The organism is Pseudomonas sp. D4002 (assembly GCF_013385665.1).
In the GTDB taxonomy this organism is placed as follows: Bacteria; Pseudomonadota; Gammaproteobacteria; order Pseudomonadales; family Pseudomonadaceae; genus Aquipseudomonas.
On the sequence record NZ_JACAPN010000024.1, the window covers coordinates 42,626 to 98,959 of the forward strand.

At 62.6% G+C, this 56,334-nt stretch carries 51 protein-coding genes and 1 pseudogene (1 of these 52 running past the window's edge); 22 read left to right on the top strand and 30 right to left on the bottom strand.

Annotation, left to right across the window (positions count from 1 at the left end; translation table 11 throughout):
* Window positions 1-31: 31 nt before the first annotated feature.
* The 8 genes from tssH to tssA form a co-directional block, all read right to left on the bottom strand.
* Window positions 32-2,689: a type VI secretion system ATPase TssH gene (gene tssH / locus HX824_RS17400; RefSeq protein ID WP_177054873.1), complete on the bottom strand. Its 2,658-nt coding sequence runs from the start codon at window positions 2,687-2,689 to the stop codon at window positions 32-34.
* Window positions 2,682-3,725 carry a type VI secretion system baseplate subunit TssG gene (gene tssG / locus HX824_RS17405; RefSeq protein ID WP_177020303.1) on the bottom strand — a complete coding sequence of 348 codons (1,044 nt, stop codon included), beginning with the start codon at window positions 3,723-3,725 and terminating at the stop codon, window positions 2,682-2,684. Before tssG ends, tssH begins: the two co-directional genes overlap by 8 nt.
* Window positions 3,689-5,548 (bottom strand): type VI secretion system baseplate subunit TssF, encoded by a 1,860-nt coding sequence (tssF, locus tag HX824_RS17410; protein ID WP_177054874.1) that lies wholly within the window; start codon window positions 5,546-5,548, stop codon window positions 3,689-3,691. Before tssF ends, tssG begins: the two co-directional genes overlap by 37 nt.
* Entirely contained in the window at window positions 5,545-6,060 is a 516-nt protein-coding gene (gene tssE / locus HX824_RS17415) for a type VI secretion system baseplate subunit TssE (RefSeq protein WP_003213348.1), read from the bottom strand. The genes tssF and tssE overlap by 4 nt, the downstream gene beginning before the upstream one ends.
* Window positions 6,061-6,138: 78 nt before the next feature.
* Window positions 6,139-6,627 carry a type VI secretion system tube protein Hcp gene (locus tag HX824_RS17420; protein ID WP_003213345.1) on the bottom strand — a complete coding sequence of 163 codons (489 nt, stop codon included), beginning with the start codon at window positions 6,625-6,627 and terminating at the stop codon, window positions 6,139-6,141.
* A 153-nt stretch (window positions 6,628-6,780) separates the two neighbouring features.
* Window positions 6,781-8,277 carry a type VI secretion system contractile sheath large subunit gene (gene tssC, locus HX824_RS17425; protein ID WP_003213343.1) on the bottom strand — a complete coding sequence of 499 codons (1,497 nt, stop codon included), beginning with the start codon at window positions 8,275-8,277 and terminating at the stop codon, window positions 6,781-6,783.
* Between the two features lie 2 nt (window positions 8,278-8,279).
* On the bottom strand, window positions 8,280-8,786 hold the full coding sequence (tssB, locus tag HX824_RS17430; RefSeq protein ID WP_003213340.1) for a type VI secretion system contractile sheath small subunit: 507 nt from the start codon (window positions 8,784-8,786) through the stop codon (window positions 8,280-8,282).
* Window positions 8,787-8,840: 54 nt separating this feature from the next.
* Complete coding sequence (gene tssA, locus HX824_RS17435; protein ID WP_102604055.1) at window positions 8,841-9,860, bottom strand: type VI secretion system protein TssA; 1,020 nt, start codon at window positions 9,858-9,860, stop codon at window positions 8,841-8,843.
* Window positions 9,861-10,263: 403 nt separating this feature from the next.
* On the opposite strand from tssA, the gene tagH reads away from it, so the two are divergent.
* The 13 genes from tagH (at window position 10,264) to HX824_RS17500 (ending at window position 27,778) form a co-directional block, all read left to right on the top strand.
* Window positions 10,264-11,595: a type VI secretion system-associated FHA domain protein TagH gene (tagH, locus tag HX824_RS17440; protein WP_023659289.1), complete on the top strand. Its 1,332-nt coding sequence runs from the start codon at window positions 10,264-10,266 to the stop codon at window positions 11,593-11,595.
* 52 nt (window positions 11,596-11,647) lie between these two features.
* A complete protein-coding gene (gene tssJ, locus HX824_RS17445) occupies window positions 11,648-12,154 on the top strand; it encodes a type VI secretion system lipoprotein TssJ (RefSeq protein ID WP_003213332.1) in 507 nt (168 codons plus the stop codon).
* Between the two features lie 14 nt (window positions 12,155-12,168).
* On the top strand, window positions 12,169-13,503 hold the full coding sequence (gene tssK, locus HX824_RS17450; RefSeq protein WP_177054875.1) for a type VI secretion system baseplate subunit TssK: 1,335 nt from the start codon (window positions 12,169-12,171) through the stop codon (window positions 13,501-13,503).
* A gap of 6 nt (window positions 13,504-13,509) precedes the next feature.
* Window positions 13,510-14,799, top strand: coding sequence for a DotU family type VI secretion system protein (locus HX824_RS17455; RefSeq protein ID WP_177041039.1), 1,290 nt, complete (start codon window positions 13,510-13,512; stop codon window positions 14,797-14,799).
* Window positions 14,796-18,296: a type VI secretion system membrane subunit TssM gene (gene tssM, locus HX824_RS17460; RefSeq protein ID WP_177028065.1), complete on the top strand. Its 3,501-nt coding sequence runs from the start codon at window positions 14,796-14,798 to the stop codon at window positions 18,294-18,296. The genes HX824_RS17455 and tssM overlap by 4 nt, the downstream gene beginning before the upstream one ends.
* A complete protein-coding gene (tagF, locus tag HX824_RS17465) occupies window positions 18,293-18,946 on the top strand; it encodes a type VI secretion system-associated protein TagF (RefSeq protein ID WP_102370167.1) in 654 nt (217 codons plus the stop codon). The genes tssM and tagF overlap by 4 nt, the downstream gene beginning before the upstream one ends.
* Window positions 18,947-19,666, top strand: a complete 720-nt coding sequence (locus tag HX824_RS17470) for a PP2C family serine/threonine-protein phosphatase (RefSeq protein WP_003213320.1) — start codon at window positions 18,947-18,949, stop codon at window positions 19,664-19,666.
* The gene (locus HX824_RS17475) at window positions 19,663-22,671 is read left to right on the top strand and encodes a serine/threonine-protein kinase (protein ID WP_177054876.1); all 3,009 of its coding nucleotides are present in this window, start codon (window positions 19,663-19,665) and stop codon (window positions 22,669-22,671) included. Before HX824_RS17470 ends, HX824_RS17475 begins: the two co-directional genes overlap by 4 nt.
* On the top strand, window positions 22,671-23,375 hold the full coding sequence (locus HX824_RS17480; RefSeq protein WP_177054877.1) for an ABC transporter ATP-binding protein: 705 nt from the start codon (window positions 22,671-22,673) through the stop codon (window positions 23,373-23,375). The genes HX824_RS17475 and HX824_RS17480 overlap by 1 nt, the downstream gene beginning before the upstream one ends.
* Window positions 23,375-24,559 carry an ABC transporter permease gene (locus HX824_RS17485; RefSeq protein WP_177054878.1) on the top strand — a complete coding sequence of 395 codons (1,185 nt, stop codon included), beginning with the start codon at window positions 23,375-23,377 and terminating at the stop codon, window positions 24,557-24,559. The genes HX824_RS17480 and HX824_RS17485 overlap by 1 nt, the downstream gene beginning before the upstream one ends.
* Window positions 24,552-26,264, top strand: coding sequence for an SUMF1/EgtB/PvdO family nonheme iron enzyme (locus HX824_RS17490; RefSeq protein ID WP_003213313.1), 1,713 nt, complete (start codon window positions 24,552-24,554; stop codon window positions 26,262-26,264). The genes HX824_RS17485 and HX824_RS17490 overlap by 8 nt, the downstream gene beginning before the upstream one ends.
* An 84-nt stretch (window positions 26,265-26,348) precedes the next feature.
* The gene (gene tagQ / locus HX824_RS17495) at window positions 26,349-27,272 is read left to right on the top strand and encodes a type VI secretion system-associated lipoprotein TagQ (protein WP_003213311.1); all 924 of its coding nucleotides are present in this window, start codon (window positions 26,349-26,351) and stop codon (window positions 27,270-27,272) included.
* Window positions 27,273-27,397: 125 nt separating this feature from the next.
* Window positions 27,398-27,778, top strand: coding sequence for a hypothetical protein (locus tag HX824_RS17500; RefSeq protein WP_008439448.1), 381 nt, complete (start codon window positions 27,398-27,400; stop codon window positions 27,776-27,778).
* Between the two features lie 134 nt (window positions 27,779-27,912).
* On the opposite strand, the gene HX824_RS17505 is transcribed toward HX824_RS17500, so the two are convergent.
* The 9 genes from HX824_RS17505 to exbB form a co-directional block, all read right to left on the bottom strand.
* A complete protein-coding gene (locus HX824_RS17505) occupies window positions 27,913-29,313 on the bottom strand; it encodes an aminoacyl-tRNA deacylase and HDOD domain-containing protein (RefSeq protein WP_177054879.1) in 1,401 nt (466 codons plus the stop codon).
* 78 nt (window positions 29,314-29,391) lie between these two features.
* The gene (gene recG / locus HX824_RS17510) at window positions 29,392-31,467 is read right to left on the bottom strand and encodes an ATP-dependent DNA helicase RecG (protein WP_177054880.1); all 2,076 of its coding nucleotides are present in this window, start codon (window positions 31,465-31,467) and stop codon (window positions 29,392-29,394) included.
* A gap of 8 nt (window positions 31,468-31,475) precedes the next feature.
* The gene (locus tag HX824_RS17515; protein WP_003213305.1) at window positions 31,476-32,396 is read right to left on the bottom strand and encodes a hydrogen peroxide-inducible genes activator; all 921 of its coding nucleotides are present in this window, start codon (window positions 32,394-32,396) and stop codon (window positions 31,476-31,478) included.
* Between the two features lie 114 nt (window positions 32,397-32,510).
* Complete coding sequence (locus tag HX824_RS17520) at window positions 32,511-33,041, bottom strand: iron transporter (protein WP_177054881.1); 531 nt, start codon at window positions 33,039-33,041, stop codon at window positions 32,511-32,513.
* Between the two features lie 19 nt (window positions 33,042-33,060).
* Window positions 33,061-33,879 carry an FTR1 family protein gene (locus HX824_RS17525; protein WP_008439439.1) on the bottom strand — a complete coding sequence of 273 codons (819 nt, stop codon included), beginning with the start codon at window positions 33,877-33,879 and terminating at the stop codon, window positions 33,061-33,063.
* A gap of 3 nt (window positions 33,880-33,882) precedes the next feature.
* Window positions 33,883-34,218 (bottom strand): cupredoxin domain-containing protein, encoded by a 336-nt coding sequence (locus tag HX824_RS17530; protein ID WP_177054882.1) that lies wholly within the window; start codon window positions 34,216-34,218, stop codon window positions 33,883-33,885.
* A 168-nt stretch (window positions 34,219-34,386) separates the two neighbouring features.
* A complete protein-coding gene (locus tag HX824_RS17535; RefSeq protein WP_003213297.1) occupies window positions 34,387-35,136 on the bottom strand; it encodes an energy transducer TonB in 750 nt (249 codons plus the stop codon).
* Window positions 35,133-35,558: a TonB system transport protein ExbD gene (gene exbD / locus HX824_RS17540; RefSeq protein ID WP_003213296.1), complete on the bottom strand. Its 426-nt coding sequence runs from the start codon at window positions 35,556-35,558 to the stop codon at window positions 35,133-35,135. The genes HX824_RS17535 and exbD overlap by 4 nt, the downstream gene beginning before the upstream one ends.
* A 6-nt stretch (window positions 35,559-35,564) precedes the next feature.
* The gene (gene exbB / locus HX824_RS17545; protein ID WP_087693713.1) at window positions 35,565-36,551 is read right to left on the bottom strand and encodes a tonB-system energizer ExbB; all 987 of its coding nucleotides are present in this window, start codon (window positions 36,549-36,551) and stop codon (window positions 35,565-35,567) included.
* Between the two features lie 189 nt (window positions 36,552-36,740).
* Between exbB and HX824_RS17550 the strand changes: the two genes are divergently transcribed.
* Window positions 36,741-37,592 (top strand): SDR family oxidoreductase, encoded by an 852-nt coding sequence (locus HX824_RS17550; protein WP_177054883.1) that lies wholly within the window; start codon window positions 36,741-36,743, stop codon window positions 37,590-37,592.
* Between the two features lie 44 nt (window positions 37,593-37,636).
* On the opposite strand, the gene HX824_RS17555 is transcribed toward HX824_RS17550, so the two are convergent.
* The 6 genes from HX824_RS17555 to HX824_RS17580 form a co-directional block, all read right to left on the bottom strand.
* Window positions 37,637-38,380, bottom strand: coding sequence for a hypothetical protein (locus HX824_RS17555; protein ID WP_003213290.1), 744 nt, complete (start codon window positions 38,378-38,380; stop codon window positions 37,637-37,639).
* Window positions 38,381-38,443: 63 nt separating this feature from the next.
* Entirely contained in the window at window positions 38,444-38,824 is a 381-nt protein-coding gene (locus HX824_RS17560; protein ID WP_003213288.1) for a RidA family protein, read from the bottom strand.
* A gap of 24 nt (window positions 38,825-38,848) precedes the next feature.
* On the bottom strand, window positions 38,849-40,954 hold the full coding sequence (gene spoT, locus HX824_RS17565) for a bifunctional GTP diphosphokinase/guanosine-3',5'-bis pyrophosphate 3'-pyrophosphohydrolase (RefSeq protein WP_008439435.1): 2,106 nt from the start codon (window positions 40,952-40,954) through the stop codon (window positions 38,849-38,851).
* A 60-nt stretch (window positions 40,955-41,014) separates the two neighbouring features.
* The gene (rpoZ, locus tag HX824_RS17570; protein WP_003176920.1) at window positions 41,015-41,278 is read right to left on the bottom strand and encodes a DNA-directed RNA polymerase subunit omega; all 264 of its coding nucleotides are present in this window, start codon (window positions 41,276-41,278) and stop codon (window positions 41,015-41,017) included.
* Window positions 41,279-41,445: 167 nt separating this feature from the next.
* The gene (gmk, locus tag HX824_RS17575; RefSeq protein ID WP_003213284.1) at window positions 41,446-42,066 is read right to left on the bottom strand and encodes a guanylate kinase; all 621 of its coding nucleotides are present in this window, start codon (window positions 42,064-42,066) and stop codon (window positions 41,446-41,448) included.
* An 11-nt stretch (window positions 42,067-42,077) separates the two neighbouring features.
* On the bottom strand, window positions 42,078-42,941 hold the full coding sequence (locus HX824_RS17580; protein WP_008439430.1) for a YicC/YloC family endoribonuclease: 864 nt from the start codon (window positions 42,939-42,941) through the stop codon (window positions 42,078-42,080).
* Between the two features lie 217 nt (window positions 42,942-43,158).
* Here HX824_RS17580 and rph point away from each other — a divergent pair, with 217 nt between their 5' ends.
* Together rph and HX824_RS17590 are read left to right on the top strand one after the other, a co-directional pair.
* Window positions 43,159-43,881: a ribonuclease PH gene (gene rph, locus HX824_RS17585; protein WP_003213280.1), complete on the top strand. Its 723-nt coding sequence runs from the start codon at window positions 43,159-43,161 to the stop codon at window positions 43,879-43,881.
* Between the two features lie 22 nt (window positions 43,882-43,903).
* Window positions 43,904-44,272, top strand: coding sequence for a DUF4870 domain-containing protein (locus tag HX824_RS17590; protein ID WP_003213278.1), 369 nt, complete (start codon window positions 43,904-43,906; stop codon window positions 44,270-44,272).
* Window positions 44,273-44,330: 58 nt separating this feature from the next.
* On the opposite strand, the gene HX824_RS17595 is transcribed toward HX824_RS17590, so the two are convergent.
* Window positions 44,331-45,110 carry an exodeoxyribonuclease III gene (locus HX824_RS17595; protein ID WP_003176915.1) on the bottom strand — a complete coding sequence of 260 codons (780 nt, stop codon included), beginning with the start codon at window positions 45,108-45,110 and terminating at the stop codon, window positions 44,331-44,333.
* An 82-nt stretch (window positions 45,111-45,192) separates the two neighbouring features.
* Between HX824_RS17595 and pyrE the strand changes: the two genes are divergently transcribed.
* On the top strand, window positions 45,193-45,837 hold the full coding sequence (gene pyrE / locus HX824_RS17600) for an orotate phosphoribosyltransferase (RefSeq protein WP_003213276.1): 645 nt from the start codon (window positions 45,193-45,195) through the stop codon (window positions 45,835-45,837).
* 168 nt (window positions 45,838-46,005) lie between these two features.
* Here the strand turns inward: pyrE and argB are convergent, their stop codons facing one another.
* The 4 genes and pseudogenes from argB to coaBC all read right to left on the bottom strand — a co-directional run bounded on the left by argB (window position 46,006) and on the right by coaBC (window position 50,274).
* Window positions 46,006-46,911 (bottom strand): acetylglutamate kinase, encoded by a 906-nt coding sequence (argB, locus tag HX824_RS17605; RefSeq protein WP_003213275.1) that lies wholly within the window; start codon window positions 46,909-46,911, stop codon window positions 46,006-46,008.
* Between the two features lie 19 nt (window positions 46,912-46,930).
* Window positions 46,931-48,352 (bottom strand): annotated as a pseudogene (locus HX824_RS17610) (phosphomannomutase/phosphoglucomutase); the annotation flags it as partial.
* Between the two features lie 252 nt (window positions 48,353-48,604).
* On the bottom strand, window positions 48,605-49,060 hold the full coding sequence (gene dut, locus HX824_RS17615) for a dUTP diphosphatase (protein ID WP_003213270.1): 456 nt from the start codon (window positions 49,058-49,060) through the stop codon (window positions 48,605-48,607).
* Window positions 49,061-49,065: 5 nt separating this feature from the next.
* On the bottom strand, window positions 49,066-50,274 hold the full coding sequence (coaBC, locus tag HX824_RS17620) for a bifunctional phosphopantothenoylcysteine decarboxylase/phosphopantothenate--cysteine ligase CoaBC (RefSeq protein ID WP_008439425.1): 1,209 nt from the start codon (window positions 50,272-50,274) through the stop codon (window positions 49,066-49,068).
* Window positions 50,275-50,404: 130 nt separating this feature from the next.
* On the opposite strand from coaBC, the gene radC reads away from it, so the two are divergent.
* Entirely contained in the window at window positions 50,405-51,079 is a 675-nt protein-coding gene (gene radC, locus HX824_RS17625) for a DNA repair protein RadC (RefSeq protein WP_003213267.1), read from the top strand.
* 28 nt (window positions 51,080-51,107) lie between these two features.
* Here the strand turns inward: radC and HX824_RS17630 are convergent, their stop codons facing one another.
* Window positions 51,108-52,700 carry an ABC transporter substrate-binding protein gene (locus tag HX824_RS17630; protein WP_008439424.1) on the bottom strand — a complete coding sequence of 531 codons (1,593 nt, stop codon included), beginning with the start codon at window positions 52,698-52,700 and terminating at the stop codon, window positions 51,108-51,110.
* Window positions 52,701-53,158: 458 nt separating this feature from the next.
* On the opposite strand from HX824_RS17630, the gene rpmB reads away from it, so the two are divergent.
* Both rpmB and rpmG read left to right on the top strand, forming a co-directional pair.
* The gene (rpmB, locus tag HX824_RS17635) at window positions 53,159-53,392 is read left to right on the top strand and encodes a 50S ribosomal protein L28 (RefSeq protein WP_003213263.1); all 234 of its coding nucleotides are present in this window, start codon (window positions 53,159-53,161) and stop codon (window positions 53,390-53,392) included.
* Window positions 53,393-53,403: 11 nt separating this feature from the next.
* The gene (rpmG, locus tag HX824_RS17640; protein WP_003176906.1) at window positions 53,404-53,559 is read left to right on the top strand and encodes a 50S ribosomal protein L33; all 156 of its coding nucleotides are present in this window, start codon (window positions 53,404-53,406) and stop codon (window positions 53,557-53,559) included.
* Between the two features lie 70 nt (window positions 53,560-53,629).
* Here rpmG and HX824_RS17645 read toward each other — a convergent pair whose 3' ends face one another.
* A complete protein-coding gene (locus tag HX824_RS17645) occupies window positions 53,630-53,992 on the bottom strand; it encodes a cupin domain-containing protein (protein WP_003213261.1) in 363 nt (120 codons plus the stop codon).
* Between the two features lie 230 nt (window positions 53,993-54,222).
* On the opposite strand from HX824_RS17645, the gene HX824_RS17650 reads away from it, so the two are divergent.
* Window positions 54,223-55,716, top strand: coding sequence for an aldehyde dehydrogenase (locus tag HX824_RS17650; protein WP_003213259.1), 1,494 nt, complete (start codon window positions 54,223-54,225; stop codon window positions 55,714-55,716).
* A 156-nt stretch (window positions 55,717-55,872) separates the two neighbouring features.
* Window positions 55,873-56,334, top strand: partial view of an MFS transporter gene (locus tag HX824_RS17655; protein WP_177009057.1) — the 5' end (the start) only. Its footprint extends 681 nt past the window's final position; 462 of the gene's 1,143 nt are visible here — the first part of the coding sequence; it begins with the start codon at window positions 55,873-55,875; the stop codon falls past the right edge of the window.

A 56,334-nucleotide genomic window follows, 5' to 3' on the forward strand; every position in this document is an offset into this window, starting at 1 on the left:
GCTCCCACAGTTTTGATCGCATTCCGTCAGGTCAATCGTTGAAGTCGTAGTGCAATTCGTTATCCCGCGTGCTGATCCGCACCCCCGCCAGCGCCTTGCCTTCGAGCATGCGGGTGAGGAATTCGCGGCTCATGTCCGGCAGCAGGCTGTTGGTGAGGATGGTGTCGATCATCCGCCCGCCGCTTTCGGTTTCGGTGCAGCGGGACACGATCAGGTCGACCACGTCGTCGTCGTAATCGAAGGCGACTTTGTGGGTGTTCTCCACACGCTTCTTGATGCGGTTGAGTTGCAGGCGGGTGATTGCCTTGAGCATCTCGTCGCTGAGCGGGTAGTACGGAATGGTCACCAGGCGGCCGAGCAGCGCCGGCGGGAAAATCTCCAGCAGCGGCTGGCGCAGGGCCTTGGCGATTTCCTCGGGCTCGGGGATGTTCGCCGGGTCTTTGCAGACCTGGGAAATCAACTCGGTACCGGCGTTGGTGGTCAGCAGGATCAAGGTGTTCTTGAAGTCGATCACCCGGCCTTCGCCGTCTTCCATCACGCCTTTGTCGAACACCTGGAAGAAGATTTCATGCACGTCCGGGTGGGCTTTTTCCACCTCGTCCAGCAGCACCACGCTGTAGGGTTTGCGCCGCACGGCTTCGGTCAGCACGCCACCTTCGCCATAGCCGATGTAGCCCGGTGGCGCACCCTTGAGGGTGGACACGGTGTGGGCTTCCTGGAACTCGCTCATGTTGATGGTGATCACGTTCTGCTCACCGCCGTACATGGCTTCGGCCAGGGCCAGGGCGGTTTCGGTCTTGCCCACGCCGGAGGTGCCGGCGAGCATGAACACGCCAATCGGCTTGCTCGGGTTGTCGAGGCCGGCGCGGGAGGTCTGGATGCGCTTGGCGATCATCTGCAAGGCATGGTCCTGGCCGATGATGCGTTTCTTCAGGTGCTGGTCGAGGTTGAGCACCGTCTCCAGTTCGTTGCGGGCCATGCGGCCCACCGGGATGCCGGTCCAGTCGGCGACCACCGAGGCCACGGCCTGGTAATCCACGGTCGGCAGGATCAGCGGAGTTTCACCTTGCAGGGTGCTAAGGCGTTGTTGCAGGTCTACCAATTGGGCACGCAATTGGTCATCGCCGCTGTCCACGACACCGGATTTTTCGCGCAACGTCGCACGGGTGGCGAGCAACTCATCCACCAGGGTTTTCTCTTCGGCCCAACGCCTTTCCAGGGTGGCCAGGCGCTCGCGTTCGGCGCTCAGCAGCGCTTCGCTGTTGGTCTGGCGCGCACCGATGGCGATGCCGATCGCGTGCTCGCGGGCGATGATTTGCAGCTCGGTTTCCAGTGCCTCGATACGGCGGCGGCTGTCGTCGACTTCTGCCGGCACCGCGTGCAGGCTGATGGCGACGCGGGCGCAGGCGGTGTCCAGCAGGCTCACGGATTTGTCCGGCAATTGACGCGCCGGAATGTAGCGGTGGGACAGCTTCACTGACGCTTCCAGCGCTTCGTCGAGGATCTGCACCTGATGGTGTTTTTCCATGGTCGAAGCCACGCCGCGCATCATCAGCAACGCCTTGTCTTCCGACGGCTCGGCCACTTGCACCACCTGGAAACGGCGGGTCAGGGCCGGGTCTTTTTCGATGTGCTTCTTGTACTCGGCCCAGGTGGTGGCGGCCACTGTACGCAAGGTGCCACGGGCCAGGGCAGGCTTGAGCAGGTTGGCCGCGTCACCGGTCCCGGCGGCGCCACCGGCACCTACCAGGGTGTGGGCTTCGTCGATAAACAGGATGATCGGTTTCGGCGAAGCCTGGACGTCTTCGATGACCTGGCGCAGGCGTTGTTCGAACTCGCCTTTCATGCTCGCGCCGGCTTGCAGCAGGCCGACATCGAGGCTGCGCAGTTCCACATCTTTCAGCGCGGGTGGTACGTCGCCGGCGACGATGCGCAGGGCGAAGCCTTCGACCACGGCGGTCTTGCCGACGCCGGCTTCACCGGTAAGGATCGGGTTGTTCTGGCGGCGACGCATGAGGATGTCCACCAGTTGGCGGATCTCTTCGTCACGCCCGACGATCGGGTCGAGCTTGCCGCTACGGGCCTGTTCGGTCAGGTCGACGGTGAAGCGCTTGAGGGCTTCCTGCTTGCCCATCGCGCTCGGGGCCATGGCGCCGCTGGCTTCGCCCGGTACTGCACCGGCATTGAAACCGTCGCTGGCACTCAGTGCATTTTCGGGCGAGTCGCCGACGTATTCGTCAAAGCGTTCGCTCAGGGCTTCGGCCTTGATCTTGTCGAACTCACCGGACAAGCCCAACAGCGCATGGCGCAGGCTCGGCGTCTTGAGAATTCCCAGCACCAGGTAACCGGTGCGTACCTGGCTTTCACCAAACATCAGGCTGCCGTAGACCCAGCCACGCTCGACCGCTTCTTCCACATGGGACGACAAGTCAGTGATCGACGTCGAGCCACGGGGCAGGCGGTCCAGGGCTTCGGTCAGGTCGCGGGCCAGACGCGCCGGCTCGACATTGAACTGTCGAATGATGCGGTGCAGGTCAGAGTCCTGCAGTTGCAGCAACTGGTGAAACCAGTGGGCCAGTTCCACGTACGGGTTGCCCCGCAGCTTGCAGAACACGGTGGCGGCTTCGATGGCCTTGTAGGCCACGCTGTTGAGTTTGCCGAACAGTGCGGCGCGACTGATTTCACCCATGCTCTGGATTCCTTGAGGTGTTGGCGTGTTCGGCGTAATGCCGGGCCAGGATTAGGTCGTTGGCGTCATGCTCGGGTTGGCCGAGCCAGGTGTTGAAGCCCAGGCGGAACTGGCCGTTGAGTTGCAGGGCCGGCACTTCCGGTTGTTGCAGAACCAGGTTCAGGTCCCAGTCCAGTTCGTGGCCCAGGTACTCGGCGACCCACGCCACCAGCTCGTTGAACGGCTGGCTGCCGGGCAGCATGCCCATGTAGTCATCGAGCTTCAGCGGGCCCAGGCGAATGCGGAATTTATGCTGGCGGTCCCACACATGGCTGCCCAGGCAAAAGTCCACGCCCAGCTGGTTGGCGCTGACACTCACGCGGCTGCGCTCGGGCAGCTCCAGCCATTGGCCGACGTACTCTTCGATCTCCACCGGCAGGCCGAAGTACTCGCCGAGAATCGCCTTCAGGCCGTCCGGATAGCGGGTTTGTGCCGACAGGTGGCCGCTGTAATGCAGCTTCGCCGTGTCGGGGATCAGGCCCTGGTTGAGCAGGCTCGGGGTGCCGCGACCGCTCAATGCGGCGAGGCGCGCCGACCAGTAGTCATCGTCCGGGCGGTCATGGCTGACGGTCGGCCGTGCCTCGGCCCAGGCACGATAAAACAGGGTCAGCAGGCGATGGTGGAACACATCCAGGAAGCGCTTGCTGGTGCTGTCGGCGTTGTTGCGTTGGCGCTCACGCACGTACTCGGTGATGTGCAGCGGCAGCGGGCCGTTGGGGCCGCCGAGGCCGAAGAAGAACTGCTCCAGCCGTGCCGGCTGGCCTTCGGCCCCAGGTTCGACCGAGGCCAGTGTGGCCGGCGCAAAGGTGCAATCGGCCTGCTGCCCGAGACGCAGCGGGTCATCCGCCAGGCGCAGGGAGTGCCCCAGGCGTGGCAGGTCCGGCGATTCGCACTCGATGCGCCGCAGCGCCTGGAAGAAGTCATATTCCCAGGGCTCCTGATGCATCGCATCCAGGGTACTCACAGGGTCGGACGGCGTCCGGGCTTGGCTTTCCATCGCATGATCTCGCCGCGTTCGGTGGTACGGATCACCGTCTCGGTAAAACTGTTGATCGACACATAGCGTGCCAGGAACCGTTCAAACACCGCACCGAGCAGGAACACGCCGGTGCCGCGGAACGCGTTTTCATCAAATTCCAGAGTGATCTCAAGGCCGCGGCCAAACACGATCGGGCCGGGCATCGGCAGGCGCCGGGTCACCGCCTTGCTGCTGACTTCCCGCAGGCCTTCGATCTGCAATTGCAGGGCGGCGTCGTTGCTGTCGCCATACAGGCGCAGCAGTTCACGCAGCGCGGCGGCGCCCTGGCCTTGCTCGCTCAGCGACAGGTAGTTCAACGACAACTGGCTGATCAGGCGCCAGGCCTTGGCGTCATGGGCATGGCTGGCGCGCGGGCGGCTTGGCCCGGCGACGCAGCGCACGGCCAATACCGGCGCACTGTCGGCCAGGGTGAAGTCGGTCTTGCCGTTGCCCACGCTCATGAACAGGGGCAAGTCGCGGTTAGTGCACAGTGCGGTCACGCCCAGTTGGCGCAGGTCATGGCGGTACGGGGCTTGCTGGGTGTCCACCAGGCTGACGAAGGTTTCGCTGCCCACATAGGTGGAGCGCGGCCCGTTGCGGCGCTGGTCGCTGGACAACACGCGGGGTTCGCGACGCACTGTGTAGTAAGCCTGGTCACGGCCATAGCGCGATGGATCGCGTACTGCGTAGAACGGCAAAAACGGTTGCTCGGGCCCGGTGCCGTGGCCCGTGATGCCGCTCAAGGAGTGAATCTCGAAATCCATCGGCCGCGTACGGTCGGCGATCACATGGTGTTCGTTGACCCGCTCGGACAAGTGAATCCGGTCCACGCGCTTGGGAAACAGGTTGATTGCCGGGGTGCAGAAAGGCACGAACTGCGCCTTGCCGACGCTGCCTTCCAGGCTCGGATCGTGGCGGTCGAACAGCACGATCAGTTCCAGCTCCTGGCCGTCACAGCGTTTGACTGCACGGCTCAGTTCAGCGAATTCGACGAACAGAAAACGGTGGGGCAGGGCGAAGTATTCCTGGAGCAAGCGATAGCCCTGGAACGCCCGCGGCACCACCGGCATCGCCGCATCGGCGTCATCGAAACCCCGGGAGCGCAAGGCATCCGGCGGCAGGCGTTCAACCCAGTCACCGCCGGGCTTGCGCGCGAACACCGCGCAGGCATTGCCCAGCAGTTGTTCGTAGAGGCGGAACGGTTGTTCGTCGGCACCGCTGAGGTACAGCGGCAAATTATCCAGCGCGAGGCTGTTGAACGGCAGCTCGGCGCCGGTACGCAAGGTCAGGCGCAGGCCGGCCTTGGCCTTGGGTTCGCTGGCAGCCAAACGCCCGAGCACGGCGGACGGGTTGCCGAAGTACTCGGCCTGGGCGACCTGCAACGGCCACAGCGTCACCGGGTGCGCGGTGCGGTACTCGCAGCAGGTCTGGGTTTCGCGGCCCAAGGCGGCGCGCAGGACGGTGTCGCGGGGCAGTGGAAAACCACTGGCCAGGGAGCCTTCATCGGGATCGGCCTGCAACTGCACCACGGTCATCGACGGGGTCGGCGCCAGGTAGTACGGGTAGGCGATCTCCAGCAGGTTGTTGGTGAAGGTCGGGTACTCGGCGTCGAGCTTGAGCTGGACCCGGGCCGTGAGATACGCAAAGCCTTCGAGCAAGCGTTCGACGTACGGGTCGGCGCAGTCCATGCCGGACAGGGTCAGCCGACTGGCAATCTTCGGGTATTCCTTGGCGAACTCGGCGGCGCTTTCGCGCACGTGGTGCAGTTCCTGGTTATACAGCTCCAGCAAGCGCGGGTTCATGGGCGTCTCCGCTGGTCGGCGTTCACCACACGCACATGGCCGGACTCCAGGTCCAGGTCGGTTTGCAGCAACAGGCGCAACGGCACCGGCTGCGCCCACAGGTCGCCTTCGATCTCGAAACTCAGGGCGTTGTGGTTCATCTCACCGTGGCCGACGCGTGCCTTGACCCGCAAGGTGTGGCGCAGGATGCGCGGCTCGAAGGTGGCGATGGCTTGTCGAATCAAGGCTTCCAGGGCGCTGATGTCGACACTGGAGACACTGTTGCCCGCCAGCGCCGGCAGCCCGTAATTGACCACCGACGTACCGGCAGGCGTGTGCAGCGTGGCATCGGCGTTGAGCAGTGAAGTGGTGTTGAGCAGCCACGTCAGGTCACGCAGCACCGAGGCTTTCAATTGGCTCAGGGACAGCACGCGTTTGTCGGCGCTTTCCTTGGGATTGGTCGGGTCATCGTCGGTCAACCGGTCCAGCAGGGACGGTTGCAGGCGATCGCGGGAAGCAATTTCAGTTACCACCAAAGCAGCTCCACGGACGGGTTGCGAGAGGAACAGGGGGCTTGCAGCCGCCACTTGGGGTGGCGGCTACAGGGGCAATCAGCGTTTGGTGTTGGAGCGAATGTTCCAGCCAAACTTGATCGCGCCGCCGTCTTTGGTGCCGTCGGCTTTCTGTGGCTGGTAGTCCACCATCACCTGGGCAAAGTTCAGGGTCACGTTTTCGGTCAGGCGGTCATCGCTGCCCGAACCACCGGTGCTCAGGGAGGTGACCAGCACTTCTTCCAGGTTGATGATCATGTACTCGACCTGGCTTTCACCGCCGGCCTTGCGCACGGTCAGCGTGACCTTGTCGATGTGCTTGCCGCTCGCGCAGTGCATCATCAGGTTGGGCGAGGCCTTGTCGACGTACTTGGTCAGCGACAGGTCCTGGATGTTCACCTTGCCCGCACCGCCGCCACCGCCCACGTGCATGTTGCCGGACTGGGCCATGCCCCAGCTCCAGTTCAACACGTCGATTTCGTCCTTGTGGGCCTTGTCCATGGACTCGCCCTTGATGTCGCCGATCTTGATGAAAATATCAACAGCCATGTTTTCTCCCTGTGTGGTCTCAGCCACAGAATTTGTTAACGCTGATCGTTCCCACGCTCTGCGTGGTAACGCATCTTGTGACGCTCTGCGTCACTGGGACGCGGAGCGTCCCGGGCGGCATTCCCACGCGGAGCGTGGGAACGAGCGACGGTGTTACGCGCCTTTCGCCGAAGGCAGTTTCGATACCAGGCGCAGCGACACGGTCAGCCCTTCGAGCTGGTAGTGCGGGCGCAGGTAGAACCTGGAGTTGTAGTACCCCGGGTTGCCTTCGACGTCTTCCACGATCACTTCGGCGGCAGCCAATGGATGCTGGGCCTTGGTGGTTTCGGTGGAGTGCGCCGGGTCACCGTCGACGTAGTTGAGGATCCAGTCCTGCAACCAGCGCTGCATCTCGTCCTTCTCTTTGAAGGAACCGATCTTGTCGCGCACGATGCACTTCAAGTAGTGAGCGAAACGGCAGGTGGCGAACAGGTACGGCAGGCGCGCGGCCAGGTTGGCGTTGGCGGTGGCGTCCGGGTCATCGTATTCGGCCGGTTTCTGCAGCGACTGGGCGCCGATGAAGGCAGCGAAGTCGGTGTTTTTCTTGTGCAGCAGCGGCATGAAACCGTTCTTCGCCAGTTCCGCTTCGCGGCGGTCGCTGATAGCGATTTCGGTCGGGCACTTCATGTCCACGCCACCGTCATCCGTCGGGAAGGTGTGGGCCGGCAGGTTCTCGACTTCACCGCCCGACTCCACGCCACGGATGCGCGAGCACCAGCCGAAGTGTTTGAACGAACGGTTGATGTTCACCGCCATCGCGTAAGCGGCGTTGGCCCAGGTGTACTTGGAGCTGTCGGCACCGTCGGTGTTTTCTTCGAAGGCGAAGGCTTCCACCGGATCGGTCTTGGCACCGTACGGCAGGCGCGCCAGGAAACGCGGCATGGTCAGGCCGATGTAGCGCGAGTCTTCCGATTCACGCAGCGAGCGCCAGCCGGCGTATTCCGGGGTGGTGAAGATCTTGGTCAGGTCGCGCGGGTTCGACAGTTCCTGCCACGAGCCCATGCCCATCACGGTTGGCGAAGCGGCGGCAATGAACGGTGCGTGCATGGCGGCGCAGACTTTCGACAGCTCCCCCAGCAGCTCCACGTCGGGAGGCGACTGGTCGAAGTAGTAGTCGCCCACCAGGCAACCGTAGGGTTCGCCGCCGAACTGGCCGTATTCTTCTTCGTACATCTTCTTGAAGATCGGGCTCTGGTCCCACGCGGTGCCCTTGAATTTCTTCAGGGTCTTGTGCAGGTCCGGCTTGGAGATGTTGAGCACGCGAATCTTCAGCTGCTCATCGCTCTCGGTGTTGTTCACCAGGTAGTGCAGGCCACGCCAGGCGCTTTCCAGCTGCTGGAAATCCTGGTGATGGATGATCTGGTTGACCTGGGCGGTGAGCTTGGCGTCGATGGCGGCGATGATCGATTCGATCGACTTGATCGCGTCGTTGGACACCAGGTCGGTCTGGGCCAGAGCCTGCTCGGCCAGGGTGCGCACAGCGGTTTCCACGGCTTCGCGGGCACGCTCGGTCTTGGGTTTGAATTCTTGCAGCAGCAAGTTCGCGAACTCGCTGGCTTCTTCGGTGGTACCCAGGATCTGGGTGCCTTCGCGGGCGGTATTGTCAGTCATGATTACTGCTCCCCTGCAGGCTTGGGCGCGCTGGCAAGTGCCTGAAGCAGTGCCGGGTCCTTGATCGCCTTCATGATGATTTCTTCAGCGCCGGTCTTGCCGTCCATGTAGGTCAGCAGGTTGGCCAGCTGGGTGCGGGCTTCGAGCAGTTGCTTGAGCGAATCGACCTTGCGCGCCACAGCGGCGGGGCTGAAGTCGTCCATGCTTTCGAAGGTGATGTCCAGGCTCAGGTTGCCTTCGCCGGTCAGCTCGTTGGGCACGTGGAACGCGACGCGTGGCTGCATGGCCTTGAGGCGCGAGTCGAAGTTGTCGACGTCCACTTCAAGGAACTTGCGGTCGGCCACAGGCGCCAGAGGTTCGGCGGGCTTGCCGGCGAGATCGGCCATCACGCCCATGACGAAGGGCAGCTGGACCTTTTTCTCGGCGCCGTAGAGCTCGACGTCGTACTCGATCTGCACCCGAGGCGCACGGTTGCGCGCGATGAATTTCTGAGAACTTTGCTTCGCCACGTTGCTGCTCCTGGTCGCTTGAGCGACGGTGTTGTAACTGCGCGATCCGTACGCTTATTCGCTGTCCGGCCCGCGCAGATTTTCAAATTGGGACATGCCGTCGGGAATCAGGTTGCGCACGATGGCCGCAAAGTCGGCGTGCACCAGATTCTTCGCCCGGTTCAACAGCACCGGCAGCGGGCTCGAAGGCTCGTGCCGGGTGTAGTACGCAAGGATCTTGTCGAGGCTGCGCAGCACTTCATCACGGCTCGCGATGTCGCCGGTCGGGCGTGCTGCAACGGGCGCGGCGGCGTATTCAACCGAGGGGGCATTGTCGTCACTGACAACCTCGGGCTCGCTGGCAGCGCCGCTGTGTGGGGCGTATTGGTTAAGTATCTGCGCGGCCTGCTTGAGCAGTTGCTTCAAGGGGGCGAGGTCCACGCCCTGGGCGGAACCTACCTGGTCGCTGACGTATTGTTCGATGGCCTCACAGGCGTCGCGGGCGGCGTTCAGCGCGTCGCGGGTGGTTTGCAGTTGCTCGGCATCGCTGTCGAGGAATGCGCCGTTAAGCTGTTCGGCACCGAGGTTTTCGCCGGGGAAACTCTGCAGCCCGCTGGCATTCAGCGCGGCGCGCAGGCTGACGGGCCCGAAGGTGCGGGAACGGGTGAGGATAGCCTCACGCAGCAGGCGGATGTTCGCGTCGCTGGCCACGCCGCTGAGGGCGTTGATGCGCACGGTGGGGTCGTTGTCGTCATCGGCATCCAGGCGTGGATGCAGGTCGGCCCAGTATTCGCGCAGCAGCGCGTTGATCAGCGCGAGTGCGTCGGCAAGCCCTGCAATGCCCTGGAGGGCGAGGGCGGCTTGCAACAGGAAATGGGTGATGCGCAGGTCTTTGCTGCGTTGCAGGAGGTCGAGACTTTGCTGCTGGATGCTGCGCCATTCCGGAGGTTCGGCAGGCAGGATCGAGTCGCCCATGCTGCGCTCGGGTTGACCCTGTGCGGCACGCTCAAGATGCAAGTAATCGGCGTCATATTCCAAGTCTTCGCCACAGGGCGAAGTCGCGGAAACGGCGGCGAGCAGCAGAGGCACATCCACTAAATTCGATCTCCCTATCAGCCCGTTAGATGACGGGCAACTCATGCATTAGTTGCGCGAGGAACTTTGCATGTTTTCTTGGTCTTATTTAGCGCTTTGACATCATGTTGATTTCAAAGTGCCATCATTGGTGTTCAAGAAGTTGTGCATTTTTGGTGTAGTACTTATGCCTTGTCAAGGTAAGCTATTCGCCCTCTATGACAGATGTGCGGTGCTTAACATCTTGTGCGACTGATCAGTCGAAGCAGGTGCCGAGGCAGGATTTTTGTCATACAGGCCGGTTAAGATCAGCAATTACGCGGGTTGAAGCAGGCTTTCAAGGTTTTGGAAGGATCTGTCGTGGATCTCTCGGAGCATTTCTCCCAGGGAACGGCCGCGCGCGAAGTATCAGCAAGGAGGCAAGATGTCGCTGTGCTTGACTATCACTAGTTATCACAAGATTACCCCTGGCCAGTGTTCTGAAAAGTCCCTGGACCAAGGAGTGATGGCTATTGGCCGCGGTTCCGAAAATGACTGGGTACTGCCTGATCCAGAACGTCTTGTTTCCACGCAACATTGCGTTATTCAGTACAAAGATGGTCGTTACTACTTAACTGATAACAGCACTAATGGAGTTGAGTTAGTGCATGCCGGTATTCGTTTGCGGCGGGGAAGCAGCGAGCCATTGCAGGACGGCGAACTGATCCGCATCGGCGATTACGAGATCCAGGCGCGTATCGATTTCAACCTGAAAGTGACAGATACCCCGTCTTTCACCGGTGACGCCTCCAACAGTTTCGAAGCCCTGATGGGCGCCGCCGTGAAGGCCCCGACGCCACCTCCGGTGATCGCGCCGCAGTTCCAGGGCGCCTCGTCGATGGACACCCTGCCGGACCTGTTCGACTTCCTCGCGCCCACCAGCGTACCGCCGGCCACCGTGCACGATCACGTGCCGGCCGAGCAGCACGACTTCCGCCCGCCGACACCGCTGCCCGTGGCTGAGCCGCCTGCGCCGGTGGTCTCGGGCTCAGTAATCCCCGAAGACTGGGATCTGTTCGGCGATGCCCCGGCACCCAGGCCTGTTGCACCGCCGCCGCCAACACCGCCACAGCCGCCGGTCATCGAGCCGCCCAAGGTCGAGCGCCCGCTCCCGGTGGCTGATGCCAGCCAGCCCGACCTGTTGCAAGCCTTCCTGCGTGGTGCGGGCCTCGATCAGTTGCGCCTGGACAAGGCCCAGGCCGAAGCCCAGATGGAAAGCATCGGCCGCAGTTACCGGCTGATGGTCGAAGGCCTGATCGACGTGTTGCGTGCCCGCAGCAGCCTCAAGGGCGAGTTCCGCATGCAGCAGACGGTAATTCAACCGGTGGAAAACAATCCGTTGAAATTCGCCCCGAATGCCGATGAAGCGCTACTGCTGCTCCTACGCCACAGCAATCAGGCGTTTATGGCGCCGGACTTGGCCGTGCGCGACAGTTTCGACGATCTGCGCGCCCACCAACTGGCCGTCATGGCCGGGGTCGAAGCCGCCATCAAGCACCTGCTGACGCGCTTTGAACCGGCGCAGCTCGAAGAGCGCATGGGCAAGCCCGGCGGGCTGTCGAGCATTTTCAACGGCTCGCGCCAGGCCCAGTACTGGCAGCAGTTCACCGAGCTCTACAGCAATATTTCCCGCGAGGCCCAGGAAGATTTCCAGGACCTGTTCGGGCGTGAATTCAGCCGTGCCTACGAAGCGCACAGCAGCCGACAGCGTCACTAACAACGCAGTACATGGAACAACGGATAGCTAAGTACGTCATTGAGGACGCAGGATGATTCCCAGGTTTTTACTCGCAGTCGCCACCGCGCTTCTGCTGACGGCGTGTGCCAAGGATGCGGCCAAGCCCGAGGCCGCCGAAGCTGAGGCAGACACCGCCGCCGTCGAGCTGCATTTCCATGCCATCGCCGGGCTCAACCCCGGCGCCAATGGCCAGGCAGCCCCGGTACGGGTGCGGATTTTCGAACTGAAAAACGCCGCCACCTTCAGCCGTTCCGACTACTTCGCCCTGGCCGATCGCGCACAGTCGACCCTCGGCCTCGACCTGCTCGACCAGGACGAAGTGGTGATCCTGCCCGGCCAGCAATTGAGCATCCAGCGCGACCTCGACCCGTCCACCCGCCAGATCGGCCTGCTGGTGGGCTATCGCGAACTGGACCGCGCCGAGTGGCGCACGGTGCTCAACGTGCCGGCACGCCAATACACCGAATACCAGATCAGCCTCGATGTGCATGCCGTGCGTGCCGACGTCGTGGTTCCCCCATCCAGCCCTGCCCAATAAGAATCGGAGCCCCCATGTCCTGGAACAATCGCGTGGTCTGGTCGGAAGGCATGTTCATCGGAACGCAGCACTTCCAGCAGCATGACCGTTACCTGGAAAACCTGATCGATGCGCGCAGCCGCCCGTTGTCGGCGGGGGCCTGGGGCTTTTCCGAACTGTTGATCGACCAGGGCCTGCTGGCCCAGGGCAAGCTGGCGATCGTCTCGGCACGTGGCCTGTTACCGGATGGCACGCCGTTCAATATCCCCCAGGACGACCTGGCGCCGAGCCCGCTGAATATCGACGACAACTTGCGCGATGGCCTGGTGTACCTGGCGTTGCCCCTCAAGCGTGCCGGCGCCCGCGACACCGTCGACGAAGGCGAGGCCCTGGAAGCCGCGCGCTATGTCAGCCAGGTGCGTGAAGTGCGCGACGACAACTCGCCCTTCGAAAACCGTGCGCCGGTGGCGGTCGGCTCCCGCGCCTTGCGCCTGTTGACCGCCCAGGATGGCATCAGCGATTACGCGGCCATTGGCCTGGTGCGCATCAAGGAAAAACGCGCCGACCGCGCCCTGGTGCTGGACGAGAGCTACATCCCGCCGGTCCTCGACGTGACGGCCAGCAAACCGCTGACCGCGTTTCGCAGCGAACTGCTGGGCCTGCTGCACCAGCGCGGCGAAGCGTTGGCCGGGCGCGTGGTGGCTTCGGGCGCCGGTGGTGCTTCGGAGATTGCCGACTTCATGCTGCTGCAACTGGTCAACCGCGCCCAGCCGCTGATCCAGCACCTGAGTCAGTTGAGCCCGCTGCACCCGGAGCGTTTCTTCAGTGAGCTGGTGAGCCTGGCCGGCGAGTTCTCGACCTTCTCCACCACGGGTCGCCGCCCCCACGAATACCCGCAATACCAGCATGACGACCTGGCCTTGAGCTTCACCCCGGTGATGCAGGCCCTGCGCGAGGCGCTGTCGATGCTGATCGACAGCAAGGCCACGCCGATCCCGATTGTCGAGAAAGCCTACGGCGTGCACGTGGCGATGCTGGCCGACAAAACCCTGATCGACAGCGCCAGTTTCATCCTGGTGGTGCGCGCCGATGTGCCGGGCGAAACCCTGCGCGCACGCTTCGGCCAGCAAAGCAAAGTCGGCTCGGTGGAACACATCCGCGACCTGGTCAACCTGCAACTGCCGGGCATCGGCCTGCTGCCGCTGCCGGTGGCGCCACGGCAGATTCCGTACCACGCAGGCTCCACCTACTACGAGCTGGACCGGGGCAGCGAGCACTGGCAGCAACTGGGTAATTCCGGTGGCTTTGCGTTCCACATCGCCGGCCAGTTCCCGGGGTTGAACCTGGCTTTCTGGGCCATCCGAGGGTAATCCGCGATGCATCCGAATGACGATGACCGCACCCAGTTCATGCCGCGTCCCGGTGGCCGCGCGCCGGAGCCTGTTCGCGCAGAGCCGGCGCCGCTGTCGATGCCCGCTGCGCCGATCCTGACCGGCAAGGCCCAGGGCCTGAACCCGCTGGAAAGCGCCGCCGGCCCGTTGTTGTCGCTGCTGACGCGCCTGCGCAACACGATCTCGCACCCTGCGCCAGCGAGCCTGCGTGCGCAGTTGCTGGCTTACCTGCGCCAGTTCGAAGAACGTGCCGAGGCGGCCGGCGTGGCCCGCAACGATGTGCTGCTGGCGCGTTATGCGCTGTGCACCGCCCTCGATGAAGCCGTGCTGAGTACGCCGTGGGGCAGCGCCAGTGACTGGGGCAAGCAGAGCCTGCTGATCACCGTGCACAACGAGGCCTGGGGCGGCGAAAAGGTCTTCCAACTGCTGGATCACTGCCTGCAAAGCCCGCGGGAACGCCTGTACCTGCTGGAACTGCTGTACCTGTGCCTGTGCCTGGGTTTCGAAGGTCGCTACCGCGTGATGAACGATGGCCGCAGCCAGCTGGAAGCCTTGCGCGAGCGTACCGCTGCGGCGATTCGCAGTGCCCGTGGCGAGCATGAGCGCGAGCTGTCACCCCATTGGCGCGGCGTGACCGTGGCCCGTGATCGCCTGGCGCAGTTCATGCCGCCGTGGATCGCTGTGGCCATCGGCGTGGCGCTGTTGCTGGCGTTGCTGTTCGGGTTGCGGATGAAACTGGCGTCGGATGCCGAGCCGGTGTTCAAGAATATTCATGCCCTGGGCGAGATCCCGGTGCAGGCCATCGACCGTCCGGTGGCCCAGCCGAAAATCATCGAGCGACCGCGTCTGGCGGGCTTCCTGGTGGAAGACATCAAGGCCGGTCGTGTAGCCGTGGAAGATGCCGTCGACCGCTCCGTGGTGACCATCCGTGGTGATGAACTGTTCGCCTCGGCCAGCTCCAGCATCGTCGATGACTTCCAGCCGCTGATGCTGCGCATTGCCGACGCCATCCGCAAGGTCAAGGGCCAGGTGCGGGTCACCGGCCACAGCGATAACCGTCCGATTGCGACCCTGCGCTTTCCGTCCAACTGGGCGCTGTCCGAGGCGCGGGCCAAGTCGGTGCTGGAGATTCTCGCGGCCAAGACCGGCCAGCCGGAACGCTTCAGCGCCGAAGGCCGCAGCGACACCGAGCCGGTGGCGACCAACGCCACAGCCGAAGGCCGTGCGCGCAATCGCCGGGTAGAAATCACCGTATTGGCGGAGGGCGTCGAGTGAAGGCGTTTTTCAGTTTTGTGATTCGCTGGGTGATCCCGCTGCTGGGCCTGATCGCCTTGAGCCTGATCATCTGGTTTGTGGGCCCGTTGCTCGATGTGCTGGTGCCGGAAGGGCGCCGCTGGGCGCTGATCATCCTGGTGTTCGCGGTGTGGATTGCCTACCGCGTATTCCGGATTATCCAGGCCCGGCGCCAGGCCGCCGAAGTGATGCGCAGCCTCGCGGCGGAAACCCCGCCAGACCCTGCCAGCGTCGCCACCGCCGAAGAGCTGGCGACCCTGCGCCAGCGCATGGACGAAGCCCTGGCCCTGTTGAAAAAGGCCAAGCTGGGCGGTGACGAGCGCCGCAACCTGTATGAGCTGCCGTGGTACGTGATCATCGGCCCGCCGGGCTCGGGCAAGACCACCGCGCTGGTCAATTCCGGGCTGCACTTTCCCTTGGCGGCGCAGTTGGGTGCCGGTGCGGTACGGGGCGTGGGCGGTACGCGCAATTGCGATTGGTGGTTTACCGACCAGGCCGTATTGCTCGACACCGCTGGCCGCTACACCACCCAGGACAGCAACTCCACGGTGGATAAAGCCGCCTGGCTGGGCTTTCTCGACCTACTGAAAAAGCAGCGTTCCCGGCGCCCGATTGATGGTGCGTTTATCGCCATCAGCCTCTCGGACCTGCTGCTGGGCAGCGACGCCGAGCGTGCCGCCCATGCCGCCGCGATCCGCCTGCGCATCCAGGAGCTGTACACCCAACTGGGCGTGCGCTTCCCGATCTACCTGATGCTCACCAAGCTCGACCTGGTGCCGGGCTTCATGGAGTTCTTCGACAACCTGAGCAAGGAAGAGCGCGCCCAAGTGTGGGGCATGACCTTCGCCCTGGACGACGGCAAGAACAGCGACAGCCCGCTGGCCCATCTGCAAAGCGAGTTCGCCGGCCTGGAACAGCGCCTCAACGAGCGCCTGGTGGAGCGCCTGCAACAGGAACGCGACCCGGCGCGGCGCGACCTGATCTACGGTTTCCCGCAGCAGTTCGGCGCGTTGAAGGATTGCCTGCAAGGCTTCCTCGAAGGCGTGTTCAAACCCAACGCCTTTGAAGAGCGCGTCTTGCTGCGCGGTGTGTACTTCACCAGCGGCACCCAGGAAGGCAGCCCGATTGACCGCTTGATCGGCGCCATGGCCCAGAGCATGAACCTGGACCGCCAGCACCTGGCGCGCCAGACCGGCACCGGGCGCAGTTACTTCATCGAAAAACTGTTCACCGCCGTGGCGTTTGCCGAGCGTGGCCTGGTGGGCGTCAACCCGAAGGTCGAGCGCCGTCGCAAGTGGATTGCCCGGGGTGTGCTGGCCGCAACCGTGGCGCTGGTACTGGTCGTCAGCACGTTGTGGTGGGTGAGTTATCGCGCCAACCAGGCCTACATCGCCCAGGTTGACCAGAAGGTCGCGCCGTTGGGCCAGACCGTGCAGAACCTCAGCCCGGCGCAGCGCGAAGTACTCGCGGTATTGCCGTTGCTCAATGCGGTGAAGAACCTGGCGGGCGACTCGCCGAGCTGGTCCGAAGGCTTGGGCCTGTATCAGGGCGACATGCTCGAAGCCGAATCCGCCAGCGTCTACCGCAAGCTGTTGATCGCCGTGTTCGCGCCCCGTTTGGTGACGCGCATCGAAGAGCAACTGCACGGCGGCGGCAATTCCGACTTCCTCTACGAAGGTTTGAAGGCCTACCTGATGCTCGCCGACAGCGAGCATTACGACCCGGACTTCATCAAGGCCTGGATCGCCCTCGATTGGGACCGCAACCTGCCGCGCGACCTGCCGGCGGACCAACGCCAGGCATTGATCGGGCACTTGCAGGCCTTGTTCGAGCGGCATCCGCCCAGCGCCCGTCTCGACCCGCGCTTGATCGACGACCTGCGTCGGCAACTGCAGCAACTGCCGGTGGCCCAGCGCGTCTACGACCGCATCAAGCGCCAGAAACTGCCGGAAGGCGTGCCGGACTTTCGCATCAACGAAGCGGCGGGCCGTGATGCCGCGCTGGTGTTCAGTCGCAAGAGCGGCAAGCCGTTGGGCGAACCGTTGAGCGGTTTCTTCACCGCCAAGGGTTATCGCCAGGGCTTCCTGCTGGCCAGCCTGAACCAGACCGGCACCCTCGCTGAAGAGCAATGGGTACTGGGCCGCGAGCAGGCCGACCAACAAAACGTCGTCAGCCTCGCCGCCGATGTGCGCCGCCTGTACTTCCAGGACTATCAACGCCAGTGGGATGCGTTGCTGGCGGATATCGACTTTGTGCCGATCACCAGCGTGGCCCAGGCGGCCGACGTTTTGCGGGTGATTTCCGGGCCGACCTCGCCGCTGAAGAAGCTGCTGGTGGCAGTCTCCAAGGAGACCGACCTGCAGGCGGAAGAACGCCTGCTGGCTGCCAAGGGCGCGCCGGTGGAAGGTGGTGTGGACAAGCTCAAGGAGCGCCTCGGCAGCCTGCTTGGCCAGGACCAACCGACCGCAGATGTACCGGCGGCCAGTGAAGACCCGGTGACGGCGCACTTCGCCGAACTCAACAGCATCGTCAGCAAGAACGAAGGCGAACCGGCAGCCATCGATGGCCTGCTGGCGGACATGAATGCGCTGTATGTGCAGGTCAGCGCCATGGTTGGTGCCAGTGGCGATGCGTTGCTCGGCGAAGCGAAAAACCAGGCGGCGGCTGCGGCCACGCGGGTCAGCCTGAATGCCGAACGCCAGCCGCCGCTGGTGCAGGGCATGGTCAAGTCAGTGGTCAACTCCACCACCAACAGCATGATGGGCGGGGTGCGCAACCAGCTGAATGCGGCGTGGGTCAGCGAAGTGGTGAACGTGTATCGCCAGTCCCTGGCCGGGCGTTATCCGATGTCGCCCGGCAGTGCGCGGGACGCGACCCTGGATGACTTCGGCCAGTTCTTCGGGGTGGGCGGGGTGATGGACAATTACTTCCGCAAGTACCTGCAACCTTACGTCGACACCTCCACGCAAACCTGGCGCTGGCAGCCGGGCGCGGCGCAGAAGCTCGGCATCGCGCCGGGCGTGCTGCAAACCTTCCAGCGCGCGGCGACCATTCGGGATGCGTTTTTCCGTGCCGGTGGCACCCAGCCGATCGTGCGCTTTGAACTCAAACCGGTGGCGATGGACGCGACCATCACCCAGTTCCTGCTGGACCTGGACGGCCAGCAACTGAGCTACGACCACGGCCCGAGCCGCCCGGTCGCGATGCAGTGGCCGAATCCCGGCAGCATTGGCGTGGTGCGCATTTCCATCATGCCGCCGTCAGCCAGCGGGCGCTCCGGCGTGACGCTGGACGGCCCGTGGGCCTGGTTTCGCCTGCTGGAGCAATCGGACCTGACCGCCGGCAATTCGCCGGACCGCTTCAATCTGCGTCTGCGGGTCGACGGCGCGAGCATCTCCTACGAGTTGCGGGCCAACAGTGCCTTCAACCCGTTCAAGAGCCGCGTGCTTAACGGCTTCAGCCTGCCGGAGCGGCTATGACCACGCTGGGTTTCTACGGCAAGTTGGCGTGCCGCGGCGACTTTGTCAGCCGCGCGCTGCCCCAGAGTTTTATCGGCCCTTGGGACAGTTGGCTGGCGTCCGGATTGCTCGCCAGCCAGACCCGCCTCGGGGCTGACTGGCTGAATGCTTACCTGGTCAGCCCATTGTGGCGCTTCGTGTTGGCGCCGGGTGTGTGCGGGCCGGACGCGGCGGTGGGCGTGGTGATGCCGAGCATCGACCGGGTGGGGCGCTATTTCCCGCTGACGGTGGCTGCGCTGTTGGATCACGACACCGACCCGGCCTCCGTCGTTGGCGGCCCGGACGCCTGGTTTGAACAGGTGGAAGAGTTGTTGCTGAGCACGCTGGACGCCGGCGCCAGCTTCGAAGGTTTCAGCGGCGGGATCGAATCCCTCGGCGCTCCAGCCTGCCAACCTCGCACCTTGGGTAGTCGCTTTGCGGGCTTGCAGCGTGTCAACGCCACAGACCCGCAGGCGCGGATGACTGCGCTTGCCGAACAGGCCTGCGAAGGCGCGAGCCTGTGGTGGGGCCGTGGTTCGCAACAGATTTCTCCCGGTTTAATGCGGTGTCAGGGCTTGCCTGCTGCCGACGATTTTGCGCAATTTTTGCTCGGCCAAGAAGGTGTTGTGTAGATGCGGTCCACGTTCAAATCCGCCAGCAAAAGCCACGTCGGCATGGTTCGCCAAGTCAATGAAGACGCTTGCCTCGACCTGCCGGAAAACGGCCTATGGGTGGTGGCCGACGGCATGGGCGGGCACGCGGCGGGAGATTACGTCAGCAGCCTGATTGTCGACAGCCTGCGCAGCATTCCCGTGGGCCGTTCCCTTGAGGAATACACGGCGGCGTTGCGCAGCGACCTGTTGCGAGTCAACGGCGCGGTGCGCGAAGAAACCGCCCACCGTGGCGTGACCATGATGGGCAGCACCGTGGTGTTGCTCGCCACCCGAGGCTTGCGCGGCGTGTGCCTGTGGGCCGGCGACAGCCGCCTGTATCGCCTGCGCGACGGCCTGCTGGAAAGCATTTCCCGCGACCACAGCTACGTGCAGGACTTGCAGGACAGCGGCCTGCTCAGCGAAGCCGATGCGCGGGTGCATCCACGGGCGAATATCGTCACCCGCGCGATTGGCGTGGAAGCACAGTTGGCGTTGTCGTCGGTCGACCTGTTGATCGCCCCCGGCGACAGTTACCTGCTGTGCAGCGACGGCCTGAACAAGACCGTCGAAGACCACGAGATCCGCGAAGTACTGAGCCATGCCGAGCCGGACGAAATCGTCCGCAGCCTGGTGCACCTGGGGCTCAATCGCGGCGCGCCGGACAACATCACCGCCATCGTTGTGAAGGTGTCGACATGAACATCATCATTCCCGGCTACGACATCGAAGGCGAAATTGGCGTTGGCGCCATGGCCAGCGTGTACCTGGCGACCCAGCGGTCCCTGGAGCGCAAGGTGGCGCTGAAGATCATGGCGGCAGCGCTGGCGGCCGACCCGAGCTTCTGCGAACGCTTCCTGCGCGAAGGCAAGACCCTGGCGCGCCTGTCCCACCCGCACACCGTGACCATCCATGACATCGGCAATGTCGGTGAGCTGTACTACATGGCCATGGAATACCTGCCCAATGGCACGCTCAAGGAGCGGATCGCCGCGGGACTGACGCCGGAGCAGGGGCTGACGTATATCCGCCAGATCGCGTCGGCGCTGGGCTACGCCCACGCTCAGGGTCTGGTGCATCGCGATGTGAAGCCGGCGAACATTCTGTTCCGCGCGGATGGCACGGCGGTGTTGTCGGACTTTGGTATCGCCAAGTCCCTGGATGACCGCACGCAGTTCACCCAGGCCGGATTTGCCGTCGGCACGCCGAGCTACATGAGCCCGGAGCAGGCCCGGGGCCAGGAGATTGATGGGCGCGCCGACCTGTATGCGTTGGGCGTGGTGCTCTACGAAATCCTGGTGGGCAAGCTGCCTTATAACGGCACCGATGCGCTTTCCACAGCACTGGCACACCTGACTGAACCGCTGCCGGAATTGCCGGTGCACCACGGGCGCTATCAGGAGGTGCTGCGCAAGCTGCTGGCCAAAGACCCGGCGGAACGCTTCCCGGATGCGGCGGCGTTGTTGCGGGCGTTGGATCAGTTGCCGAAGGAGGAGCAGGTAGAGGCGACGTTGATTCGGCCCCTGCCGATTCCGGTTGCGGTCTCCAATGACCTGGCCGGACTCACGCCGGTTTCCATCGAAATCCCGACCGAAAAGCCGCAGCCACAACCCGTTCGGCAACCGGTGGTGACGCCGACGCAACAATCGGCCGTGTCCGGACAAAACCGTGGGCCGGTGCTGGCGTTGGCGGCAGTTGCCGTGGCGGTCGCGCTGGCAATTGCGGGCGCAAGTTACTGGTGGTTGAAAGATGACGCGCCAGCCGCCGCGCCGCCGGTTGCCGAGGCGGCCAAGACCATCGCGCCGCCTGCCGCGCAACCGGTAGCGGCGCAGGTTGACGGCGGTCAACGCCCGTTGCTGATGGCCGGCAAGAAAACCCTGTTCCAGCGGGTACTGAGCAAGCCTGGCGCCAAGCTTTCCCACGAAGCGGGCGGGGCGCCTGGCGAAGGTTTGCCGGCGTTTTCCGTGCTCTATGTCTACCAACGCAAGGACGTCGACGGCAGCCCCTGGCTGCGGGTTGGCGCCGCCACCGACGGGCGCAGCGACGGTTGGCTGCCGGCGGCGCAAGCCAGCGACTGGAAGCAGAGCCTGGTGCTCAAGTTCACCGAGCGTTCGGGCCGGGCGCCGGTGATGTTCCTGCGTCAGTCCGCTGAAGTGGAGAAGCTTTTAGCCGATCCCGCAGCGGCGAAAAACCTGCTGCTCAAGGTGCAGAAAAACACCGAGGACAACCAGCAGGTGCTGGCCCTGGAGCCGACCGCAAGCGCCGTCCCGCAGAACCAGTTCTATTTGCTGCCGATCTTCGACTCCAAGGAGAGCTTCGACGAAAACGGCCAGCCGGTGCAGCTGCTCAACGTCGCCTCCATCGACCCTGGCAGCACACCTGATGTCATCGCCAAGGCTGTCGCTCGAACGCCGGTGACCGACGCCAGCGCCGATGCCTTCCGCACTGCGGTGGTGCTGGTGGTCGACACCACGGTGTCGATGCAGCCCTACATCGACCAGGTTCGCGACGTGGTCCACGAGCTGCAAACCCGCATCGCCGAGCGTGGCGAACTGGACAGCGTGAGCTTTGGCCTGGTGGGTTTTCGCAACAGCATCAAGAAAACCCCCGGCCTGGAGTATGTGGCCAAGACCCTGATCACCCTCGACCAAGGGCGCGACCCGCAGCGCTTCCTCGACATGGCGCGGCAGGTCAAAGCGTCGACGGTGTCCAGCCACTCGTTCAACGAAGACGCGTTCGCCGGTGTCATGCAGGCGGTGGAAGGCATGGACTGGTCCGGCTACGGCGGGCGCTTGATCCTGCTGGTGACCGACGCCGGTGCGCTGCGCAAGAACGACCCGTTCGCCACCACCCAGATGAACGAAGCCGAAGTACGCCAGGCTGCATTGGGCAAGCAGATCAAGATCTACGCCTTGCACCTGCGCACCGACGCCGGGAAGAAAACCCACAGCGGCGCCGAAACCCAGTACCGCACCCTGACCGCCGACGCCAACCCGCAGATCGGCGACCTGTACACGCCGGTGCCCGGTGGCGATGTACGCAAGTTCGGCGAGCGGGTCGACGAGATCGGCACGGTGTTCGCCAACCTGGTGCATCAGGTGCGCAGCAACACGCCGCAGCCGGTGCCGCTGCTCAGTGCCGCGCCGACCCTGGCGGACAAATCCGCCGCCGTCGGTTACGCGATGCACATGGATTTCCTCGGCCGCAAAACCGCGAGCCAGGCGCCGCAACTGGTGAGTGCCTGGACCGCCGACCGCGACCTGACCAACACCGCGCTGCCGGCCTTCCAGGTGTGCGTGATGTTGACCAAATTGCAGCTCAACGATTTGCAGCAATCCTTGAAACTGATCGTCGACGCGGCGCGCAAAACCCAGACCTCACCGAAGGATTTCTTCCAGGAAATCGCCAGCGCCTCGGCCTATATGAGCCGCGATCCACAGGCCTTGAAAAAAGGCGGCAACCTGGCGGACGGCGGCATCCTTGGCGAATACCTGGAAGGCCTGCCGTACCGCAGCAAGTCGCTGAACATGACCCAGGATTTGTGGCTGTCGTTGAGCGTGGCCGAGCAGGAAGACTTTATCGACGAGCTGGATTCGAAGATCCGCCTCTACGAAACCTTCCATAACGATGTGGCCAACTGGGTCCGTTTCGGCGATGCCGAGCCGGGTGATGCGTTGTACCGCGTGCCGCTGTCGACGCTGCCGTAATGCTGAACTTGAGCGCAGTGCACAAGAGCCGGGGCGTTGGTGCCCAGCGCTACAGCCTGGTGATACCGGGCTTGCAACTGCGTGCGGGTGAACAGTTGGCGGTGGTCGGGCCGAGTGGCTGTGGCAAGAGCACCTTGCTGGATTTGCTCGCGCTGGTGTTGGCGCCGGATCAGGTGGGGCAGTTCGATTTCAACCGCGTCGACATTGCCGGGCTTTGGCGTAGTGATCAGCAAAGCGCGCTGGCGGACCTGCGTAGTCGGCACCTGGGTTATGTGCTGCAAACCGGTGGCCTGCTGGGTTTTCTCGATGTGCGCGGCAACATTGCGTTGTCGCGGCAACTCCTGGGTTTGAAAGACGACGGCAGCGTGACGCGGTTGGCCGAGCAGTTGGAAATCACTGATCAGTTGGACAAGAAGCCGGCGGCGTTGTCCGTCGGCCAGCGTCAGCGGGTCAGTTGCGCAAGAGCCCTGGCCCACGGTCCGCAGCTGTTGCTGGCGGATGAGCCCACCGCTGCGCTCGACCCGTTGAACGCCGAGCGGGTGATGCAGGCGCTGTTGGCCCAGGCCCGGCATAACGGCGCGTGCTGCGTGATCGCCACCCATGATGAACCCCTGGCCCGGGCCAGCGGCTTGCAGGTGCGGCGCATCAGTTGCCGTCGCGACGCCGACGGCGGCGTCACCGCCACCCTTGGGGAGGCGTGCTGATGCGTATCGCCCTGGTGACTTCCCTGGCCTGGCAGGATTACCGCAACGATGCGTGGCTGTCGGTGTGTTCGGTGCTGGCGCTGGTGGCGGTGATCGCGCCGTTGCTGGTGTTGTTCGGCCTGAAATTTGGACTGGTTAGCAGTTTGACCGAACGTTTGGAGAACGACCCGGCCACCCGGGAAATTATTCCGTTGGGCGGTGGTCGATTCAGCAGTGAATTTGTCGAGCAGCTCCGCCAGCGCAGCGACGTGGCGTTCGCTTTGCCGCGCACCCGGCAGATTGCGGCGACGGCGCAGTTGGAGGCGGTGACGGTGGAGATGCTGCCGACCGCCGCCAACGACCCATTGCTGGCCGGCCTGCCGATGCCCAAGGGCCTGGATCAGGTCGTGCTGAGCCACACCGCTGCCGAAAAGCTCGGGGCAAAGGCCGGGGATTGGCTGGAGGCGAGTTTTGGGCGCCAGGTGGCGGGGCGCATCGAGTCGCAACGCCTGCGGGTTCAAGTGCTGCAGGTAGCGCCGCTGGAAGCCTTCGCCCGGGATGGATTGTTTGCACCCTTGGGCTTGCTGGAAGCAGCGGAAGATTATCGCGATGGCCGCGCGGTGCCGGCGTTTGGCTGGGACGGCGATGCGGTGGGCGTCAGCGAGCAACGGGTATACCCGGCGTTCCGTTTGTATGCGCGGCGCCTGGTGGATGTGGAGCCGCTGCGGGTGTATTTCGCCGGGCAGAATCTGTTGGTGTCGACCCAGGCCCAGACCATCGCTCAGGTGCAGTCGTTGAGCCGCAACCTGTCGATCGTGTTCTGGATCATCGCCGGGCTGGCGTTGGCGGGCGCGTTTGCCGCGATCTTTGCCGGGGCGCTGGCGTCGGTTGCACGCAAGCGCCGGGAGCTGTCGGTATTGCGGTTGTTGGGGTTTTCCACCGCCGGGTTGTTGCTGTTTGTGGTGTTGCAGGCGCTCTACAGCGCGGGGTTTGCCGCTGTATTGAGTGGGCTTTTATATGGCTTGGCAGAGTCCGGCCTGAACCAATTATTCGTGCAGGTGCCGGGCGAACACGCCAGTCACCTGCTGGCGCGTCACTACGGCCTGGCCCTGGCAGCTGTCCTCGGCGTCAGCGCCGTGGCGGCGGCGTGTGGTGGTTGGCGTGTGGCGCGTATCCAGGCTTCTGAAGGAATCAGAGATGTATAAGTTACTGGGCGCCGCCATGGCGCTGACCCTGTCCTGTGTGGCCTGGGCCGATGAGGCGAGCGACAAGCTGGACAACCCCAAGCCGTTGCCGGACGACGTCAGCCTGCCGCTGCCCTGCGAAGGCAACATGGTGTTCCGCTATGCCTACGTGCTGGCCCAGGGCACCCTGGATGACCGCGAGATCAGCCTCGGCTACCCGTTCAGCGAAGGTGAAGCGGGCTATCAGCAGTCGTTCATTTCCGGTTATCGCCGCGACTTCATCAACGGCCAGTTCACCCTCAAGGACCTGCCCAAGGACTGGAACAAGGTCATTGCGCCGCTGATGCCGAAGACCGACGCCAAGACCCCGCTCAAGCCGATGCTGTACTTCATCGGCAAGTACGAAGTCACTGCGCGGCAATATGCGCAGGTCATGTCCCAGGCGCAATCCCTGGCCAGTGGCGAACCCGCCCCGGCGTGCGATGTACCTACCGGGATGGCGGCGCGCTTGCCGAAGGTCAAGCTGTCGCGCTTTGAAGCCGAACGTTTCTCGGCGGTGTACAGCGCCTGGTTGATGAAATATCACCGCGAGCTGCTGCCGGTGAGTGGTCGCGGTGCTTCGGCGGACGACGGCGGCCTGGGCTTTGTGCGCCTGCCTACTGAAGTGGAGTGGGAGTTTGCCGCGCGCGGTGGCCAGGCGGTCAGCCGTCAGGACCTGGAAGGCCGGCTGTTTCCACGGCGTACCGAGGGCAGCGAAAGCGACGGCCCCCTCGCCGATTATGCGGTGTTCAATCAGGTCGCCGGTGGCACCGGCCAGGCCGCACGGCTGATGCCCATCGGCACCAAGCTGCCCAACCCGATCGGCATGTTCGATGTGATCGGCAACGCAGCGGAAATGGTCCAGGAATCCTTCCAACTGGTGCACGCCGGGCGTCGTCAGGGCACCTACGGCGGCTTTGTGGTCAAGGGCGGTAATTATCTGGAAGGCGAGGGCACGCTGTTCACCGGCATGCGCCGCGAGTACCCGTTGTTCGCCGCCGACGGTACCGAACAAAGCAACGAGACCACCGGCTTTCGCGTGGCGATTGGCGCCTTGTCGGCACCGCGTTCGCGCTACAAGGAATTGTTCGCCCAGTGGCAGAAGGAAGGTCGCCTGGCCTCGCTGACCGATGCCATCGACGACGCCCAGGACCCGACCAAGCGCCTGGACAGCATCATCGCCGCCAGCGTCGACCCGCGCCTGCAAGCGGAGCTCGGCCTGGTCAACGAAGAGCTCAAGCGCAACGTCTCGCTGATCGCCCAGCAGCGCGAAGAAGCGGCCGGCAACCTGATTCAGTCCGCGGCCCTGGTGGCCGAGACCATCAACAACTACAACATCCGCCTGATCAATTTGCAGAAGAGCCGCCAGCAGGCCATCGACGCCAAGGACGAGGCCAGCGCGCAGTTGTTCGCCACGGCGATCACCAATGGGCGCAGTGCGCTGGACGGCGCGGTGGCGATCTACATCGACAACCTGGCCACCGGCACGCGCTACACCGATGCGGTGATCCAGGCGCAGTTTCAACGGATCAAGGAAGAGTTGGATCGCAAGCCGGTACTGGGCAAGAGCCTGGTGACGCGTGCGACGTTATTCGTTCGCCATGTGGGCAACTACCGCAAGCAACAGCGGGCCGACCCGGCGACGATTTTGAAGGAATTGCTCGCAGCGAGCGGTCAGCGGTCTTGACCGCTGGTTGTACAGCGAGCTTGGAAGGGACTCAGGCGGCGGTGGGCCGCGCTGGGCAAGTCAAACTTAAAAGAGAACACAACGATGATTTTTTCCCGTAAGGCGGTTTCCAAGCGTCATCTGCTGCTGATTGCCGCAGGCTTCAGCACGGTGCTGACCGGTTGCGCAACGTCGCCGACCAACAAGGTCGCCTCGACCACCAAGGTCGAGTACTACCCGAACTGCTACGAGCCGGTGCAGCACCTGCGTGCTACCGATTCGGACCTGACCAAGTCGGTGGTCACCGGCGCCGCCCTGGGTGCGGCCGGTGGTGCATTGCTGGGCGCCTTGACCGGCGACTCCGACAAGCGCGGCCGCAACGCTGCCATCGGTGCAGCGGGCGGCGCCCTGGCCGGTGGTGCTGCGGGTTACTACACCGAGCGCCAGAAGCAGATCACCGATGACAACCAGCGCATCGCCTCCTACGCCACCGACGTCAACAAGCGTGCCTCCGACATCGACCGCAGCACCGCGTACGCCAAGGCGTCCCAGCAGTGCTACCAGAGCGCGTTCACCAAGCTGGTGGCCGACCGCAAGGCCAAGACCGTCAACGACGTTGAAGGCCGCAAGCGCCTGGCAGAAATCGTCTCGGGCCTGAAAGAGTCCAACGACCTGATCGTCGCGGTGAACGGCAAGGCCAGCGAAGACCTGAACAACTACACCCAGGCGTACGAGCAGGATCTGCAACAAGTGGGCGTACAACGTGCTGACGTGGTCACTGTTGCGACTGCCGATACCACGCCGGTGGTGACGCCAGCCAAAGGCAAGAAGCCGGTAAAAGTCGCGAAGAAGCCGGTGCTGCCAACCGTGCCGAAAGAAGCCGTAGCGACCGAGAAAACCATCCAGACCGCCCAGACCAAACAAGCTGAAAGCAAGCAGGTTGCCAGCGCCGGTAAAGCGCAGATCGAAGGCACTTGCCGTGATCCAAACCTGGCGGACTGGGCACCGGTTCCTTGCCCTAACGTCTGAGGCAAGTTGTTGCTATAAGCGTTAAACGCCAGCCGATCTCCTGCTAAAACGGGAGATCGGTAGCGTTATTTGCACAAATCGTTAAACTGCTGCGGCCACCCAATAATTACACTGAGGCCGTGTGCATGAAATTTCGTTTTCTTCTCTGGATGCTTGGCCTGTTGATGGGCAAAGCCAGCCGCACCAACCCTGCGTTCCAGCAGCAGTTGGGTGACAAGGACCTGGCGTTCCAGTTGCAGACCCTCGACGGCAAGGTTGCCCGTCACTTCATCGTCAAAGACCAGCGCATTACCAGCCGCTCGGGTGTTCATCCCGCGCCTGCGTTTGCCATCGCCTTCAAAGACGCCGCCTACGGCTTCGCCACGATGCAGGCGAAGAACAAGCAACTGGCGTTCATGACGGGGATTCAGGACAAGTCGATCCAGATCAAGGGCAACCCGGCGCTGGTGATCTGGTTCCAGGGGTTGACCAAGTATTTGAAGCCGAAGAAAAAGCCCAAAGGCTAGGGGTTCTTCAGCAATACTGCGTCGCCTGCATTCGCGAGCAAGCCCGCTCCCACATTCAATCCCATTCCAAAGTTGGAACTCGGTCGAATGTGGGAGCGGGCTTGCTCGCGAATACGGTGTAACAGGCGCCCGATTTATCCCTGGCTGAACTGCGAAGCCAACTCGCGCAACAACGTCTCCGCATCCAGCACCTTGCCCACCACGTCCTCTGCCTTGTCCCGGGTCAGCCCCAGGCGCTCAAGCAGTTCGTCCGGGATGGATTCATCCGGCCCCGAGCCGATGCCGCGGCTGCGCAGCAAGCGCACGGCCAGGCACACCAGGTTCGGGTATTCCGCATATTGGCCGTCGTAGGTCGGGTCGTGCTGGAAGCGCAGGGCGGTGGACAGTTCGTCCGGCATGTCCCAATAGCGCATCAACCACGCACCAATCTGCTCGCGGCTGATGCCCAGCAGATGCTGCTCGATGTAGCTGTGGCACAGGTGCGGGTTGACCTCCAGGTGCCGGCAGATCAGTGAGAAGTGCGGCGGGAAGACGTGGGCCAGCAACAGGTAGCCGAAATTGTGCAGCAGGCCGGCGAGGTACGTCAGGCCGGCTTCCGGGCGCTGGGCGCGGGGCATGGCGCGGGTCAGGCCTTCGATGACGGCGGCGGTGTAGATCGACTGGTGCCAGTACGGCGTGGCCTGTTGCGGGTGGTCCTTGGGCAGGCTCAAGGTCTTGCCCAGGGCCAGGCCGAGTGCGAGGTTGATCACCAGGTCAAAGCCCAGCACGCGCACGATGGCGTCTTCCACCGAGCGGATCTTGCCCGGCGAGGCGTAGTAGGGCGACGCGGCCCAACTCACCACCTGGGCGGCCAGGGCCGGGTCGGTTTCGACCACGCCGGTGATGTCGTCGATGGTGGCGTTGGGGTCGACCCGCAGCTTGATGATCTTTTGCGCGGTATCGGCCAGCGGTGGAATTTCGATGGTGGCTTCCAGGCGCTGCTGGATACGGCGGGCGGTGAACGCCTGCATCGCCTGGGTGATTTCCTCGCGGTCGTCATTGGGGCGATCCAGGTTTGGCCGGATGTTGCTCAGCGGCTCGCCGAAATGCGCGGCGCTGGCCTTGGTCAGCATGCTCTTGAACGCGTCGCTGGAAATCTCCAGCAGCAGCCCGGCTTCGCCCGAGTGCACCAGCACGGTCGGCTCACGCAACAGGCTTTCTTCGTAGAGGCAGGGAGAGCTGGTCAGCGGCGGCAGGCCGGGCAGCAGGCTCAGGCTGTGCTTGCCGAGCATGCGCTCCAGGCGCTCCGGCGACACGGCCGTGAGGCGCCGACCGGTGAGCTCGGCGAGGCGATTAAGGTCCAGCAACTGGTTCTGTGGAAACAGCACCATGAGTGCACCCACGGCATCATCGAGCAGTACGGCTTGAACCTTCTGCGCCGGGTTCAGGCCGGGGCGTTCGGCAACTTCCGTGTAGCTGATGGCGAGCTTTGCAAGCAGCGTCCGAATCACCGAGGGTGCAGTCGGTGGGGCTGTGGCGAGGGCAACTTCTGACATGGCCTGAATCCAATTTCCTACAGTCATTGGAGTATAACCAGCTTGATACAAGTGAGGGTTGTCTAAGTGAGTCAGCCGTCACACTTGGCCGTATTGCTGCCCATGTCTCAGCCAGCGATCCAGCAGCGGGCTGACGTGTTCCGGCCAACGCTCCAGTAACGCCTGGGCCGCGTCGCGCACGGCGGGCAGCAAGTCGGCATCGCGCATCAGGTCGGCGACCTTGAATTGCAGCAGGCCGGTCTGGCGGGTGCCGAGCATCTCGCCGGGGCCGCGCAGTTCGAGGTCTTTTTCGGCGATCACGAAGCCGTCGTTGGTTTCGCGCATGATCCCCAGGCGCTGGCGACCGATCTGCGACAGCGGCGGGTGGTACAGCAGCACACAGTGGCTGGCGGCGCTGCCCCGGCCGACGCGGCCGCGCAATTGGTGCAGTTGCGCCAGGCCCAGGCGCTCGGGGTTCTCGATGATCATCAGGCTGGCGTTGGGGACGTCGACGCCGACTTCAATCACCGTGGTCGCCACCAGCAATTGCAGGTTGCCGGCCTTGAACTCGGCCATTACCGCGGCCTTTTCCACCGGCTTCATGCGACCGTGAATCAGCCCGACCTTGAGTTCACCCAAGGCGCTGGTGAGGTCTTCATAGGTGGTTTCGGCGGCCTGGCAGGTCAGCTCTTCGGATTCTTCGATCAGCGTGCACACCCAATACGCCTGACGGCCTTCGGCGCAGGCGCCGCGTACCCGTTCGATGACTTCGACGCGGCGGGTGTCGGTGACCAGCACGGTGTTGACCGGCGTTCGGCCCGGCGGCAGTTCGTCGAGGATCGAAGTGTCGAGGTCGGCGTAGGCGCTCATGGCCAGGGTGCGTGGGATCGGTGTGGCGGTCATGATCAACTGGTGCGGGCTCATGCGGCCGCCCACGCCTTTCTGGCGCAGGGCCAGGCGCTGCTGCACACCGAAGCGGTGCTGTTCGTCGATGATCACCAGCGCCAGATTCTTGAACTTCACTTCGTCCTGGAACAACGCGTGGGTGCCCACCACCATCGGGGCGCCGGCGGCGATCTGCTCCAGGGCGGCTACGCGGTTCTTGCCCTTGAGCTTGCCGGCCAGCCACGCGACTTCCAGGCCCAGCGGTTGGAGCCAGCGCTTGAAGGTGATGAAGTGCTGCTCGGCGAGAATCTCGGTGGGCGCCATCAGCGCCACCTGATAGCCGGCTTCGAGGGCCTGCAACGCGGCGAGGGCGGCGACCACGGTTTTACCCGCGCCCACGTCGCCCTGGATCAGCCGCAGCATCGGTTCTTTCTGGCTCAGGTCGTAGGCAATTTCGTTGCCGACCCGTTGCTGGGCGCCCGTCGGTGCAAACCCCAGGTTGGCCAGGTATTGCGCAGGCAGGCGCTTGGCCTTGGGCATGGCCGGCGCGCGCAGCGAACGCATGCTCTCGCGCAGGCGCTGCTGGGACAGTTGATGGGTCAGCAGTTCTTCGAACGCCAGGCGATGCTGGGCCCAGTGATGACCGAGAGCCAACTCGTCGACGTCGGCGTCGGCGGGTGGGTGATGCAGGTAGCGGATCGCATCATCCAGCGGCGCCAGTTGATAGTCGCGCGCCAGTTCCTGGGGCAGCCAGTCGGGCAGGCTTTTTGGCCCGAGCATCGTCAGAGTCTGCATGCACAGTTGGCGCAAGCGCTGCTGGGTCAGGCCCTCGGTGAGCGGGTAAATTGGCGTGAGGGTGGTGTCTACCGGCGGCGGTTCGTCGCCGGTAATCGCGCGGTATTCCGGGTGATAGATTTCCAGCCCCGAAGCGCCGGGCCGGGCTTCGCCGTAGCAGCGCACGCGGGTACCACGCTTGAGGCCTTCCTTCTGGGCGTTGCTGAAGTGGTAGAAGCGCAGGCTCAGGCCGCCGGTGCCGTCTTGCAGGCGCACCACCAAGCTGCGGCGCTTGCCCATGACCACGTCGGCGCCGCTGACGGTGCCTTCAACCACGGCGTCCTGCCCAGGGCGCAAGTGGCCGATGGGCACCACGCGGGTGCGGTCCTGGTAACGCAGGGGCAGGTGGAACAGCACGTCCTGGAGATTTTCCAGCCCGACCTTGGCCAACTTCTCGGCCATGGCCTCCCCGACACCCTTGAGTGCCGTCACCGATACCTGCGACAGCTCAGTCATACCGTTACTTAGCTCGCAGCAGGCGGCTTGGCCACCGAACACAGGCGGATCGAGTCGGCGAGGATTTCAATCGCTTTCGGACGCGGGAAGCTCGCACGCCAGGCAATCGCCACGGTGCGGAACGGTACCGGCGGCGTCAGTGGGCGCACGGCGATTACGCCGGGGGCGTAGTGATGGCTGTCGACCGCCGACAGCGGCAGGATCGAGATACCCAGTCCGGAGGCGACCATATGGCGAATGGTTTCCAGGGAGCTGGACTCCACGGTGGTGTGCTTGGCGCCGTCGTTGCCCTTGGTCAGGGTCGGGCAGGCTTCCAGCACCTGGTCGCGGAAGCAATGGCCTTCGCCCAGCAACAGCAGGCTCTTGTCGTTGAGCAGGCCCGCGTCGATGGTGTCTTTCTGCGTCCATGGGTGGGACGCCGGCATCAGCACGTAGAACGGCTCATCGTAGAGCGGCAGCGTCAGCACATCCGCCTCGTTGAACGGTAGGGCGATGATGATCGCGTCCAGCTCGCCGTTGCGCAGTTTGTCGCGCAGCACGTGGGTGAAGTTTTCTTCGATATACAGCGGCATCTGCGGCGCGACGCGGTGTAGTTGCGGAATCAAGTGCGGGAACAGGTACGGGCCGACGGTGTAGATGGCGCCGACTTTCAGCGGGGCGGTCAGCTGGTTCTTGCCGGCCTGGGCCAGCTCGCGAATGCTTTGGGCCTGTTCCAGAACCTTCTGGGCCTGGGCGACGATGCCTTCGCCGACGGGCGTCAGGCGCACGGCGCTTTTGCTGCGCTCGAAAATCAGCACACCGAGTTCGTCTTCAAGCTTCTTCACACCCACCGACAGCGTCGGCTGGCTGACGTGGCAACGCTCGGCCGCGTGGCCGAAGTGCTGCTCTTGGGCGAGGGTAACGATGTAGCGTAATTCTGTAAGAGTCATAGCGGGCGTCCATGAGGTTGCGGGCCAAGCATACCGGCTGCAATCGATAGACGCACGTTATCAGACAGCGTAGGGGCCGCGACACCGGTTAATCGGGTATCGCCGCCCCGTATTTCACTTTTGCGGGTACTTGAAGGTGAAGGTTTCGGTGAAGGGAGCCCACCATTCAGGCACGCCGGTTTCCTTGTCTACATGGTGGAAGAAGCCCTTGATCTGTGGGCTTTCATAGCGCAGCACCACGGTGTAGGTGCCGGGGCCGTCCATTTTCACGTTGTTGGCGTAGTGGGCGCCGTCTTTGGCCACCATCGGCAACAGCGTGCCGATTTCCTTGTAGTCGGGCGAGCCCTCCTTGACCAGTGAGTAGCTGATGGTCAGGTAGGGCACCCACTCACCGTTGGACAGGCCGTATTTGTTGTCGGCAGTGGCGTGCACATCGGTCTCAAGGTGTACCGAGTCCTTGCTCATCACCATGCCTGGCGGCATGGGCGCCATTTCGATGCCCACCAGGTACGAGGAGGCGATCTCCATGTCATTGATCTGCACCGGTCCGCCAATCGGGTATTCGCGGGCTTGGGCGAGGGCGGAAGCGGCCACGGCGCTGACGAGCAGCAGTGCGGCGGCGAAGGGGTTGCGCAGGTGTTTCATGGTGGGGCTCCTGGGGCGGTTAATGTGATTGTGTCGGGCGTGAATGCAGTAAACGGTTACCCAGCACCAGGAGCGAGAGGGTGACGAGCCACGCCACCAATTGAACGCCCAGAGGTCGGTCGGTGTAGCCCACCAGCGCGGTCAATGCGCGGCCGGTGAGGCTGCCATCGGAGACCAGCCAGGAGGTGTCCCAGAGCTGGTAGCCCCAGGCGGGAATCAGGTCGATACCGGCGAGGATCGCGGCGGCCCGGCCAGCCATGCCGGCGGCAAGCAAGGCGATCATCCAGCCGGTAATCGAGAACAGGCGCTTGAGGCTGATGGCGACCAGGCCGCGGTACATCAGCCAGGACAGCGCGGCGCCGGCGACGATACCGAGCACGCCGCCGGCCAGCATCGACAGTGGGTCTGTCTGGCTGGAGGCGGCGATGCCATAGAGGAACAGCACGATTTCCGAGCCTTCGCGCAGCACGGCCACGGTGATGACCACGGCCAGGGCCCAGAGTGATTTTTCACCCTTGAGTACTGAATTGCCGGCGCTGCGCAGTTGGGTCGCCAGCTCGCGACCATGACTGGCCATCCACAGGTTGTGCCAGCCCAGCATGACTACGGCGACCACCAGGATGGCTGCGTTGAAAATCTCCTGGCCAAAGCCCTGCAGCGCCTGGGTAATTGCGCCGGTAAATAGTGCGAGGATGCCGGCACCGAGCACGCCGGCTGCGATTCCGCCGCCAATGAACAGCCCACGTCTTGCCAGGCCCTGGGTGGCGGCCATCACGATGCCCACCACAATCCCGGCTTCCAGCACTTCACGAAACACGATCAACAGACAGGCCAGCATGGCTTACTCCTTGGCTGCGACGGCGGTGACCGTGCCTTTGGCCTGGTCGGGGTGGTAGTCATCGAAGAAGGTGTAGGTGCCGGGATGCAGCGGGCCGGCAAACACCGTGATGGTGTTGCCGGGGGCAATGATTTTTTCGAATTTCATGTCGTAGCTTTCGAACTCGTCGACGCTTTCATCATGGCTGGTGAGTTGAATGCGAAAGCGTTCACCGGCCGGCACCTCGAACGTCGAGGGGCTGAAGGTGTGGTTCTGAATGACCAGGGTGACCAGCTGATCCGCCTGTGCAGCGACGGGGAAAGCCAGTAGGAGGAGAGCCAGCCGGGCAAGGTTGGGCATGCCGAATGTCCGCTAATGAGAACTATTCGCGAATAATTAGCGTTGTCTTTAATTGTTACAAGTGAAGATCGAGTTAGGTGTCGATTCGTTCAAGCCTGGTTCAGGTTGCGGTGATGCGCGGGGGAGGGAACAGCAGCCGTGGGCACCCGAGAGTGCCCACGGTAGGGTTTAGCGGCGACGTTTTTCGATGTTGTAAACGAATGGTGCAACGATCTCGATGCTCCCGCCTTTCAACATGTCGGCCGGCGGCTTGGGCAGCGGCTGGGCACGACGGATCATGTCGAGGGTGGCGCGGTCCAGGTCGGCGTTGCCGGAGCGGCCCACCAGTTCGTAGGACAGCACGTTGCCATCGGCATCAACCACGAAACGCAGGCGGTTCAGGCCTTCCTTGCCACGCGCCTGGGCGCCCGGCGGGTACTTCTTGTACTTCTGCAGGTGGCCCAGCAGGGTACTTTCCCAGGTGGCCTTGGCCGCGATCTGCTGCGGTGAAGGGCCCGGTTGTGGCTGGGCGGATTTTTCCGTAGGCGCGTTGTTCTGCGGAGTTTCGCTCGGCGGCTCTTCGGAAGGTTTTTCCTTGGGCGGATCGGGCTTTTTCTCCACAGGCTTGGGCGGCTGTGGTTTTGGCTTGGGCTTGACCGGCTTTGGCACCTGGATCGTCGGCTTAGGTGCCTCGGCCAGTTTCGGCAATGGCAGCTCTTCGACTGGCGCAGGCGGCTGTGGCGGCGTGATCACCTTCGGCGGGGCCGGAGGTGGTGGCGCCGGCATCGGTGCCAGGTCGATGACCATGGCGGCCGGAGGCAGCTGGACCATATGTGGCGCCGACCACTGGAGCGCGATGATGATCGCGACGGCGTGGACGCCCAGCACGACGGCAAGGCTGGTGCCATAACGCGTCAGTTTGTGGCGCGTCGTGATCATTTCTTGGCTGCCGTCTCAAGTCCGACCAGGCCTACCTTGAGGTAGCCGGCCGCCCGCAGGGCATCCATCACGCTCATCAGGTCGCCGTAGTCCACGCCCTTGTCGGCCTGGAAGAAGATGGTCGTGTCTTTCTTGCCCTGGGTCTTGGCGTCGAGCACCGCGCCCAGGGTGTCGGATTTGACTTCTTCTTCGCCCAGGAACAGACGCTGGTCCGCCTTCACGCTGAGGAATATCGGTTTCTCAGGCCGCGGCGCAGGTTTCGCGCTGGAAGCGGGCAGGTCGACCTTGATATCCACGGTGGCCAACGGTGCTGCCACCATGAAGATGATCAGCAGCACCAGCATCACGTCGATAAACGGCGTGACGTTGATTTCGTGGTTCTCGACGAGCTCGTCGTCGCCTTGATTCAAATGCAGGCCCATGGCCGATTACCCCACTTTCACCATGTGCGGTTGCGAGCTGCGCTCGGAAGGCAGGTGATCGAGGTCACGGCTGACCAGCAACAGGACTTCTGCCGAAGCGTCCGACACCTGCGCCTTGTAGCCGGCGATCGAACGGGCGAAGACGTTGTAGATGACTACCGCAGGAATCGCGGCAACCAGGCCCAGTGCGGTTGCCAGCAGGGCTTCGGCGATGCCGGGCGCCACGACGGCGAGGTTGGTGGTCTGGGTTTTGGCGATGCCGATGAAGCTGTTCATGATGCCCCACACGGTACCGAACAGGCCGACGAAGGGCGCGGTGGAACCGATGGTGGCCAGCACGCCGGTGCCGTTGCTCATATTGCGACCGCAGGCGGCAACCAGGCGCTCAAGACGGAAACTGACGCGTTCCTTGATGCCTTCCTTTTCACGGGTGTTGGCAGACAGGCGCATCTCTTCGAGTGCGTCGTGAACCAGCAGGTGCGCCAGGGTGCCCTTCTTCGCCGCGCTTTCGCTGGCTTCTTTCAGGGTGGTGGCTTTTTTCAGGTGGACGATTTCAGTGCGCAGGCGACGCTTGGCGCCCAGCAGTTCGAAGCCCTTGGCAATCCAGATGGTCCAGGTGATGATCGAAGCGATGGCCAGGCCGATCATCACGATCTTCACGATGATGTCAGCGTTCTGGTACATGCCCCACGGCGACAGGTCGTGGGCCATGCCCAGGCTGTTGTCTTCTTCCAGCACGACGCCGGATTCGTCAGCCGGTGCGCCTTCGGCGGCCAGGGCCGGGTCGGTCGCGGCCGGTGCAGCGGCTGGCGCAGGAGCGTTTTGCTCTGTAGCTGGCGCGCTCGCTGCAGGCGGGGCGGCCGGCGCGGTGTTGTCGGCGAACGCGGCGGTCGGTGCCAGCAGGACGCTGAACAGCACTGCAGCAATCGCACGCCAGGCGCGGGATGGGCTGTGAGGCTTGGTTGGCGAAGCGGGGGATGTATTGCGTGTCATGCTGGCCGGACCTGAGAGAAAAAAATGAGTGAGCGTCCTTCCAGACCGTAACGGGTCGAGGACAAATGGGCGGTTATTATTGCAAGTAATTCTTGTTAACAGAAGTAATACAGTTACTTTATTTGTCGTTTTGCTGGCCGCTGGTCATCTGCGGGGGCTAACCTTGACCTTTAAGAACGGAGTTTTGTGATGTCTGCGCCTTCTGTGGTGATTGCCGGTTGCGGCGATGTCGGTAGCCGTCTGGCCACCCAATTGCTGGCCCAGGGCTGGGAGGTTCATGGCCTGCGGCGGGATATTTCGCGCCTTCCCAAGGGCGTTATCGGGATTGCCGGCGACCTGTTCAATGAAGACTGCCCCGATACCTGGCCGGTGGGCGGGGTGGATTACCTGGTGTATTGCGCGGCCGCCACCGATCACGACGAGGCGGGTTATCGTGCGGCATACGTGCAAGGGTTGCGGCATGTGCTGGAGTGGCTGAACGACTACGGCCAGGAGCCCAAGCACCTGCTGTTTGTGTCCAGCAGCAGTGTGTATGGGCAGCAGAACGGTGAGTGGGTCGACGAAAGCTCCGAGACCAAGGCAGGCGGTTATTCCGGCCAAGTCATGCTGGAAGCCGAGCAAGTGGCGTTGAATAGCGGCATTCCCGCGAGCGTGGTGCGCCTCACCGGTATCTATGGCCCGGGCCGGGAATGGCTGCTGAGCCAAGTGCGCCAGGGCTATCGCGTGGCGATTGATCCGCCTTTATATGGCAACCGGATTCACGCGGATGACGCGGCGGGTTTGCTGGCGTTTTTGCTGCAGCACGTGGAGCAGGGGGGTGTGCTGGATAAGTGCTACATCGGCGTTGACGATGCTCCGGCCCCGCTGGCCGAGGTGGTTGCCTGGTTGCGCGAGTACCTTGGCGTGACCGAATGGGCCGAGAACGCCAGGGTCCGCCGTGCTGGGAGCAAACAGTGCAGCAATGCCCGGGCCAAGGCGCTGGGCTGGGTGCCGCGTTATCCGAGTTATCGCGAAGGGTATGCGGCGATCCTGGAGGGTTGATCGCGGCGTGAAGAAAAAGGAGCCTGAGGGCTCCTTTTTTTGCGTCACTGTTTTTCCAGCAACCACTGTCGTGGCCCGGGGGTAAACGAGGGTACCTCGTCGGCCTGGGCGGTGTTGATCGCCTGGAAGATCTCCAGTTGCTTGCCCTTGCGCGCAAAGATCCACGGGTTGCCCTGGCCGTTCAACTGTAGCCAGATACTGTCGTAGCCGCCGCTCATGGAGGCGCAATCGCCCGCCAGGCACAGCGAGTACTGATCGGCGCCGGGCAAGCCGGTCACCTGGCCATTGGCCTGGAACTGTACGGTGGCGCCTTCGCCAGTGCCGCTGCTGATTTTCCAGGTGCCGCCCATGTAGGCGGCGTACAGGGTGCGTTCGAAGTTGGCACCCAGTGGCGCGCCTTCGGGGGCTGGATCCTTGGCACGGGCGAACAGTTGCTCGGGCTCGTTATCATTGGCCCCTTGCAGCAGCAGCTTGCCTTTACGCTTGAGTTCAGTGGCGGAGCTGCCGTAGAAATCGACACTCCAGGCGCCGGATTTTTCACCCAGCAATTTGCCTTCAGCTACTTCAAAACCGTTGTAGTAGCGGGCCTGGGACGCTTTGGTGTTCACCTCCCATTCGAGGTTCGGACCATAGCTCTGCAGGGCTTCACGCAAAGGGCCGCCCTTGGCTGCCGCGTCGATGGCGGCCTGGTTGATCCAGGTGCCGCTCACATCCAGGTCGGCGGGATTGCTGGCGCAGCCGCCGAGCAACAGGGCGAGCAACGAAGAGGCAACGAGCGCTTTGCGCATTACGAAATCCTTCCAAGAACCAATTCGGCGCAGCCTTCCCGTGGAAGCGCTGCGCCGGATGTTTTACTCGATGACCAGAATGGCGTCCATCTCAACCTGCGCGCCCTTTGGCAGGGCGGCAACGCCGATGGCGGCGCGGGCAGGGTACGGCTGTTCGAAGTATTTGCCCATGATCTCGTTGACCTTGGCGAAGTGGCTCAGGTCGGTGAGGAAGATGTTCAGTTTGACGATGTCCTTGAACGAACCGCCCGCAGCTTCGGCAACCGACTTCAGGTTTTCGAAGACCTGGATGGTCTGGGCTTCAAAGCCTTCAACCAGCTCCATGGTTTTTGGGTCCAGTGGAATCTGGCCGGACATGTAGACGGTATTGCCCGCCTTGATCGCCTGGGAATAAGTACCGATTGCTGCTGGTGCCTTGTCGCTGGTGATAACAGTCTTGGTCATGAATGACTCCTTGTAATGGATGGGCTAGGCGCGCATGCGGGTGATGCGGATGACCCCGGTCAGGGCGCGCAGTTTCTTGATCACGCGGGCCAGGTGCACGCGGTCGTGCACGCTGACCACCAGTTGGACCACGCTGATGCGGCCATCGCGTTCGTCCATGCTGATTTTCTCGATATTGCCGTCGGCCGCGTTCACGCTGCTGGCCAGCAGGGCAATCAGGCCGCGCTGGTGTTCCAGCTCGACCCGCAGCTCGACGTTGAATTCGCCAGTGACATCCTTTGCCCACGAAAGCTGGATGCATTTCTCGGGGTTGTGGCGGATTTCACTGATGTTGCGGCAGTTGTCCAGGTGCACCACCATGCCTTTGCCCGCAGACAAATGGCCGACAATCGGGTCGCCAGGGATCGGCGTGCAGCACTTGGCGTAGCTGAGCACCAGGCCTTCGGTGCCGCGAATCGCCAGCGGGCCTTCGGGGCTTGGCAACTGTTCGCCTTCGCCCAGCAGGCGGCGCGCGACCACATAGGCCATGCGGTTGCCCAGGCCGATGTCTTCCAGCAAGTCTTCGATCAGTTCCTGGCGGTACTCGTGCAACATCGCCTGCACGCGTTCGGCCGGGATCTTGTCCAGTGAGCTGTCGAAGCCGTTGAGCACCTTGTTCAGCAGGCGTTCGCCCAGGCTGATGGACTCGGAACGGCGTTGCAGTTTCAGGGCGTGACGGATGTGGGTGCGAGCCTTGCCGGTGACCACAAAGTTGAGCCAGGCCGGGTTCGGGCGCGCGCCCGGTGCGCTGACGATCTCCACCGTGGAGCCGCTTTGCAGCGGTTCCGACAGCGGGGCCAGTCGACGATTGATCCGACAGGCTATGCAGCTGTTACCCACATCTGTGTGCACCGCGTAGGCAAAGTCGACCGCCGTGGAGCCTTTGGGCAGCTCCATGATCCGGCCTTTGGGCGTGAACACGTAGACCTCGTCCGGGAACAGGTCGATCTTCACGCTTTCGATAAATTCCAGGGAGTTGCCGGCACGTTGCTGCATTTCCAGCACGCCCTTGACCCACTGGCGGGCGCGGGCATGGGTGCCTTTTGGCTGCTCGTCGCCGGTGGATTTGTACAGCCAATGGGCGGCGATGCCGTTGTTGGCCATCTCTTCCATTTCGCGGGTGCGGATCTGGATCTCGATCGGCACCCCGTGCATACCGAACAGCGTGGTATGCAGCGACTGATAGCCGTTGGCCTTGGGAATCGCGATGTAATCCTTGAAGCGTCCCGGCAGGGGCTTGTACAAATTATGTACAGCACCCAGCACGCGGTAGCAGGTATCGACCTTGTCGACGATGATCCGGAACGCGTACACGTCCATGATCTCGTTGAAGGCCCGGCGCTTGCCGCGCATCTTCTTGTAGATGCCGTAGATGTGTTTCTGCCGGCCGCTGACTTCGCCCTCGATCTCATCGATCGCCAGGCAATGGCTCAGGGATTCTTCGATCTTGTTGACGATTTCCTTGCGATTGCCCCGGGCGCGTTTCACTGCCTGGTAGATGCGCGCGGAACGCATCGGGTGCATGGCCTTGAAGCCGAGGTCTTCGAACTCGATACGAATGGCGTGCATGCCCAGCCGGTTGGCGATGGGCGCGTAGATTTCCAGGGTTTCCTTGGCGATGCGCCGGCGTTTTTCACCGGACAGCACTTCCAGCGTGCGCATGTTGTGCAGCCGGTCGGCCAGCTTGACCAGGATCACCCGGATGTCCCGGGCCATGGCCATGGCCATCTTCTGGAAGTTTTCCGCCTGGGCTTCGGCCTTGGTTTCGAAGTTCATCTGGGTCAGTTTGCTGACCCCGTCGACCAGTTCGGCCACGGTTTCGCCAAATTGCGCACTGAGCGCTTCCTTGGCAATGCCGGTGTCTTCGATCACGTCATGCAGCATCGCGGCCATCAGGCTCTGATGGTCCATGTGCATGTCGGCAAGAATATTGGCCACGGCAAGAGGATGCGTGACATACGCCTCGCCACTGCGGCGGCGTTGGCCGTCGTGGGCTTGTTCGGCGTAGAAATACGCTCGGCGGACCAGGTTGACCTGGTCTGGGCCGAGGTAGGTCGATAAGCGATCGGCGAGGGCGTCTATGCTCGGCAAAGTATTAACTCCTGCCGTTGGCTGTGACCCCGCGCCGTGCTACGTCGACCAGGCATAGGCTTAGACGGCCTCGTTGGACTCGTCCTCGAACGCTGCAAACAGCGGTTCGTCTTCAACGATTTCGGCGTTGGCGATGAACTCGTAGCTCATCAGGCCTTCAGCGATTTCACGCAGGGCTACAACGGTAGGCTTGTCGTTTTCCCACTGGACCAGGGGCTCTTTGCCGCCAGTGGCCAGTTGACGGGCACGCTTGGTAGAGAGCATGACCAGCTCAAAGCGGTTATCCACGTGTTCTAGGCAGTCTTCAACGGTTACGCGGGCCATGGTATTCCTCGGAGCGAATGCAATATGCGCGCTGCCCGGTTGGGCGAGCGGACTGAACAGTTTAAAAAATCACCAGCGTTTAGGGAAGCGCTGATTTTTCGCAGGCCATCGCAAACGCGCTACAAGTGCCAATGTAAAGCCCCTGCAGCGGTTTTGGGAAGAGCCAATCAGCCGAGCAGTTCGGCCAATAATTTGCCGAAACGCTGCTGCTGACGCTTTTGCTGGAGCTGATTGGCGCGGAAAATCGCTTTCAGATCGTCCAGCGCGTGAGCGAAATCGTCGTTGATGATCAGGTAGTCGTAGTCGACGTAGTGGCTCATTTCACTGACGGCTTCACGCATGCGACCTTCGATGATCTCGTCGCTGTCCTGGCCACGATTGGTCAGGCGCTGGTGCAACGCTTCCAGCGAAGGCGGCAGTATGAAGATCGAGCGAGCTTTGGGCATCAGCTGGCGCACTTGCTCGGCGCCCTGCCAGTCGATTTCCAGGATCAGGTCGTGGCCTTCGTCCAGGGTCTGCTGCAGGTGGCTTTGCGAGGTGCCGTAGAGGTTGCCGAAGACCTCGGCGCGCTCCAGGAAATCACCGTGCTCGATCATCTTGACGAACTCGGTGCGCTCGACGAAGTGGTAGTGCACGCCGTTCACTTCACCCGGGCGCATGGCGCGGGTGGTGTGGGACACCGAGATGCGGATCTGCTCGTCAGCGTCGGTCAGGGCCTTGACCAGGCTGCTTTTGCCCGCGCCCGATGGGGCAGAAATGATGTAAAGGGTGCCGGTGCTGTGGGTCATGTCAGGGTGCCTTACTCGATATTCTGTACTTGTTCGCGCATTTGCTCGATCAACACTTTGAGGTTGACCGCAGCCTGGGTGCTGCGCGGATCAAAGGCTTTGGAGCCCAGTGTATTGGCTTCGCGGTTGAGTTCCTGCATCAGGAAGTCCAGGCGCCGACCGGCGGCACCGGCAGACTTGAGCACGCGGCGCACTTCCAGGATGTGGGTGCTCAGGCGGTCGAGTTCTTCGGCCACGTCGCTTTTTTGCGCCAGCAGGACCATCTCCTGCTCCAGACGCACCGGATCCAGTTCGGCCTGCATGTCGGCGAAGCGGTCCAGGACCTTCTGGCGCTGGGTGGCAAGCATCTGCGGCACCAGTTCGCGCAGGGTCACCACGTCTTCTTCAATGGAGGTCAGGCGGTCGCTGATCAGGCGGGCCAGCTCGGCGCCTTCGCGTTCGCGGCCGGCCTTGAGTTCTTTCAAGCCCTGGTTGAACAGGGCCAGCGCCTCGGCGTTCAACGCCTGTGGGTCAGTGGCGTCGGCCACCAGCACGCCGGGCCAGGCCAGGACTTCCAGCGGGTTGATGGCGGCAGGCTGCTTGATCAGGCCGGCGATGGTTTCGGCGGCGGCGACCAATTGCGCGGCGCGCTCTCGATCCACCTGCAACGGCTTGCCGGTGGTTTCCTCGGTAAAGCGCAGGGTGCATTCCAGCTTGCCGCGGGAGATGCCCTGGCGCAGTGCCTCACGAACCGCGCCTTCGAGGTCGCGAAACGATTCCGGCAGGCGCAGGTGCGGCTCCAGGTAGCGGCTGTTGACCGAGCGCAATTCCCAGCTCAGGGTGCCTTGGACGCCGGCTTTTTCGACGCGGGCGAAGGCGGTCATGCTGTGCACCATGGAGGTACCTCGCGATGCAGTCCCGCAAACAGGCGGGCTGATGGGTAGATTGAAGCCGACAGGCTGCGAAGGCGCAGGATTGTAGCTCAACGGGACGGGTGGCCCCAAACAGTGGCTTCGGTGCCCGGGTTTGTAACAGGATTTTTTAGCCGTGCCGATCAGGGCTGGCGGCTCTATAATGCTCGGCAGTTTTTCGTCCTCCGTACAGGTATCCCCTATGAAACGTCCAAGTGGTCGCGCTGCCGATCAGCTCCGCTCGATCCGCATCACCCGCAACTACACCAAACACGCCGAGGGATCTGTACTGGTCGAGTTTGGCGATACCAAGGTTATCTGCACCGTCAGCGTCGAAAACGGCGTGCCGCGTTTCCTCAAGGGCCAGGGCCAGGGTTGGTTGACCGCCGAATACGGCATGCTGCCGCGCGCCACCGGCGAGCGTAACCAGCGTGAAGCCAGCCGTGGCAAGCAAGGCGGCCGCACCCTGGAAATCCAGCGCCTGATCGGTCGCTCCCTGCGTGCAGCCCTGGACATGTCCAAGCTGGGCGACGTGACCCTGTACGTCGACTGCGACGTTATCCAGGCCGACGGTGGTACCCGTACCGCCTCCATCACCGGCGCCATGGTTGCCCTGGTCGACGCGCTCAAAGTCATCAAGAAACGTGGCGGCCTGAAAGGCGGCGATCCGCTCAAGCAGATGATCGCGGCTGTATCGGTCGGCATGTATCAGGGCGAGCCGGTGCTGGATCTGGACTATCTTGAAGATTCGGCTGCCGAGACCGACCTGAACGTGGTGATGACCAGCACCGGTGGTTTCATTGAAGTGCAGGGCACCGCCGAAGGCGCGCCATTCCAGCCGGCGGACCTGAATGCCATGCTGGCCCTGGCCCAGAAGGGCATGACCGAAATCTTCGAACTGCAGAACGCCGCATTGGCCGACTGATTCAATCCCAAGGAGCGACGCCATGAGTGACAGCCAACTTCCACTGCCGACACCGTCCAAGGAAGTTCGCCAGTGGGCGATGCTCTGTCATTTTGCGGCGTTCTTCGGGCTGATGTTCCCGTTCGGCAGCCTGCTGGGGCCCTTGATTCTCTGGCAGGTGAAGAAGGATGCAGACCCGTTCATTGATGACCAGGGCAAGGAAGCGCTGAATTTCCAGATCACCGTGGGCATTGCCTGGGCGGTCTGCTTCCTGCTGGGTTTTATCGTGATCGGCTTTGTGTTGATGACCGTGCTGGTGATCGGCGCGGTGGTGATGACGATCATTGCGGGCATCAAGGCCAACAAGGGCGTGGCTTATCGTTATCCGTGGACATTGCGGTTGATCAAATAACCACCGCCCACAAAAAAACCGACAGCGATGTCGGTTTTTTTGTGCCTGGAAAAAGACCTTAGATGGTCAAGGTCCAGTCGTAGTCCACGATCAGCGGCGCGTGCTGCGAGAAGCGCGGCTGGCGTGGCAGACGTGCGCTGCGCACGAAGCGACGCAAGCCTGGCGTCAGCAGCTGGTAGTCAAAACGCCAGCCGAGGTTGAGCATCTCGGCCTGTTCGTTATCCGGCCACCAGCTGTACTGGTCGCCTTCGCGGCTGACTTCCCGCAGGGCATCGACATAGCCCATGTTGCCGACAATCTCGTCCATCCAGGCCCGTTCCGGCGCCAGGAAGCCCGGGGATTGCTGGCTGTCGCGCCAGTTCTTGATATCCAGCTTCTGTTGCGCCACGTACAGCGAGCCACAGTAAATGTACTCGCGACGTTTGCGCCGCTGTTTATCCAGATAACGGGCGAAGTCGTCCATTAGCTTGAACTTCTGGTTCAAGTCTTCATCGCCATTCTGCCCTGATGGAAGCAGCAAGGTCGCAATGCTGACCTTATCGAAATCGGCTTGCAGGTAGCGCCCGTAGCGGTCGGCTGTCTCGAAGCCGAGGCCGCTGATGACCGCCTTGGGTTGCAACCGCGAATACAAAGCCACGCCGCCTTGGGCGGGAACTTCGGCATCACAGGCATAAAGGAAGTAGCCATCCAGTTGGAAGGCTGGGTCGTCCAGTTCAAAGGCGGAGGCGCGGGTGTCCTGCAGGCAGATGACGTCGGCATTCTGGGCTTGCAGCCAACTGAGCAAACCACGCTCGACTGCAGCCTGAATACCATTGACGTTCACACTGATGATCCGCATAAATGGCCCCAAAAATCGCGTGCGTGTATGATACACGCCGTCTACCTAATTAGCTAAATCCGTGGTATCTGAGGCTTTTTTCATGCAGGCGTATCAACGCGATTTTATTCGTTTTGCCATCGATCGCGGCGTATTGCGCTTCGGTGAGTTCACTTTGAAGTCCGGGCGCACCAGCCCTTACTTCTTCAATGCCGGCCTTTTCAACTCGGGTTCTGCCCTGGCGCAGCTGGGTCGTTTCTATGCGGCCGCCATCGTTGAAAGCGGTATTTCCTTCGATGTGCTGTTCGGCCCTGCCTACAAAGGCATTCCCCTGGCGGCCGCGACCGCCGTGGCGTTGGCTGAACATCACGAGCTGGATCTGCCTTGGTGCTTCAACCGCAAGGAAGCCAAGGCCCACGGCGAAGGCGGTAGCCTCGTGGGTGCGCCGCTCAAGGGCGACGTGCTGATCATCGACGACGTGATCACTGCCGGTACGGCGATTCGCGAAGTGATGCAGATCATCGCTTCCCAGGACGGCGCCAAGGCGGCCGGCGTGTTGATCGCGCTGAACCGCCAGGAGCGCGGCAACGGTGAATTGTCGGCGATCCAGGAAGTGGAACGTGATTTCGCGATTCCGGTGGTGAGCATCGTGTCCCTGAACCAGGTGTTGCAGTTCCTGGAAGATGACCCGCAGCTCAAGCAGCATTTGCCGGCGGTCAAGGCTTATCGCGAGCAGTTCGGCGTTTAGAAGATCCATGTGGGAGCGGGCTTGCTCGCGAATACGGCTTGTCAGTTGATATATGTGTCGACTGACCCGCCGCTTTCGCGAGCAAGCCCGCTCCCACATTTTTAGACCGAGTACATAGAAAAGGCCCCGTTCAATCGAATTGAACGGGGCCTTTTTGTTTACCAGCGCTTAGGGGCGCTTGCGGTTGCTGATCAGGGTACCCACACCGGTATCGGTGAAGATTTCCAGCAGGATCGCATTCGGCACCCGGCCATCCAGGATCAACGAGCTGCCAACGCCGCCTTGCACCGCTTCCAGCGCGCAGCGGATCTTCGGCAGCATGCCGCCGTAGATGGTGCCGTCGGCGATCAGGTCGTCCACTTGCTGGGTCGTCAGGCCGGTCAAGACCTTGCCTTCCTTGTCCATCAAGCCGGCGATGTTGGTGAGCAGCATCAGCTTCTCGGCCTTCAGCGCCTCGGCCACCTTGCCGGCGACGAGGTCGGCGTTGATGTTGTAGGACTCACCGTTGGCACCGACACCGATCGGCGCGATCACCGGAATGAAATCGCCTTTCACCAGCAGGTTCAGCAGGTCGGTGTTGATGCCGATCACTTCGCCCACCTGGCCGATGTCGATGATTTCCGGCTGGGTCATCTCCGGGGTCTTGCGGGTCACGGTGAGCTTCTTCGCCCGGATCAGTTCGGCGTCCTTGCCGGTCAGGCCGATGGCGCTGCCGCCATGGCGGTTGATCAGGTTGACGATGTCTTTGTTCACCTGGCCGCCCAGGACCATCTCTACCACGTCCATGGTCTGGGCGTCGGTCACACGCATGCCGTCGATGAAGTGACTCTCGATGGACAGGCGCTTGAGCAGGTCACCGATTTGCGGGCCGCCACCGTGCACCACCACCGGGTTGATCCCGACGGCTTTCATCAACACGATGTCGCGGGCAAAGCCGGTTTTCAGCTCGTCGCTTTCCATGGCATTGCCGCCGTACTTGATCACCAGCGTCTTGCCGACGTAGCGTCGAATGTAAGGCAACGCTTCGGAAAGGACCTTGGCAGTATTGGCGGCGGCTTCGCGTTCGAGGGTCATTCAGGGCTCCGGTAAAAAATCAGAACGGTAATTGGAGATCAGGGGCAACACGTTTCAACTGGGCGTGGAACACGTCCTTGATGCGCTGCAACTCAGCCTCGGTATCCGCCTCGAAACGCAGCACCAGCACCGGTGTGGTGTTGGATGCGCGAACCAGGCCCCAGCCTTTGGCGTAATCGACTCGCACACCATCAATGCTGGTCAGGTCGGCGCCTTCGCCCCATTGCGCATCGTGCAGTGCGTCAATGATGCTGAATTTGCTCTCCTCGGTCACATGGATATTGATCTCTGGCGTAGAAATATCATTCGGGAAGGTCTGGAACAGCTCCTGCGCGGTCGATTTTTCCTTGCTGAGGATCTCCAGCAGACGAGCGGCGCTGTAAATGCCGTCGTCAAAGCCGAACCAGCGCTCCTTGAAGAACACATGGCCGCTCATTTCGCCGGCCAACAGCGCGCCGGTTTCTTTCATTTTCTTTTTGATCAACGAGTGGCCAGTCTTCCACATTAGCGGGCGACCGCCGTATTCCTTGATCAGCGGTGTGAGGCGGCGGGTGCACTTCACGTCGAAGATAATTTCGGCACCTGGGTTGCGCGCAACCACGTCGCGGGCAAACAGCATCAGCAGGCGGTCCGCAAACACGTTTTCGCCGGTGTCCGTCACCACGCCAACGCGGTCGCCGTCACCGTCGAAGGCCAGGCCGACGTCAGCCCCGGTCTCCTTGACCTTGGCGATCAGGTCTACCAGGTTCTCGGGCTTGCCTGGATCCGGGTGATGGTTCGGGAAGTTGCCGTCGACGTCACAGAACAGCGGGATCACTTCGCAGTTCAGGGCTTCGAGCAGTTGCGGGGCGATCACGCCGGCCGCGCCATTGCCGCAGTCCACCACCACTTTGAGGCGGCGCGCGAGTTTGACGTCGCCGGTGATTTGGTCAGAGTAGCGCTGCAGGATGTCGACTTTGGTGACGCTGCCTTCGCCGCTGGTCAGGTCGTTGGTCTTCAGGCGGGTGTGCAGGGCCTGGATCTGTTCGTTGGCGAGGGTATCGCCAGCGATGACGATCTTGAAGCCGTTGTAGTCCGACGGGTTATGGCTGCCGGTGAGCATCACGCCCGACTTGCCGGCCAGTACGTTGGCTGCGTAGTACAGCGCAGGCGTCGGCACCAGGCCCACGTCGCTGACGTGGCAACCGCTGTCGGCCAGGCCCTGGATCAGTTGCTCGACCAGTTCGGGGCCGGACAGGCGGCCATCACGGCCTACGGAAACGTTGGGCTCGCCCTGTGCCAGGCTCTGGGAGCCAATGGCGCGGCCGATCCAGTAGGCGGTCTCGGCGGTCAGGGTCTTGGGGACCACGCCACGAATGTCATAGGCGCGGAAAATGCTGTCGGGAAATGTCGGGGCGACTCGGGCTGGGTTGCTCATTGCGGGGGGGAACTCCATCGATAAGGGGCTGGGCTGGCCTCAAGGGTGCTGACCGGCAGGCTCAAACTGAAGGGTAAGACGGCGTTTTTGGCATAGAGTTCGTGGTGCAAAAGTGCCATCGGCGCCGAAGCTCCGCCCTTTTGCCCGCTTAATGCCCTGATTTCACTGGGGAAACCTTGCTGGTAAGTTCCGCGCATTCTTCATCCTGAAAGGCCATGCGTTGGCATCAGGCCGGGTGAGGCACCCGGCTTGTTCGGCTAAGTCAATTCAGCTTAGTCAGTGGCTGCCGGAATGCCCGAAGCCACCTGCGCCGCGTTGTGTTTCGTCGAACTCTTCGACCAGCTCGAAGTGCGCCTGCACCACCGGTACCAGCACGAGTTGGGCAATGCGCTCGCCGACGGCGATATTGAACGCGGTCTGGCCACGGTTCCAGCAGGACACCATCAACTCGCCCTGGTAGTCCGAGTCGATCAGCCCCACCAGGTTGCCGAGGACGATGCCGTGTTTGTGGCCCAGGCCGGAGCGCGGCAGGATCAGCGCCGCCAGGCCCGGGTCGCCCACGTAGATCGACAGGCCGGTCGGAATCAGAATGGTCTGGCCTGGTTCAAGCACGGTGTCCTGCTTGAGCATGGCACGCAGGTCGAGGCCGGCGGAGCCTGGTGTGGCGTAGGCCGGCAGCGGGAATTCGTTGCCGATGCGGGGGTCGAGGATCTTGGCTTGCAAAGCGTGCATGGAAATTAAACCTGGTTCAGCCGTTGGGCGATAAAAGAGATCAGTTGGCGGGCAATCTTGCCCTTGCTGGTCTGGGCGAAAACGGTAGCGTGCAACTCGCGGTCGATCACGCTGATGGCATTTTCCTCACTGTTGAAGCCGATGCTCGGGTTGGCGACATCGTTGGCGACAATCAGGTCGAGGTTTTTGTCTTTCAATTTGCGTGCGGCATAGTCCAGCAAATGCTCGGTTTCGGCGGCAAAACCGACGCTGAACGGGCGGTCCTCACGGGTGGCGATGGTCGCCAGGATGTCCGGGTTACGGACCATTTGCAGGAGCAGGCCGTCGCCGCTTGTAGGGTCTTTCTTGAGTTTCTGCGGTGCAACCACCTCGGGGCGGTAGTCCGCTACCGCAGCCGAAGCGATGAACAGGTCGCAGGGAATCGCCGCTTCACAGGCCGCCAGCATGTCGCGGGCGCTGACTACGTCGATTCGGGTGACGCGATCCGGGGTCGGCAGATGCACCGGGCCGGTGATCAACGTCACACGGGCGCCTGCCTCGACCGCCGCTTCCGCCAGGGCAAAGCCCATTTTTCCTGAGCTATGGTTGGTGATGTAGCGCACCGGGTCGATGTTTTCCTGGGTCGGGCCGGCGGTGATCAGCACGTGCTTGCCGGTCAGGGCCAGGTGCTGGAAGCAGTCGGCGGCGCAGTGGGCCAGGTCGGTGGCTTCGAGCATGCGGCCCATGCCCACGTCGCCGCAGGCCTGGCTGCCGGAGGCCGGGCCGAAAACCTTGAGGCCGCGGCTTTGCAGGAGTTGGGTGTTGGCCTGGGTGGCCGGGTCGCGCCACATGGCCTGGTTCATGGCCGGGGCGATCGCGACGGTGGCGTCGGTGGCCAGTACCAGGGTGGTCAGCAGGTCGTCGGCAATGCCTTGGGCCAGGCGGGCGATCAGGTCGGCGGTGGCCGGGGCAATCAGCACCAGGTCGGCCCACTTGGCCAGCTCGATGTGGCCCATGGCGGCTTCGGCCGCAGGGTCCAGCAGGTCGAGGTGCACCGGGTGGCCGGACAAGGCTTGCATGGTCAACGGGGTGATGAATTCACTGCCGCCACGGGTCATGACCACGCGCACTTCGGCGCCTTGGTCGAGAAGCCTGCGAACCAGCTCTGCGCTCTTGTAGGCGGCAATGCCGCCGCCGACGCCGAGAACGATGCGTTTCCGATACAGACGCTGCATTGGCTTGCCTTTCCAGTTCAGTGATGGCGTTGCGATGCCCCCTCCCCAGGTGAAATCGCACGCAAAAAGATGGCCTAAGATACCACAGCGTCCGCCATGCAACAGCGGCGCACATGCACACGGAGGTGCCATGAGTATTCGCGATTGGCCTGCGGCAGAGCGTCCGCGGGAGAAGCTGTTGGAGCTGGGAGCGGAGAACCTTTCCGACGCGGAATTGCTGGCGATTTTCCTGCGCACCGGGGTGTCAGGCAGGAGTGCCGTGGACCTGGCGCGCCATCTGCTGGCGCAATTTGGCAGCCTTCGGGCGCTGATGGAGGCGAGGCAGCCGGTGTTCAGCCAGCATTTGGGGTTGGGGCCGGCGAAGTTCGCCCAGCTTCAAGCCGTACTGGAGATGGCGCGCCGCCATTTGGCTGAACGCCTGCGCAACGATTCGGTGCTGGAAAGCCCGGAGGCCGTGCGCGACTACCTCAAGGCACTGCTGCGCCACGAGCCTCACGAGATATTCGGCTGCCTGTTTCTCGACGCCAAGCATCGAGTGCTGGGTTTCGAAAAGCTGTTTCAAGGCACCATCGACAACGCCATCGTCTACCCGCGACAAGTGGTGAAGCGCGCGCTGGACTACAACGCCGCGGCGCTGATCCTGTGCCACAACCATCCTTCCGGCAGCCCCGAGCCCAGCATCGCTGATCGAAAATTGACCAAGGTGCTGCAAAAGGCGCTGGAGATGGTGGACGTGCGTGTGCTGGACCACATCATTGTGGGGGAGGGTGACCCGCTGTCGATGGCGGAATTTGGGTGGATGTAGGGGCTGGCATGCCAGCCCCTGGCAGGGGTCAGGGCTTGACGCTGACCTTGGAGTAATCCTGGCGCCCGAACGGGCTCACCTGATACCCCTCGACATTCTTGCGGGTCAGCGCAAACGCGGTCGGGTGCGCCAGTGGCAGCCAGAGCGCCTGTTGCTGGATCTGCGCCTGGGCCTGCTGGTACAGCTTGCTGCGCACGCCTTGTTCGCTGGTGGTCTTGCCGGCGCTGATCAGCTTGTCCAGCGCCGGGTCGCAGTAGCGGGCGAAGTTGGTCCCGGACTTCACGGCCGCGCAGGAGAACTGCGGCGTCAGGAAGTTATCCGGGTCGCCGTTGTCACCGGCCCAGCCCATGAACAGCAAGTCGTGCTCGCCGGCCTTGGCGCGGCGGATCAGTTCGCCCCACTCGATCACACGGATTTCAGCCTGGATGCCGACCTTGGCCAGGTCCGCCTGCAGCAGTTGTGCGCCCAGGCTGGGGTTGGGGTTCAGCAGGCTGCCCGACGGCCGGGTCCAGATCGTGGTCTTGAAGCCATCCTTGAGCCCGGCGCGATCCAGCAGTTGCTTGGCCTTGGCAATGTCCTGCGGATAGCCCGGCAGGTCCTTGGCATAGCTCCAGGTATTGGGTGGGTAAGGGCCGTTGGCGGCTTCGGCGGTGCCTTCGAATACGGCCTTCAGATAGCTGGCCTTGTCGAAGGCCAGGTTGATCGCCTGGCGAACTTCCGGCTTGTCCAGTGGCGGATGCTGGCTGTTGATGGCGACAAACGCGGTCATGAAGGCCGCGGTTTTCTCGATCTTCAGATCGGCGTCTTTCTGGGCGGCATCGATATCCAGGGGCTTGGGCGACAAGGCGATCTGGCACTCGTCGCGACGCAGTCTCTGCAGGCGCACGTTGGCGTCCGGGGTGATCGCAAAGATCAGGTTATCCACCGCAGGCTTGCCGGCGAAGTAATCCGGGTTGGCCTTGTAGCGAATCGTCGCGTCCTTCTGGAAGCGCCCAAAAATGAACGGCCCGGTGCCGATAGGCTGGCTGTTGAGTTTCTCCGGGGTGCCGGCCTTGAGCAGTTTGTCGGCGTATTCCGCCGGGTAGATCGAGGCAAAGCCCATGCTCAAGGCGGCGAGGAAGGTCGAATCGGCGTGGTCCAGGGTGAAGCGCACGGTCAGCGGGTCGAGGGCGTCGATCTTCTTGATCAGCGTGGGCAACTGCAGCGACTGGGCGTGGGGGAAGCCGCTCTGGGCGATCTTGTGCCAGGGGTTGGCCGGGTCGAGCATGCGCTCGAAGCTGAAGCGCACGTCTTCGGCGGTCAGGCTGCGGCTTGGCGTGAAGTAGTCAGTACGGTGGAATTTAACGTCCGGGTGCAGCTTGAAGGTGTAGGTGAGGCCGTCCGGCGACACTTCCCAGCTGTCCGCGAGGCTCGGGACCAGCTTGCCGCTGGTGGCGTCGAAGTCCACCAGGCGGTTCATCAATACGTCTGCCGAAGCGTTGGTGGTAGTCAGCGAGTTGTATTGCACCACGTCGAAGCCTTCGGGGCTGGCTTCGGTGCAGACGCTCAGGGTAGTGGCCGCCTGGGCGTGTGCAGCAATAAAAAGAGGGGCTAGCAATAGCGGTAGGGCAGCGAGGCGCATATTCGGTTTCCTTTGCAGATCGAAGGCCCATCTGCGAGTGCAGTCTGGAAAAGTCCTACCGTAGTGGGCTGATTGACAAATGACTAGCCCATTTTTGCCTGTGCTTTTGCCGCAAATACTGTTTTGATGGCGCCTCAGGTCGTTTTGCCGAGCACTTTGCAGTGCGCGCGGGCGCTGTAAATCATTCTGTGCGACGAGCGGTTAGCTTCTATAGCGGCCCACCCTGGCAACGGTTCAGGCGTCCATGGCCTGGATTTACGCGTATAAAAGTACACGGCCTGTTGTTGCACTGGGGTCTTTCTGGTATAAAGCAGCGCTCTTTTCTAGGGGCCCGGTTCCTTCGCTAGTAGGTGTAGCCGGTAAGACCCTAAAGAAACGCGGCGCCTGGCGCCAAATGACTGAGAGATTAAGCGGCCAACCCATGCCGGGTTGGGCATGTGGTTTTAGAGGGCTGAGGCATGTCGAGAGTCTGTCAAGTTACCGGTAAGGGTCCGGTGACTGGGAATAACATTTCCCACGCAAACAACAAAACCCGTCGTCGTTTCCTGCCAAACCTGCAGCATCACCGCTTTTGGGTTGAAGAAGAGAAACGTTTTGTTCGTCTGCGCGTATCTGCCAAAGGCATGCGTGTTATCGACAAGCGCGGCATCACTGTCGTGCTGGCCGAACTGCGCCGCGACGGCAAAATCTAAGGAGCTAAATCATGCGTGAATTGATTCGAATGATCTCTAGCGCCGGTACTGGTCACTTCTACACTACCGACAAGAACAAGCGTACTACCCCGGACAAGCTCGAAAAGAAAATGTTCGACCCGCGCGTTCGCAAGCACGTGATCTACAAAGAAGGCAAAATCAAGTAATTGGTTTTCTTTCTTGTGAAAAAAAGCCCGTATCTCACGATGCGGGCTTTTTTTTGTGCCTGATAAATGATCAGGCCTTTTCTTCGAACACCACGTAGATCTTGCGGCAGGGTTCCAGCACTTCCCAGGTGCCGCTGAAGCCGGCCGGAATGACGAAGCGATCACCGGCCCGCAAGGTCTTGGCGTTGCCATCGGCATCGCGCAACACCGAAACACCCTGCACGATCTCGCAATACTCATGCTCGGTGTAGTTGACCTTCCACTGTCCGACTTCACCTTCCCAGACCCCGGCGCTCATCTGGCCGCACGGACTGTTGTAGTGGTTGTAGACGGTTTGCTCCGGGTCGCCCTTGAGGATTTTCTCCGCAGCCGGACGGTAGCGATCAGGCTCGGTCCTGGCCTGGCTGAAGTCGACGATATTCTGGATGTTCATGGGCGTGTCCCGTCTGGCCTGCGGTTGGAGAGCTCAAAGTCTATGTTTATTAAAATGAACATCGCAAGGGCGTTTGCTGCCGTTATGTCAAATATATTGAAACATCCATCGCCGCTGGTTTAGGGTGGCAGCTGCCTTGAGCCGAACAGCTGGCTGGCCGGGCAAGAATTCTTCGAAGGTGCCTGGGTACATCGCCCGGCCCTTGTATTCAATAAGAGGAGGACACTCGCATGACCACCCTGACCCGTGCCGACTGGGAACAACGCGCCAAGGATCTGAAGATCGAAGGCCGCGCCTACATCAATGGCGAATACACCGCCGCCGTTTCCGGCGACACGTTCGAATGCCTGAGCCCAGTCGATGGCCGCCTGCTGGCAACCGTTGCCAGCTGTGACGTCGCCGACGCCCAGCGTGCCGTAGAAAACGCCCGTGCCACGTTCAATTCCGGTGCCTGGTCGCGCCTGGCGCCAGCCAAGCGCAAAGCCACCATGATCCGTTTCGCCGGCCTGCTCAAGGCCAACGCCGAAGAGCTGGCACTGCTTGAAACCCTGGACATGGGCAAGCCGATCAGCGACTCCCTGAACATCGACGTCCCAGGCGCGGCGCAAGCGCTGAGCTGGAGCGGCGAGGCCATCGACAAGATCTACGATGAAGTCGCAGCCACCCCTCACGACCAGCTGGGCCTGGTGACCCGTGAGCCCGTCGGCGTTGTCGCGGCCATCGTGCCGTGGAACTTCCCGCTGATGATGGCCTGCTGGAAACTCGGGCCGGCGTTGTCCACCGGTAACTCGGTGATCCTCAAGCCATCTGAAAAATCACCGCTGACTGCCATCCGCATCGCTGCCCTCGCGGTTGAAGCCGGCATCCCGAAAGGCGTGTTCAACGTGCTGCCGGGTTATGGCCACACCGTGGGTAACGCCCTGGCGCTGCACATGGACGTCGACACCCTGGTGTTCACCGGTTCCACCAAGATCGCCAAGCAACTGCTGATTCGCTCCGGCGAGTCGAACATGAAGCGCGTCTGGCTGGAAGCTGGCGGCAAGAGCCCGAACATCGTGTTTGCCGATGCCCCGGACCTGCAAGCCGCCGCCGAATCCGCGGCTGGCGCCATCGCCTTCAACCAGGGCGAAGTGTGCACCGCCGGTTCGCGCCTGCTGGTGGAGCGTTCGATCAAGGATAAATTCCTGCCGCTGGTGATCGAGGCCCTCAAGGCCTGGAAGCCGGGCAACCCGCTCGACCCGGCCACCACGGTCGGTGCGCTGGTGGATACCCAGCAGATGAACACCGTGCTGTCGTACATCGAAGCCGGGCATGCCGATGGCGCCAAGCTGGTGGCCGGCGGCAAGCGCACGCTGCAGGAAAGCGGTGGCACCTATGTCGAGCCGACGATTTTCGACGGCGTGACCAACGCCATGAAGATCGCCCAGGAAGAAATCTTCGGCCCGGTGCTGTCGGTGATTGCCTTCGACAGCGTGGAAGAAGCCATTGCGATCGCCAACGACACCCAATACGGCCTGGCCGCTGCGGTGTGGACGTCGAACATCTCCAAGGCGCACCTGACTGCCAAGGCCCTGCGTGCCGGCAGCGTATGGGTCAACCAGTACGATGGCGGCGACATGACCGCACCGTTCGGTGGTTTCAAGCAGTCGGGTAACGGCCGCGACAAGTCGCTGCACGCGTTCGACAAGTACACCGAGCTGAAGGCGACCTGGATCAAGTTGTAAGCCTCCAGGAACACCGCTGTAAAAAATGTGGGAGCGGGCTTGCTCGCGAATGAGGTATCACAGTCGCTGATGTATTGACTGGTACACCGCATTCGCGAGCAAGCCCGCTCCCACACTGTTTTGTATGATCTCCAAGTAATCCACAGGAGCGTGGAAATGCGTTGGGCGACCTATTTCGCCGTGTTGGCGTCGGTCTTGAGCGTGGGCCTGGCCTTGGGCGTGAGCATGCCGCTGGTGTCCCTGCGCCTGGAAAGCTGGGGCTATGGCAGCTTCGCCATCGGAGTCATGGCGGCGATGCCGGCCTTCGGTGTGCTACTGGGTGCCAAGGTCTCCAGCGGCCTGGCCTCGCGCCTGGGCACGGCGAACCTGATGCGCCTGTGCCTGTGGGCGGGGGCGATTTCCATCGGCTTGCTGGCGGTATTGCCCAGCTACCCGGTATGGCTGGTGTTGCGGCTGATGATCGGGGTGATCCTGACCATCGTGTTTATCCTCGGCGAAAGCTGGATCAACCAACTGGTGATCGAACGCTGGCGCGGCCGTCTGGTGGCGCTGTATGGCTGCAGCTATGCCTTGAGCCAGCTGTCGGGCCCGTTGCTGCTGGGCGCGCTGGGTACGGAC

What these genes read in the sequence shown, in the direction of transcription:
- HX824_RS17480 (WP_177054877.1), top strand. Translation starts at nt 22,671, where the DNA reads ATGCTGAACTTGAGCGCAGTGCACAAGAGCCGGGGCGTTGGTGCCCAG.
- argB (WP_003213275.1), bottom strand. Translation starts at nt 46,911, where the DNA reads ATGACCCTCGAACGCGAAGCCGCCGCCAATACTGCCAAGGTCCTTTCC.
- tagF (WP_102370167.1), top strand. Translation starts at nt 18,293, where the DNA reads ATGACCACGCTGGGTTTCTACGGCAAGTTGGCGTGCCGCGGCGACTTT.
- HX824_RS17490 (WP_003213313.1), top strand. Translation starts at nt 24,552, where the DNA reads ATGTATAAGTTACTGGGCGCCGCCATGGCGCTGACCCTGTCCTGTGTG.
- HX824_RS17555 (WP_003213290.1), bottom strand. Translation starts at nt 38,380, where the DNA reads ATGCGCAAAGCGCTCGTTGCCTCTTCGTTGCTCGCCCTGTTGCTCGGC.
- HX824_RS17645 (WP_003213261.1), bottom strand. Translation starts at nt 53,992, where the DNA reads ATGAACATCCAGAATATCGTCGACTTCAGCCAGGCCAGGACCGAGCCT.
- rpoZ (WP_003176920.1), bottom strand. Translation starts at nt 41,278, where the DNA reads ATGGCCCGCGTAACCGTTGAAGACTGCCTAGAACACGTGGATAACCGC.
- HX824_RS17455 (WP_177041039.1), top strand. Translation starts at nt 13,510, where the DNA reads ATGCATCCGAATGACGATGACCGCACCCAGTTCATGCCGCGTCCCGGT.
- tagQ (WP_003213311.1), top strand. Translation starts at nt 26,349, where the DNA reads ATGATTTTTTCCCGTAAGGCGGTTTCCAAGCGTCATCTGCTGCTGATT.
- exbD (WP_003213296.1), bottom strand. Translation starts at nt 35,558, where the DNA reads ATGGGCCTGCATTTGAATCAAGGCGACGACGAGCTCGTCGAGAACCAC.
- radC (WP_003213267.1), top strand. Translation starts at nt 50,405, where the DNA reads ATGAGTATTCGCGATTGGCCTGCGGCAGAGCGTCCGCGGGAGAAGCTG.
- HX824_RS17475 (WP_177054876.1), top strand. Translation starts at nt 19,663, where the DNA reads ATGAACATCATCATTCCCGGCTACGACATCGAAGGCGAAATTGGCGTT.
- HX824_RS17550 (WP_177054883.1), top strand. Translation starts at nt 36,741, where the DNA reads ATGTCTGCGCCTTCTGTGGTGATTGCCGGTTGCGGCGATGTCGGTAGC.
- HX824_RS17520 (WP_177054881.1), bottom strand. Translation starts at nt 33,041, where the DNA reads ATGAAACACCTGCGCAACCCCTTCGCCGCCGCACTGCTGCTCGTCAGC.
- rph (WP_003213280.1), top strand. Translation starts at nt 43,159, where the DNA reads ATGAAACGTCCAAGTGGTCGCGCTGCCGATCAGCTCCGCTCGATCCGC.
- recG (WP_177054880.1), bottom strand. Translation starts at nt 31,467, where the DNA reads ATGACTGAGCTGTCGCAGGTATCGGTGACGGCACTCAAGGGTGTCGGG.
- tssC (WP_003213343.1), bottom strand. Translation starts at nt 8,277, where the DNA reads ATGACTGACAATACCGCCCGCGAAGGCACCCAGATCCTGGGTACCACC.
- HX824_RS17505 (WP_177054879.1), bottom strand. Translation starts at nt 29,313, where the DNA reads ATGTCAGAAGTTGCCCTCGCCACAGCCCCACCGACTGCACCCTCGGTG.
- HX824_RS17420 (WP_003213345.1), bottom strand. Translation starts at nt 6,627, where the DNA reads ATGGCTGTTGATATTTTCATCAAGATCGGCGACATCAAGGGCGAGTCC.
- HX824_RS17485 (WP_177054878.1), top strand. Translation starts at nt 23,375, where the DNA reads ATGCGTATCGCCCTGGTGACTTCCCTGGCCTGGCAGGATTACCGCAAC.
- HX824_RS17595 (WP_003176915.1), bottom strand. Translation starts at nt 45,110, where the DNA reads ATGCGGATCATCAGTGTGAACGTCAATGGTATTCAGGCTGCAGTCGAG.
- dut (WP_003213270.1), bottom strand. Translation starts at nt 49,060, where the DNA reads ATGCACGCTTTGCAAGCCAAGATCCTCGACCCCCGCATCGGCAACGAA.
- pyrE (WP_003213276.1), top strand. Translation starts at nt 45,193, where the DNA reads ATGCAGGCGTATCAACGCGATTTTATTCGTTTTGCCATCGATCGCGGC.
- rpmB (WP_003213263.1), top strand. Translation starts at nt 53,159, where the DNA reads ATGTCGAGAGTCTGTCAAGTTACCGGTAAGGGTCCGGTGACTGGGAAT.
- HX824_RS17580 (WP_008439430.1), bottom strand. Translation starts at nt 42,941, where the DNA reads ATGGTGCACAGCATGACCGCCTTCGCCCGCGTCGAAAAAGCCGGCGTC.
- HX824_RS17470 (WP_003213320.1), top strand. Translation starts at nt 18,947, where the DNA reads ATGCGGTCCACGTTCAAATCCGCCAGCAAAAGCCACGTCGGCATGGTT.
- HX824_RS17650 (WP_003213259.1), top strand. Translation starts at nt 54,223, where the DNA reads ATGACCACCCTGACCCGTGCCGACTGGGAACAACGCGCCAAGGATCTG.
- HX824_RS17500 (WP_008439448.1), top strand. Translation starts at nt 27,398, where the DNA reads ATGAAATTTCGTTTTCTTCTCTGGATGCTTGGCCTGTTGATGGGCAAA.
- gmk (WP_003213284.1), bottom strand. Translation starts at nt 42,066, where the DNA reads ATGACCCACAGCACCGGCACCCTTTACATCATTTCTGCCCCATCGGGC.
- HX824_RS17630 (WP_008439424.1), bottom strand. Translation starts at nt 52,700, where the DNA reads ATGCGCCTCGCTGCCCTACCGCTATTGCTAGCCCCTCTTTTTATTGCT.
- HX824_RS17515 (WP_003213305.1), bottom strand. Translation starts at nt 32,396, where the DNA reads ATGACTCTTACAGAATTACGCTACATCGTTACCCTCGCCCAAGAGCAG.
- HX824_RS17530 (WP_177054882.1), bottom strand. Translation starts at nt 34,218, where the DNA reads ATGCCCAACCTTGCCCGGCTGGCTCTCCTCCTACTGGCTTTCCCCGTC.
- tssG (WP_177020303.1), bottom strand. Translation starts at nt 3,725, where the DNA reads ATGGAAAGCCAAGCCCGGACGCCGTCCGACCCTGTGAGTACCCTGGAT.
- tssF (WP_177054874.1), bottom strand. Translation starts at nt 5,548, where the DNA reads ATGAACCCGCGCTTGCTGGAGCTGTATAACCAGGAACTGCACCACGTG.
- rpmG (WP_003176906.1), top strand. Translation starts at nt 53,404, where the DNA reads ATGCGTGAATTGATTCGAATGATCTCTAGCGCCGGTACTGGTCACTTC.
- tagH (WP_023659289.1), top strand. Translation starts at nt 10,264, where the DNA reads ATGTCGCTGTGCTTGACTATCACTAGTTATCACAAGATTACCCCTGGC.
- HX824_RS17535 (WP_003213297.1), bottom strand. Translation starts at nt 35,136, where the DNA reads ATGATCACGACGCGCCACAAACTGACGCGTTATGGCACCAGCCTTGCC.
- exbB (WP_087693713.1), bottom strand. Translation starts at nt 36,551, where the DNA reads ATGACACGCAATACATCCCCCGCTTCGCCAACCAAGCCTCACAGCCCA.
- tssJ (WP_003213332.1), top strand. Translation starts at nt 11,648, where the DNA reads ATGATTCCCAGGTTTTTACTCGCAGTCGCCACCGCGCTTCTGCTGACG.
- coaBC (WP_008439425.1), bottom strand. Translation starts at nt 50,274, where the DNA reads ATGCAGCGTCTGTATCGGAAACGCATCGTTCTCGGCGTCGGCGGCGGC.
- tssH (WP_177054873.1), bottom strand. Translation starts at nt 2,689, where the DNA reads ATGGGTGAAATCAGTCGCGCCGCACTGTTCGGCAAACTCAACAGCGTG.
- HX824_RS17525 (WP_008439439.1), bottom strand. Translation starts at nt 33,879, where the DNA reads ATGCTGGCCTGTCTGTTGATCGTGTTTCGTGAAGTGCTGGAAGCCGGG.
- tssK (WP_177054875.1), top strand. Translation starts at nt 12,169, where the DNA reads ATGTCCTGGAACAATCGCGTGGTCTGGTCGGAAGGCATGTTCATCGGA.
- HX824_RS17590 (WP_003213278.1), top strand. Translation starts at nt 43,904, where the DNA reads ATGAGTGACAGCCAACTTCCACTGCCGACACCGTCCAAGGAAGTTCGC.
- HX824_RS17560 (WP_003213288.1), bottom strand. Translation starts at nt 38,824, where the DNA reads ATGACCAAGACTGTTATCACCAGCGACAAGGCACCAGCAGCAATCGGT.